Origin of the sequence: Mesorhizobium ciceri biovar biserrulae (assembly GCF_001618845.1) — a bacterium.
In the GTDB taxonomy this organism is placed as follows: domain Bacteria; phylum Pseudomonadota; class Alphaproteobacteria; order Rhizobiales; family Rhizobiaceae; genus Mesorhizobium; species Mesorhizobium ciceri.
Genome location: NZ_CP015064.1, coordinates 5,672,590 through 5,729,626 on the forward strand (window position 1 = coordinate 5,672,590; position 57,037 = coordinate 5,729,626).

Genomic DNA, 57,037 nt, shown 5'->3' on the forward strand with positions numbered 1-57,037 from the left:
CCAGTTCCTGGCCGGCAACGATGATGCGCGCATCGGCAGGGATGCCGCCAAGCACCAAGCCGGTCGGCGTGTCGTCGACGAGGTCGATGGGGAAGAACGCAACCTTGTTGTCCTTGCCGACGGCACGGATGCCGAGGTCGCCCTTGTCGCCGAGCGTCACCACCGAGCGCGGCAGCAGCACCGCATCGGTCGGCAGCGCGCTGAGTGCGATTTCCGCCGTCATGCCGGCCGGCACGGAGCCGTCGGCATTGGGGACGGCAACCTCGACGCGGAAGGTGCGGGTCGCCGAAGAGGCGTCGCGGCTGATGTAGCGCACGGTGCCTTCGACGGTCTGGCCGCTGACCAGCCGTATGGTGGCCTTGTCCCCGAGTTTCAGGTAGCCGAGATCGCGCTCGCTGACTTCGCCGCGGGCAATCACCGGATCGAGCTTGAGGATGGTTGCCACCTCGCCGCCCTGCATGATGGAACTGCCAAGTTCCACCGGCACCCGGTCGATAACGCCGTCGAAGGGCGCCTTCACCTCGTTGCGGTCAAGTTCGGCCTGTGCCGTTTCCAGTTGCGACTGCGCCGAGGTCAGGTTCGAGCGCGCGGTGTCGAGCTGCAGCTTCGGCAGATTGCCGGTCTTCATCAGCCGCAAGGCTGCGTCCAACTCGGCCTGGCGCTGCACCACCAACTGCTTTGCATTGTCGACCATCGAGATCTTTTCTTCCGCCGCAAGCATCAGCACCAGATCCCCCGTCTTGACGTGATCGCCTTGCTTGACAGGCAGCTTGTCGATGACACCGGCGACGCGCGTCGCCAGCACCGCCCGCTTGTCGGCTTCGGTCAGCCCGGAAATGCGGATGGCGCGTGCATAGGTCTTGCGTGGCGGCGTCACCACCGCAACGGTGCGCAGCGGTGCCTTCGGCTCGGCTTCAGCCGTCTTCGGCTTGGCCGCGTCCGGCGCCTTGGCCTGTTCGGCTTCGGCTGCCTTGGCTTTGTTGGCGGCTACGCTGCCGACCGACGAAAACTCGCCTGTCGCCATCCACGCCGCGAAACCAATGAGCACAACAATGGCTGCAAGCTTGTGAAACCTGATTCTCGGCATCGTCGTTGTTTTCCACTGCGGGTTCGGCCAGCGTCCTCATAACGCGGGCGCGTCGCCGATATGGGTGCGCGCCAAGCCGTGTTCAATTTGCCGTGATCGGCGAAGCGCGCTTCTACATCAAAGTTGCACCGCAATATAGTCTGAAAGTTGCAAGATCATTGCCCCGGCGGACAAGATGCGCCCGCCGCGGCCCAGTCTTCGATCGCTTGATAGGTCGCTTCGGCAGAGCCCGGAGCCGGTTCACGATCCGGCCCCGGCGCCCAGCCCCAGGCGATCAATCTGTCGTCGCGAACATGCAGCGCGATGTCCTTCAAGCTGCGGTTGCCATTGCGCAGGGGATCCTTGATCTGGGCGCAGATTTCGGCCGAGGATTTGCCGAACCAGGCCATCTCGGCCGGCGCCAGATGCCAGTTCTCGGCCCCGGGCGGCCCGTGCAATGCCTTGGAATTGCTGGAGAAATGGCAAGCCGTGCAGCGCAGGCCCGGATTGCCGAAGCCCGACCCGTCAGCACCGCGCTGGACATTGAAGGCGTGAACGCGCGTACCGCGATAGTGCGCACCCGACCATCGCGGCCGGTCGTCCGCGACATGACAGTCGGCGCAGCGCGGATGCGAGAACACCGCATAGACCTTGTCCCATTCGGACAGGCCTTTCGCCGCGTCGACGGTCGCCGGCGCCGGCGTCTGGCTCTCTTGCGCAATCGCAAACGGCGCTGCGAGCACGAGCATGGCAGCAGGCGTCAGCATGATGAGGAGCTTCTTCATGCGAAGGCCACCGTTTTCGACAGCGGCAGCGTGCGGATGCGCTTTCCGGTGAGCGCGAAGATGGCGTTGGCGAGTGCTGGAGCCGCCGGCGGTGTGCCGATCTCGCCGACGCCGCCCATCTTGTGGAAATTTTCCAGGATGGCAACTTCGAAGACCGGGCACTGGAAGATCCGCATGGCATCGAAATCGTGGAAGTTCGACTGTTCGACCATGCCGTCGGCGAAGGTGATTTCCTGACCCATCGCCGCCGAAAGGCCGTAGATGGCGGCGGAAATCAACTGCGCCTCGATGATGCCGGGATCGAGCGCGGTGCCGACATCGGCGGCGATCCAAACCTTCTCGATGCGGATGCCGGCCGGCGTGTCCGCCACCTGAACGATCTCGCCGACCCAACTGCCGAAGGACAGCGTGAAGGCCATGCCCTTGGCCTTGCCGGCGGGCAGCGCCTCGCCCCATTTCGCCATCGCGGCGACTTTCTCGACCACCTTCACCGCCGAGGGATAGGCGGCCATCAGTCTCTTGCGCATCTCGACCGGATCGATTTTTCCGGCGACCGCGATCTCGTCCATGAAGCCCTCATGGAAGAAGCCGTTGACCGAACTGCCGACCGAACGCCAGGAGCCGACAGGGATGGAGACCGGCGCCGCGATACCCCTAACCCGGTAATTCGGGATCGTGTAGGGCTGGTCATAGGCGCCGTCGACAATGGTCTTGTCGGGACCGAGCGGCGATACCGAGGGGAACAGCCGGCGCAGCGTACCGGCAATCACCGATGGCGAGGCCATCTTCATGTCGACCGCGATCGGCATGCCATCGTCACCGAGCCGCGCCTGGAACTTGCCGATAGCAGCCGGCCGATAGGCGTCGTGCCGCATGTCTTCTTCACGCGTCCAGGTCACCTTGATCGGGCGTCCGCCCGTCTCCTTCGCCATCAGCGCGGCACACAGCGCGTAGTCCATCTCGACGCGCCGGCCGAAACCGCCGCCCATGAAGGTGGTGTGCACATTGATCTTGTCCTGCTCGATGCCGACCGCGTTGGCGCAAAGCTGCCGCACCAGGGTCGGCGCCTGGTTGCCGCACCAGATGTCGAGCGCACCGTCCCTGAACTGTGCCGTGGCGTTCATCGGCTCCATCGTCGCATGCGCCAGATAGGGCACGGCATAGTCTGCCTCGATGATGCTTTCGCGCGGCGCGTCGGCAAAGGCGGTTTCGACATCGCCATTGTCGCGCATCACCGACCCCTTGGTGGCAAGCGCCTGCTTCAGCACATCTGAAATGGCGGCGCTGCTGAGCGGATATTCAGGATCGGACCACTGGGCGTCGATCGCCTCGGCCGCCTTGAATGCTGCCCATGTATTATTCGCGATGATACCGAAGCCATGGCCGTAATTCGTCTCGAGCGGCACGATCTTGATCACCCCAGGCATTTTCTCGGCTTTGGAGAGGTCCGCCTTGACCGGCTTCGACCAGAAGCGCGGGCTCATCTTGACCGTGCCGTAGACCATCTCCGGCAGCCGGACATCGATGCCGAAGATCGACGCCCCGGTGAGCTTTGCCAGCATGTCGATGCGCTTCTGCGGCTTTCCCAGCAGCTTCCAGTCGGCCCGGTCCTTGAGCCTGACTTCGGCCGGCGGCGCCATCGCGGCGGCAGCCGCGGCGACCGCGCCGTAGGTCAGCGATTTGCCCGACGCCTTGTGCAGGATCGAACCGTCGGCCGTTTCCAGATCGGCCGCCGCGACACCCAGTTTTTGCGCTGCCGCTGCGACCAGCATCTGCCGGGCAGCGGCACCCGCTTGCCGCATCTTGTCAAAACCGTCGCGTGTCGAAGCCGAACCGCCGGTGCCCTGCAGGGCAAGGAATTTGCCGACCACACCGAGACCGGAACGCACCGCCTGCGCGGTCAGGCTTTCATCGAAGAAGGCGAACGGACCGCCCTCCTCGAGGATCGCGGCGTTGTAGTAGGCATGGGATGCCGGTCCATGCTCGACCATGACCCGGTCGAGCCCGACGTCGAGTTCCTCTGCGACCATGGCCGCAAGCGTCGTCGAAATGCCTTGCCCCATCTCGGCGCGCGGCGCGACGATGGTGATGGTGTTGTCGGCGCCGATTTTCACATAAGGGTTGAACGTCGCCTCGCCCTTGCCAAGCTCGGCCTCGAGCGGGTTCGGGAACGGCTTGCGATAGTAGTAATAGCCGACGGCAACGCCGCCAGCGACAGCGGCAGCGCCAATCAGAAACGTGCGGCGGGCGATCTTTCCGACACTGGCCATGGTCAGAGCCCCGCCGTCTTGAGCGCCGCGGCCTTTTTGATGGCCGAGCGGATTTTGGGATAGGTGCCGCAGCGGCAGAGATTGCCGCCCATGGCGTTGTCGATGTCGGCATCGCTGGGGTCGGCGACTTCATCGAGCAGCGCCACCGCGCTCATGATCTGGCCGGCCTGGCAGTAGCCGCATTGCGCGACCTGTTCCTCCAGCCATGCCTGCTGCACCGGATGCAGTCCGCCTGCCGTGCCGATGCCTTCAATGGTGGTGACAGCGCCGCTGACCTGCCCAACTGGGAGTGAGCAGGAACGCACCGGCTGACCGTCGACATGCACAGTGCAGGCGCCGCAGGCGGCGATGCCGCAGCCAAACTTTGGCCCGGTCTTGCCAATGAGATCGCGCAGTGCCCACAGCAGCGGCATGTCCGGATCGGCGTCGATATCGAATGACTGACCGTCGACGGTGAGGCGCATGGGGATACCCTTTGTTGTCGTCCACTGCCAAGGGCGAAGCGGCCTCCCGGCCGTTTCGCTCCGATACAGATTGACAAATTTCGTCATTTTGTCAATTAGGATTTTGCAGGATAGAATTGCTCGATGAACCAGATCGAAGACATCGCCACCGCCGATCCCAAACGCGCCCGTATTCTGGATGGCGCGATGAAGGTGTTTTTGGCCTATGGCTTCTCGCGCACCACCATGGACGACATCGCCCGTGCCGCCGACATGTCGCGCCCGGCGCTCTATCTCCTGTTCAAGAACAAGACCGACATTTTCCGCGCCATCGCCATGATGATCCTGTCGCGCTCGGTCGAGGCGGCAAGGTTTGCCCTATCCGGCGACGGCCCTTTCACCGAGCGCATGATGCGAGCCATCGATGAGGCCTTTATCTCGATGATGAGCGCGGTCGTTGCCTCGCCGCACGGCGCCGAATTGCTGGACATGAAATCGAGCCTTGGCGATCTGGTGGGCTGCTGGCGCGGCGGGCTTGGCCAACACATCGGCGCCGCGATAGAGGGCGAGGCAGCCAGGAACGGCGTCGATCTGGCGGCCAGGGGCCTGTCGGCGCAACTGCTTGCCGACATGCTGCTCGACGGGCTGGAAGGCATGAAGGCGCGGATCAGAGATCCGGAAGGGCAGCGGCAGGCAGCCGCTGCCCTGATCAGGGTGATCGACCTGACCTTGAAAGCATGATTGCGGACCAATCGATGCACATCGATTGGTCGCTCAGGCGCGCCGGCGCTCTGCCTCCGGGTTCTTGCGGGCCGCAAGAAATTCCTTGACCCGCCGGCCGGGTGCCGGACCGCGTACCGGCTTGAAGCCGTCATCCAGTTCGCCGGAGAGATCGAGCGTCGGTCGCTTGCCGACGGCGTCGTAATTCTCTTCCAGCCAGTCGCTGGCGGCGGTGCGGCCGAGATCTCTAAGATAGGTCAGGAACGCCCATTCGGCATTGACCTTCGAGGACGCCGACAGGTCCTTGAACGCCTCGTCGGCATCGATGCGGTGCATGCGGATGTCGCGGTACTCGCCATGCGGCAGACGGCCGGCGGCGATCAGCTCCTTGACGAAGGCAATCGAGCGGAATTCGCGCAGCAGCCCGGCGTTGAAGGTGATCTCGTCGATGCGGTTCTGGATCTCGTTGGCGCTTCTTGGTGTTCCCTCGCGCACCACCGGATTGATCTGCACCAGAAGCACGTCCTCGGTCGCAGCCGTCTTGAAGAACGGATAAAGCGCCGGATTGCCGCCATAGCCGCCATCCCAATAGGGCACGCCCTTGATCTCGACGGCGCGGAACAATTGCGGCAGGCAGGCCGAGGCCATCACCGTATCGAGGTCGATCTCGCCGTCGGAAAACACGCGCAACTGTCCGGTCTCGACATTGGTCGCCGAGATGAACAGTTCCATCGACTTGCAGGCGCGGACGTTCTCGAAATCGATCTCCTGCTGCACCACGTCGCGCAGCGGATTGAGGCCGAGTGGGTTGGCGACATAGGGCGAGAACACCCGCGACATGGTGTCGAAGAAGAGATAGCCGGGCGTGTTCTCGATCGACCAGTTGCCCCAGGCGACGTCCCACGGCATGCGCTGCACCGGGCTGAACCGCCCCTTGGCCGCCACCGCGCGCCAGAAATCGTCAAGTTTTTGCCGCGCGCCTTCGACACCGCCGCGCACATATCCATCGGCCAGCGCCACCGCGTTCATGGCGCCGGCGCTGGTGCCGGACACTGCTGATATCTCCAGCCGTCCGTCCTCCAGCAGCCGGTCGAGCACACCCCAGGAAAAGGCCCCGTGTGAGCCGCCGCCCTGAAGCGCTACGTTGATCTTCTTCGTCTCCTCCGCCTTGCCGTTCTTGGTCATGGCGTCGTCCTTGATCTATCCCTTTGGGTGGATGAGAGAGTTTTGCGCCTCACGCGGCGGTCCAGCCGCCGTCGACCGACAGTTGCGTGCCGTTGACCTGCGCCGCCGCGTCCGAGCACAGGAACACCGCCGCTGCCGCGATCTGCTCCACCGTGACGAATTCCTTGGTCGGCTGCTTGTCCAGCATGACCTCACGGATGACGGTCTCGCGGTCCATCTGATGGGCTTTCATCTGGTCGGGGATCTGCGCCTCGACCAGCGGCGTCAGCACATAGCCGGGACAGATGGCGTTGCAGGTGATTTTTTCGCGCGCCAGTTCGAGCGCAACGGTTTTGGTCAATCCCATGATGCCGTGCTTGGCCGAGACATAGGCCGATTTGAACGGTGACGCGACCAGGCCATGCGCCGAGGCGATGTTGACGATCCGGCCGCCGCCGGCCTTTTTCATCAGCGGGATGGCGGCCGCGATGGTGTGGAACGCCGACGACAGGTTGATGGCAATGATGGCGTCCCATTTCTCGATCGGGAACTCTTCCACCGGCGCGACATGCTGGATGCCTGCATTGTTGACGAGAATATCGACCGAACCGAATGTCTCGGCCGCCTTGGCGATCAGCGCCCGGCATTCGGCCGGCTTCGACATGTCGGCCTTGATATAGGCCGTCTTCGCCTTGTGCTGTCTGGCGATCGCGTCCGCGACGGCGTGGTCGGCAGCCGTGTCGGAGAAGGAGTTGACGACGACATTATGGCCTTCGGCCGCCAGCGCCTGGGCGATGGCCAGGCCAATGCCCGATGTGGAGCCGGTGATGACTGCGGTTTTTCTGGCGGCCAAGGTCGAAATCCTCTGGTTGCGGCAAGAGCGATCTTATGTTGCAGTGCAGCATATATGCTCAATGCGACGCAATAACAGCGGCCAGAATTTTTCGACGAGATGAAATTTTCGTCATGAGCGGCCACACGGCCGCCCACCAGGAGGATCCTGATCGGATCGGTGTCGCTCGCCAGGCGCCGAAAGAACCTCAGGCGACCAGGTCCGGCACCGGCCCGATATAGCGCGACTGCGGTCGGATCAGCCGTCCAGTCGTCTGCTGTTCACGCGCATGCGCGATCCAGCCGGCCACGCGCCCGGCGGCAAAGACATTGCTGAAAGCTTGCGGCGGAAAGCCCGCCGCTTGCAGCACCAGCGCGGTGTAGAACTCGACATTGGTCTGCAGCGAACGCTGCGGCTTTGCGATCCTAAGCACCTCGAGCGCCCTTTGCTCGACGGTCTCCGCAAAGGCCAGCCGGCGACCGGTTTCGCCCTCGCCGCCGAGTTGCCGCACCACGGCCTTCAGCACATCGGCGCGCGGATCGCGCACACGGTAGATGCGATGGCCGAACCCCATGATGCGCCTGCCCTGCGCGATCTCGTTGCGCAGCCAGCCGGCGGCATCGCCATGCGCCTGGATCGCATCCAGCATCTCGATGACGGGGCCAGGCGCGCCACCATGCAGCGGCCCTTTGAGCGCGCCAAGCCCGGCCAGCACAGAGGATGTCTGGCCGGCCTGCGTGGAGGCGACCACGCGCGTCGCAAAGGTCGATGCGTTGAGGCCATGGTCGCAGACGGTCACCAGATAGGTGTCGAGCGCTTTTGTGAGCGCCGGCGAGGCGACGCGGCCGCTCAGCATCCTCAGCATGTCGGCGGCATGATCGGCGCGGCTGTCCGGCGCGATCGGCTGCTCGCCGCGCCGCAGGCGCAGCAGCGCCGGCGTCAGCACGGCGGGCGCCGCGATCAGCAGCAAGGCGTCGGTCAAGGTCTCGCCATCCGGCAGCAGCGCCATGCCGGCGCGCATGGCGCTGTAGACATCGAGCGGCGCCAGCAAAGGCAGCGAGGGCAAGAGCCGTTCGAACACGTCCGCACGCGCCTGTCCCAGCGCCCGCGTCAGTTGCGCATCATCGGGAAGGTCGTTGAAGAAGCCGTCGAGCAGCAGCCTAACCACCTGGGCATAGTTCCAACGGCCGGCCAGTTCCGGCAGCGAATGACCTCGGATCGTCAGACGGCCGCCAAGACCATCCACATCGGAAAGCACGGTTTCCGCCGCCACCACATCATCGAGCCCATTCGCCATAGCCTGTCTCCTTGAAGCATTTCCGGATCGGAGATAGAGATGGGCAACGTTTCCATCAATCTTGATCAATAGAATCAATATCAGGGCTCGATATGTCCGAGTGGTTGTCCCGGGAAGAGGCGCTGGAGAGACTCAAGGTGCGGGCGCAGACGCTGTACGCCTATGTCAGCCGTGGGCGCATCGGCATGCGGCCCGACCGCGCCGATCCGCGCCGCAGCCAGTACCGCGCCGACGATATCGCCGCACTGGCGACCCGCCGGGCGCGCGGCCGCAGCCCGTCAGTCATCGCCGAAAGCGCCATCGCCTGGGGCGAGCCCTCGATCGTAACGGCGATTTCGACCGTCTCGCACGGTCGGCTCATCTATCGCGGGCAGGACGCCGCAGTGCTCTCCGGGCACGCCACACTGGAAGAAGCCGCCGCCGTTCTCTGGGCTTTGCCGAAACCGGTGGCTTTCGAAGCAGCGTCGCCGGACGCACCCCATCAAGCTGGCCGAGCCTCGGCCTTTGCGCAACTTGCCGTGCTTGCCGGCCAGGGGCGCCCGTCGCTCGGGCGCAGCGCCGCCTCGCTGCATGCCGATGCCGCGCACGCGGTCGGCGTGCTGGCCGCCGCGCTGGGCGCACCGGCGGGGTCAAATCCCGTCCATCAGCGGCTTGCGCAGGACTGGTCGGTGGATGCCGGCCGCGCCGATGCGATCCGCCGTGCGCTTGTCCTGCTTGCCGATCATGAACTGAATGCGTCGACCTTCGCCGCGCGCGTCGCAGCCTCGACCGGCGCGCCGCTGGCCGCTTGCCTGCTGGCAGGGCTCGCGACGCTGTCAGGCCCGCGCCATGGCGGCGCCGGCGAGGCGGTGATGCAACTGGCGGAGGATGCGGCGCGGCATGGCGCCGATGCGACGATCCGGCGCTGGCTCAGCCATGACCGGCCGCTGCCGGGGTTCGGTCATCAGCTCTATCCTGACGGCGACCCCCGCGGGGCGGCGCTGCTGTCGGTGATCGAGGTTGACGGCACACTATCGTCGCTGCGCGACGCTGCCTTTGCGGCGACCGGCGCGCTTCCCAACATCGACTTTGGGCTGGCCGCGCTGACGCGCAGCCTAGGCTTGCCGCGCGATGCACCGTTCCGCCTGTTCGCGCTCGCACGCAGCGTCGGCTGGGCCGCGCACACGGTCGAACAGATAACAAGCGGAAGTGTCATCCGGCCGCGCGGCCGCTATGAGGGCGTGCTGGTGTAAGGCCGCAAGAACGCCAGGCGCTCAGGACATCGTGTCGAGCTTGCGCTGCATGGCCGCGATCTGGTCCTTCAGTTCCTGAAGATCGTCGGGCTTGTCAGGCGTTTCCTTCCTGGCCGGCTCGGGCGACGTCGCAGCGGCTGGCGTGGAGCCCGCAGGCGGGAACGGCGTGAACAGCCGCATCGCATTCTGGAACATTTCCATGTTGCGCCGTGTCTGTTCCTCCAGCGCCTTGATCGGCGTGGTGATCTTCATCATGTCGAGCGGCGACTTGCCGAGCGCCCCCTTCATCTGCTCGCGAAAGCGCTCCTGCTCCTTGGAAAAGGCAAGCATCGACTGTTCGAGGAAGCTCGGGACGATCATCTGCATCTGGTCACCGTAATAAGCGATGAGCTGGCGCAGGAACGGGATCGGCAGCATGTTCTGCCCGTCCTTGTTCTCCAGTTCGAAGATGATCTGGGTCAGCACCGGATGCGTGATGTCGTCGCCGGTCTTGGCGTCCTGGACGGTGAACTCCTCGCCCTTCTTGACCATCTCGGCGAGGTCCTCGAGCGTCACATAGGTGCTGGTGCCGGTGTTGTAGAGGCGGCGATTGGCGTATTTCTTGATGATGATCGGATCGTCTTTAGCGGCCATCTACATCCTCCCGGGGACACCGGCGCGCCTCTGAGTAAGCCGCCGATAACGATTGTGCCTTTTTTGAGGATATGCGCAAAAGCCTCACAATTCCAAGCAGTTTGTGCAGTGCGGGATCACTAAATGCTGCATAGCAGGCAAAATATGCTGCGCAGCAATGGACGAATGGCCGCCATGGCAAGGCATGGCCTGCTTGCGGCGCATGGGCGCCATGCCCATTTCCGGTTTGACTTGGGGTTGGGAAAGGGCAAGAAAAGTCCCCAACGACAGAACAACACCCTTGAAGTCTGGAGAAGAAAATGTCCGCTTCCATCGTCATTGCCAGTGCGGCGCGCACGCCGGTCGGGTCCTTCAACGGCGCCTTCGCCGCCACCCCGGCGCATGAGCTCGGGGCCGTCGTCATCAGGGAATTGCTGTCACGCGCCGGCGTCGAACCAGGCGAGGTCGACGAGGTTATCCTCGGCCAGGTGCTGACCGCCGCGCAAGGCCAGAACCCGGCCCGCCAGGCATCGATCAATGCCGGCCTGCCCAAGGAAACCACCGCCTGGGGCCTCAATCAGGTTTGCGGCTCGGGCCTGCGCGCCATCGCGCTCGGCATGCAGCAGATCGCCATCGGCGATGCCAAGGTGATCATCGCCGGAGGCCAGGAATCGATGTCGCTTTCGACGCATGCCCAGCACCTGCGCGCCGGCGTCAAGATGGGCGACTTCAAGCTGATCGACACCATGATCAAGGACGGGCTGTGGGACGCCTTCAACGGTTACCACATGGGCAACACAGCCGAAAACGTCGCGCGTCAGTTCCAGATCACCCGCGAAGACCAGGACCAGTTCGCGCTCGCCTCGCAAAACAAGGCCGAGGCCGCGCAGAAGGCCGGCAAGTTCAAGGACGAGATCGTCGCCGTCACCATCAAGGGCAAGAAGGGCGACACCATCGTCGACCAGGACGAATACATCCGCCACGGCGCCACGATCGACGCCATGACCAAGCTGAAACCGGCTTTCGACAAGGACGGCACGGTAACCGCCGCCAACGCCTCCGGCATCAATGACGGCGCCGCCGGCGCGCTGCTGATGAGCGAAGCGGAAGCGGTGAGGCGCGGCATCACCCCGCTGGCGCGCATCGTGTCCTGGGCAACCGCCGGCGTCGATCCGCAGATCATGGGCACCGGACCCATTCCCGCCTCGCGCAAGGCCTTGGAAAAGGCCGGCTGGTCGGTCGGCGATCTCGACCTGGTCGAGGCCAACGAAGCCTTTGCGGCGCAGGCCTGCGCCGTCAACAAGGACATGGGCTGGGATCCCTCGATCGTCAACGTCAATGGCGGCGCCATCGCCATCGGCCATCCGATCGGTGCGTCCGGCGCTCGCGTCTTCAACACGCTGGTCTTCGAAATGCGCCGGCGCGGCGCCAAGAAGGGTCTCGCTACCCTGTGCATCGGCGGCGGCATGGGCGTCGCCATGTGTGTCGAAGCACTCTGAAGAAAGTCACTAAACGGGCGGCGTGCATGCATGTCGCCCAAAAGTGCGCAGCGGTTTTGGGAACACCGACATGCATAAAACCAAACATCTGAAGCGCATCGCCTGAACCTACTTCAGCGCGACGCGCTTTAGCCGCCCGTTCTGTATCCAGTGCCTGCCAAGCCCGACAACAGGGCGATATCAAAAAAGGGGAAATGCATGACCAAGGTAGCAATCGTCACAGGCGGATCGCGCGGCATCGGCGCGGCGATCTCGATCGCATTGAAGACCGTCGGCTATTCGGTTGCGGCGAACTATGCCGGCAATGACGCCGCAGCGGCGAAATTCAAGGCCGAGACCGGCATTCCGGTCTACAAATGGTCGGTCGCCGACTATGATGCCTGCGCCGCCGGCATCAAGCAGGTCGAGGCCGATCTCGGCCCGGTCTCGGTGCTGGTCAACAATGCCGGCATCACCCGCGACGCCATGTTCCACAAGATCACGCGCGAGCAGTGGAAAGAGGTCATCGACACCAACCTGTCCGGCGTCTTCAACATGACGCATCCGCTGTGGAGCGGGATGCGCGACCGCAAGTTCGGCCGCATCATCACCATCTCCTCGATCAACGGCCAGAAGGGCCAGGCCGGCCAGGTCAACTATTCCGCCGCCAAGGCCGGCGATATCGGTTTCAGCAAGGCTCTCGCCCAAGAGGGGGCGCGCGCCGGCATCACTGTCAACGTCATCTGTCCCGGCTATATCGCCACCGAGATGGTCAAGGCGATCGACGAGAAGGTGCTCAACGAGCGCATCATTCCGCAGATTCCTGTCGGCCGGCTCGGTGAGCCCGAGGAAATCGCGCGCTGCGTCGTCTTCCTCGCATCCGAAGATGCCGGCTTCATCACCGGCTCGACCATCACGGCCAATGGCGGCCAGTATTTCGCCTGACGACGGCGATGTAGGCGCAGAGATCGACGGGCCGGCGCGCCGGCCCGTTTTCGTTGGCGCTATGGTCCTTCGAAGTGACAGCACGGCTGCTGACCCAATCCGGCACGCAGAGGTTAACAGCGGCCCGGCCGGCCTGTGCGAAACCTGCTTCCAAGCCTGTGGATTCTCGGTGGATAAGCTGTTCACAACACAAGATATTGGGGTGAACAAAACGGGAAAATTCCGCTATCGCTGATTCGTCGCCGATTCGTTCCGGCTTTGAGCTGAACGTTAACGACGACAGCCTGAATCCCCTGCCAATTGCTTAACGCGGATTAAGAAAGATCAACAAGTTCATAGCCTTGGTCGAGGCATGCCAAGCCACTGTGATCGTTTATCGGCAAAGGTTAATGGCAATGCCCTCTTAGCACGAAACGGGCCAGTTCAGCGATTCAGCATGTGGTGCGTGTCGCGGCCGTGAAATCCACATATAGCCGTGAACAAAAGCTGAATCTGCAGGAGTCACTGATTCGTCGCCGATTCGTTCCAGACTCGTTCCATCCGTTAATCCGCATCTGATTGAGAGCTTGACAGAACCACCTTCTGGCTGCCGACGGAACATTCCGCTTTCGCTTCGCGCCCGAAATCCCTATGTGTCGCCTGTCATACGCGCCCATTTGAGGCACGCTCCCGACAACCAGAGGCCAGAAGCCTTATCTCCAGGTCCCGGAAGCCTTATTCTAGGTTGATGAACATCCAGCCCAAACACACTGAGCCGCTGATCCTGTCGGGCCGCGACGTGACCGCCGTGCTCGGGCCGACCAACACCGGCAAGACCCATCTCGCCATCGAGCGCATGGTGGCGCATGAGAGTGGAATCATCGGCCTGCCGCTCAGGCTTCTGGCGCGCGAGGTCTACGCCCGCGTCTGCGAAAAGGTCGGCGCCCACAAGGTTGCGCTGATTACCGGCGAGGAAAAGATCCAGCCACCGGGCGCCAAATATTCGGTCTGCACCGTCGAGGCCATGCCGCGCGAGACCGACGCCGCCTTCGTCGCCATCGACGAGGTGCAGCTCGCCGGCGACCTCGAGCGCGGCCACATTTTCACCGATCGCATCCTGCACCTGCGCGGCCGCCAGGAAACGCTGCTGCTGGGCGCCGCCACCATGCAAAGTATCCTGCAGCGCCTGCTGAGGGGTGTCTCGGTGGTGACGCGGCCGAGGCTGTCGCATCTTGCCTATGCCGGCTCCAAGAAGCTGACCCGCCTGCCGCGGCGCACGGCGATCGTCGCCTTTTCCGCCGACGAGGTCTACGCCATCGCCGAGTTGATCCGCCGCCAGCAGGGCGGTGCCGCCGTCGTGCTCGGCGCGCTCTCGCCGCGCACCCGCAACGCCCAGGTGGCGCTGTTCCAGTCCGGCGATGTCGACTACCTCATCGCCACCGATGCCATCGGCATGGGTCTCAACCTCGATCTCGACCACGTCGCCTTCGCCCAGAATCGCAAGTTCGACGGCTTCCAGTATCGCAATCTGACGGCGGCCGAGCTTGGCCAGATCGCCGGCCGCGCCGGCCGGCATCTGCGCGACGGCACGTTCGGTGTCACCGGCCAGGTCGACCCGCTGGACGAGGATCTGATCAAGAAGATCGAAGGCCACGACTTCGACCCGGTGAAGGTGCTGCAATGGCGCACCGCACATTTCGACTTTGCCAGCCTCGACGCGCTGAAGCGCTCGATCGAAACCAACGCCCCGGTCGAGGGACTGACACGGGCATTGCCTGCCGTCGATGCACAGGCGCTCGAGCATCTGTCGCGCGACGAGGACATCCGCGCACTCACCACCAATGCCAAGCGCGTGGCGCTGCTGTGGGAAGCCTGCGCGCTGCCCGACTACCGCAGGATCGCGCCGGCCCAACATGCCGATCTCATTGCCTCAATCTACACGGACCTCGCACGCCACGGCCATGTCGACGAGAATTACATGGCCGAGCAGGTGCGCCGCGCCGACACAACAGAGGGCGACATTGATACGCTCTCGCATCGCATTGCCCAGATCCGCACCTGGACATTCGTGTCGAACCGGCCCGGCTGGCTGGCCGATCAGGCACACTGGCAGGAAAAGACGCGCGAAATCGAAGACAGATTGTCGGATGCGCTGCATGAGCGGTTGACGAAACGCTTCGTAGACCGCAGGACTTCCGTCCTCATGCGGCGCCTTAGAGAAAATACCATGCCTGAAGCCGAAATTAGTTCTACCGGAACCGTCCTTGTCGAAGGCCACCATGTCGGCGAGCTGCAAGGGTTCCGCTTCACCGCCGACCAGACCGCCGGCGGCGAAGACGCCAAGGCGGTGCGCACCGCTGCCCAGAAGGCGCTGGCCGCCGAGTTCGAGGCGCGCGCCGAACGCTTCGGCGCCTCGGCCAATGGCGATATCGCGCTCGGGTCGGATGGCACGCTGCGCTGGATCGGTGCGCCGATCGGCACGCTTGTATCAGGCGAAGACGCGCTGAAGCCGCGGCTGGTGCTGCTGGCCGACGAACAGCTGACCGGCCCGGCGCGCGACAAGGTCGCCGCGCGTGCCGAGCGTTTCGTCAATTTCCAGATCGAGTCGCTGCTGAAGCCGCTGGTCGACTTGAAAAACGCCGACCAGATTTCCGGCATCGGCCGTGGCATCGCCTTCCAGCTGGTCGAGAATTTCGGCCTCATCAACCGCCGCGACATCGCCGAGGAGATGAAGTCGCTCGACCAGGAAGGCCGCGCAGCCCTTCGCCGGCTTGGCGTGCGCTTCGGCGCCTACCATGTCTTCGTGCCGGCGCTGATCAAGCCGGCGCCTGCCGGGCTGGTGACGCTGCTGTGGGCGCTGAAGAACGACGGCAAGGACAAGCCAGGTTTTGGCGACGTGGTCCATGCGCTCGCCTCGGGTCGCACCTCGGTGGTCATCGACCCGGCCTTCGACAAGACCTTCTACAAGCTTGCCGGCTACCGCAATCTCGGCCGTCGCGCCGTGCGCATCGACATCCTGGAACGGCTGGCGGATCTGATCCGCCCGGCGACCAACTGGAAGCCCGGCCTCGGCCAGCGCCCGGACGGCGCCTATGACGGCCAGTCCTTCATGGTGACGCCGCCGATGATGTCGATCCTCGGCGCCACCGCGGACGACATGGAAGAGATCCTCAAAGGTCTCGGCTACCGTGCCGAGCCGAAGCCGGCCGTCGAGGTCAAGGCGCGGCTCGAAGCACAGGACAATGCCGCGCGCGAAGCAGCGATGGCGAAGCTTGCGGCGGAAGAGGCTGCACGAGCCGAGCAGACCAAGGCGGCGGACGCCGCAGCAGAGGCAGCAGTCGAAGGGTCGGAGCCGGCATCGGACGCAGTGGCCGTTTCGGAAACGGCGACCGAAATGACCTCCGACGCCGCGGCGGAACCTGCTGCGCCTGCCGTGGGAGAACAGGCGGACGCTCCGGTCGAAACCGTGCAAGACGAAGCGCCTGTTGCCGAGGCTGCTGCTGAACCGGCACCGGTTGAACCGCAGGCAGAGGCTGAAGCTGCCGAGACTGAAGCCGCAGCGGCAGAAGAAGTTGCACCGGCCGAGCTGGTGTCAAATGCCGCGCCGGCAACGGACGCCGCGCCGGACGAACCCGTGACGGTGACTGAAGCAGCCACCGGGGAACCCGCCCCGGAAGCCGAAGCGCCAAAACCCATCCTGTTGTGGCGTCAGGGTCGTTTCGAACAGCGCCCGCGCAACCGCGACGACAACCGCAGGAACAATCGCCCACGCAACGGACAAGCGCGCGGCCGAAGCGATGCGCCTGCGGACGCCGGCGCACCGGCCGCCGCTGCACCCGGAGAGCGTCCGGCCCATGAAGGACGGCGCGATGGAGCCGGCAAGCCGCGCTTCGACCGCTCGAAGTTCAAACCCAAGCCGCAGGCCGAAGGCGAACAGCGACGTGACAGGCCGCAGGGCGAGCGTCCCGACCGCCGCGAAGGCCGTCCCGACTGGAAGGGTGGCAGGCCGGATGGCAAGGGTGGTCCGCAAGGCGGCAAACCCGCCTTCCAGCCGAAGCCGCGCGAGGAGCGTCCGGTGCGTTTCGATCCGGATTCGCCCTTCGCCAAGCTCGCCGCTCTGCGCGACCAGTTGAAGAAGTAGAACCCGGCTCGCTTCGATGGTTGCCGAAGGCCGCCAGCGCATCGACAAATGGCTGTTCTTCTCCCGCGTCGTGAAATCGCGCTCGCTGGCGGCAAAACTGGTCGTCGCCGGCCGGGTCCGCATCAATCGCGACAAAGCAGCGCAGGCCTCAGATCAGGTCAAGCCAGGCGACGTCCTGACCATCACGCTCGAGCGGCGCATCTTCATCTGGAAGGTCCTCGGCGCGGGTGCGCGACGCGGCCCGGCCGAGGAAGCCCGTACGCTCTACGAGGATATGTCGCCACCGCCCGCACCGAAGGGCGAAGCCCCTCCCGATGCAATTCCGGGGCTGCGCGAGGCCGGCAGCGGCCGCCCGACCAAGAAGGAACGTCGCCAGACCGACCGATTGCTCGGCGAAGATTGATGCCTGGCGTCCAAAAACAGGCGGCGCTTGCCAGGATAACCACGTGTTTGAAGCAAAACTGAACCCGGCAAACAGGAAGCCCTGCATGAGGTCGCCGGCCTCTGGGGCGCCGGCTGCCTGGAATTCCATTTCGAAACGCTGATGCCGACAGGAATGGCTGCCCTTGCAAGCAGCGGCCAAAGGCGTTACCTGACGGAAAAAGCCCAACAAAATGGGACGTCCCGGAGCCGACCGATGACCTATGTCGTGACCGACAATTGCATCAAATGCAAATACATGGACTGCATCGAGGTCTGTCCGGTCGATTGTTTCTACGAAGGCGAGAACATGCTCGTCATCCATCCCGACGAGTGCATCGACTGCGGTGTTTGCGAGCCGGAATGCCCGGCCGACGCGATCAAGCCCGACACCGAGCCCGGCCTCGACAAATGGCTGCAGGTCAATACCGAATACGCCGAGAAATGGCCCAACATCACCGCCAAGAAGGAACCGCCGGCAGACGCGAAATCCTTCGACGGCGAGGCCGGCAAGTTCGAGAAATACTTCTCCGCCGAGCCCGGCGAAGGCGATTGACAATACGGCCGCAGAGGCCGGTATTACGCAGGGTAAGAGGCACGTCACATTAACCGGCTTGACAGCCGGCGCCGGGTTGTGGCCTTCGCGTATGCAGCAAAACCTTGATTCTTCCGACTTTTTGTGTTACATCAGCGAAACATGCCGGTGACACAACGTCGATTTATGGCGCAGACGCCCCAAATCACTGAAAGGTGAAAATCCCATTCGGACCAGAGCGATCTGGGCCAGGCGGTCGCGATGTTGCGGTTTGCCGGTCCGGCTTTTCCGATGGGTTCATCTGTTGTGCGGCTAACGGTCGGTTTCTCCGATCGCGCGAGTTCGGGCCGGCAGGACGCCGGTACCACAACAAGGAGTTCAGTGCGCAATGGCAACGATCACCCCGCAGAAGAAGTCCACCGCTGCGCGTCACGGTTTCAAGACCGGCGAGTACATCGTCTACCCGGCGCATGGCGTCGGCCAGATCGTCTCGATCGACGAGCAGGAAGTTGCTGGACACAAGCTGGAACTGTTCGTCATCGACTTCTCGAAGGACAAGATGCGCCTGAAGGTGCCGGTCGCCAAGGCGACCTCCATCGGCATGCGCAAGCTGTCGGAAGAGGATTATGTCGAGCGCGCGCTGAAGGTCGTGCAGGGCCGCGCCCGCGTCAAGCGCACCATGTGGTCGCGCCGCGCCCAGGAATATGATGCGAAGATCAATTCGGGCGACCTGATCTCGATCTCGGAAGTCGTGCGTGACCTCTACCGCGCCGACAACCAGCCGGAGCAGTCCTATTCCGAGCGTCAGCTCTACGAGGCGGCGCTCGACCGCATGGCCCGCGAGATCGCGGCCGTCAACCGCATGTCGGAAACCGAAGCCGTGCGCCTGATCGAGGTCAACCTCAACAAGGGCCCTAAGCGTGGCGCCAAGGCCGACAATGAAGAGGCCGAGCAGGAAGAAGCTGCCTGATCTTTCTCACCTTTCGAGAAATCCTGCCAGAAACGATTGGAGGCTCCGGTTTGACCGGGGCCTCTTTTGCTTTCGGGCGGCAGCTTCGATGTTGGTAGGCCCTGCGCACCAGCGTGCTGCATCGCGGCTTGCCGGCGCGCCGAGCCGTCGAGCGCGCGTTTTCGTTTTAACGTGTGTCGCCACTTATCGCCTTGCCGCCAAAGCAGACCGCGGCAATGGTCTCGCGCAATTCCTCGTCGGCGATCGGCTTGTGCAGGATGCGGCTGCCGCTGGCGCTGATCTCCTTGAGGCGCGCCGGCGACGTATCGCCAGTAATGATGATGGTCGGGACAAGCCGGCCGATATGGGCGTGAAGCGCACGGATCGCGTCGGTGCCGGTGGTGTCATTCTCGAGACGGTAGTCTGCGATGATCAGGTCGACCGGCGCATCGCCGGCAGCCAGCGCCGCCGTATGGGCCTCCTGCGCCTCTGCGGCGGAGCGGCCGGGATAGACACGATGTCCCTCCAGGCTGAGCAAGCGCACCATGGCATCGAGAACGTCGCCCTCGTCCTCGACCACCATGATGCCGGCGGCACTGCTGGCCGGCGATGTCGTGTCGACCTCCAAGCGAGCTTGCACCGCGCCGGCCTTCGCGACGGTGATGGAAAACAGGGAACCGCGCCCGGACGTCGAAGCCAATTTCAGGGGGTGCCCCAACAGCTCGGCGGTGCGGCGAACGATGGCGAGCCCGAGTCCCAAGCCTTGCGTGCGGTCCCGCGCCGGGTTCTGCAACTGCACGAACTCCTCGAAGACCATCCCCTGCTGATCGGCGGGGATGCCGGGGCCGCTGTCGAGGACCTGTATCTCCACACATGCGCCGCGCCGGCGACAGCCCAGCAGGACACCACCTTGCTTGGTGTAGCGAAGGGCATTCGAGACCAGGTTGTTGAGGATGCGCTTCAACATCATCGGGTCGCTGTCGACGTAGAGACTGCTGTCTACCACGCGCCACGTAAGTCCGCGTTGTTTTGCCTCGGCGGCGAATTCATTGCGAAGATCACCAAAGAGGTCGCGCAGCGGCACCGCCTCGCTCGCGACCGTGACGATGCCCGCATCGAGCCGCGAGATATCGAGCAAAGCGTTGAGCAGCCCACTGAAGTTGCTGACAACCGATTTCGCCCGGCTGGCCAGATCGCGCGCCTCGCCGGAGGGTACGTCGCCGCGCTGCCCCAATATGGCAAGCGTCGAGACCAGCAGGCTCAGGGCATGGATCGGTTGGCGCAGATCGTGACTCGCCGCCGCCAGAAAACGCGTCTTGGCACGGTCGGCGGTCTGCGCCCTGTCGCGTTCCTCTTGCAGGTGCTCGACCAGCGTTTCGTTCTCCAGTCGCAGGCTGACGGTTTCGCGCAGCATGCGGTAGGTGATACGGCAGTAGTAGAAATTGATCGCCACCAGCGATGCGAGCAGGAACAGGAAGGCGCCGGAAATATCGCTTTGGGTGGTCAAGCAGCGCAAGGCGACCGGCACCACCGTGGCCAGGATGGAACCGACCAGCGCCGGCGGAAAGGCCGACAGCGACGGCACCGTACCGCAGACGAGACCAGTCAGGACGATGACCGTGAAGGACAGCACGATCGGCGCCTCGGGCATAAAGCCGACCCAGCCAAGCACCCCCCACAGAAGGCCCGACATACAGGAAAACGCCGTGGCCAGCCATGCCCAGCGCAAGATCGAGCCGCGATCCCTTGAGCGGCTGAAAAAACGGCGCGACGCCAGCACCCGGATAGCCGTCAGCAGATACAGCGCCGCCAGCCAGCCGGTCAGCCAATTGGCGGAAACGGCCATTCTCAGAACATAGACCGCCGCCATCGAGATCACGATGTTGGAGATGACCACGCCGTAGGAATTGCGATACAGGAGTTCGACCAGGGCCTGGCGTATCTTGTCTTCCTGCATCGAATCCCTCCAATTGTCCCAAGTAATTCTCCGGCCGGTCTTCCCAGGTACCGTTGATCTACCGGCAACCTGTTTCGCATAAGTTGGCGATCGATCCATATACGCCGCTGCAGCCCTGGATGGTGCCCCGATGAACCGCTCGCTCACCGCCATACTCGCCGACGACCATGCCATCGTGCGCGAGGGGCTGAAGCTGCTTATCTCGGCTATGGACAATGTCTCGGTCGTCGCCGAGGCTGCGGATGGCGAGGCGCTGCTTGGCCAGCTGCGAAGCACGCGCGCCGACCTTTTGATCCTCGACCTCGGCATGCCAGGTGTGACCGGGATGCAGTTTATCGCCACCATCAGGACCTTGGCGCCACGCCTGCGGATCGTGGTGCTGACGGCCAATGTCGAGCCGAGGACAGTACGCGCCGCGCTCAGCGCCGGCGCCAACGCCTACCTGACCAAGGATGGCGATCCCGAGGAACTCGGCGCTGCCATCGAAGCGGTCAAGAACGGAGGCACCTATCTGGCGAAAACCGTTCGCTTCGCGGTCAGCGATATAGGCAGGGACAGCGAGCCGATAGCCGCGCAGGAAATCCTGTCCCCGGTACCGCTGACGCGGCGCGAACGGCAGATCCTTCAACTGGTGGCGCAAGGCATGATCACGCGCGACATCGCCGAACGACTGGGCATCAGCCTGCCGACCGCTCGCAAACATCGCGAAAATCTGATGGGCAAGCTCAGTCTCCACAACACCGCCGAACTGACCGCCTACGCGGTTCGTCTGGGATTGCCCACCGGCTGATATCGCAGCCGCTACAATGGGCAACCCGGCAACGTCCCCTTAACCATCGGCAGATTAGCCAAACCCGATCATCATCCAAATACGGCATCCGTCGTATGTTTTCGGCCTGCCCCCCGGCCTACTCCTCCCACGGCTTGATCATGGGAGGAGCTGTCATGCCATCGCTGGATCTCTGGATTCCGTTCGCCCTCGCAACGCTCGCCTTCGCCTGCATGCCAGGACCGGCGATTCTCTACATGACAGCGCAGACGCTGGCCCATGGCCGTCAGGCGGGATTGATGGCGGCACTGGGTGTCCATCTTGGTTGTTACGTGCACATCCTGGCCGCGGCGGTCGGGCTCGCCGCACTGATGGAACACGCGCCGGTCGCTTTCTTGGTGATCCGATGGGCGGGCGCCGCATATCTCATTTCGCTGGGCCTTGCCATGTTCCTGGGCTGGAACCGGATGGGCGAGGATGGTGCCAGGCCGGCCCCGAACACATTTCGCGACAGCATGGTCGTCGAGATCCTCAATCCCAAGACGGCACTGTTCTTCCTGACCTTCCTGCCGCAGTTCGTGGATCCGTCAGCCGGCATGGCCGTCGGGTTGCAGTTCCTCATCCTCGGCATCATCGTCAATCTCATCTTCTCGATGGCCGACCTTGCGGCGGTCGGCATCGCCTCGCTCGCCGTTGGCCGGTTCACTGGCGCCGGATGGGTGATCCCCAAGACATGCGGTTCGATCCTCATCGGACTTGGCGTGGCGCTCGTCAGCCATCATATCTGAACCTGCAAATGAAGAGCCGCGATTTCGGGGGAGATCTGACGGTGAAATTTCAGCGGCTGCTGGCGGCAAGGCCCGATATGCCGAAGGATGGCTGACGGCCTGCTCGCGCATCCGGCAAGATATACCGGAACCGGCGCGCCTTCGGGGCCATCGCCCGAATTCTACAGACCCTAGGCCGCGCCTACCCGCCGCCGCCTTCCTTCTCAGCCTCCTGCTTCAGCGTCGCAATGAACCGCTTCGTCCGTTGCTGCTCCGGATTGTTGAACAGCACCGCGGCCGGTCCCTTCTCGACGACGACGCCGGCATCGAGGAACACCACTTCCTTGGCAATCTTGGAGGCGAGGCGCAGATCATGCGTCGCCATCACCATGGTCGTGCCTTCACTGGCGAGCTTGCCAAGCACGTCGACCACCTCTTGCGCCAGTTCCGGGTCGAGTGCCGAGGTCGGCTCGTCGCAGAGCAGCACTTTCGGCGACGGCGCCAAGGCGCGGGCGATCGCCACGCGCTGCTGCTGGCCGCCCGACAGCGTCGCCGGCCAGGCGTCGGCCTTGTGCGCCATCCCCACCTTCTCCAGCAGAGCCAGCGCCCGCTCGCGTGCCCTCTCAGGCGCCCATTTCAGCACCGTCACCAGCCCTTCCATGACGTTCTCGATCGCGGTGCGATGCGGAAACAGCTGGAAGTTCTGGAACACCATGCCGGTCTGCAGCCGCAGGCGCTGGATATCCCTGGCCGGAACCCTGCCACCAGGATGGAATTCGAGCGTCTCGTCGCCGATGCGCACCGTGCCCGAGGTCGGGATCTCCAGGAGGTTGATGCAGCGCAGCAGGGTGCTCTTTCCCCCGCCCGACGGGCCGACCAGCGCCGTGACGCTGCCTTCGGCAATGGTGACCGTCACGCCCTTCAACACGAGATTGTCGCCAAAGCGCTTTTCGATGTTGCTGAGGCCGATCATGAGCGTGCCTCCAGGAAGCCGCCATAGCGGTTGAGCCGGGTCTCCAGCCGCGTCTGCAAGGCCGACAGCACCGAACTCAGCGCCAGATAGAGGATCGCCGCCTCGACATAGAGGATCAGCGGCTCATAGGTGGTGGCGACGATGCGCTGCGCCGCCTGGAACATCTCCGGCACGGTGATGGCGGCGGCCAGCGACGTATCCTTGACCAATGAGATAAAGGTGTTGGAAAGCGGCGGCACCGCGACCCGGCCGGCTTGCGGCAGGATGGTGCGCCGCATCGCCTGGCTCCAGGTCATGCCGATCGAATAGGCCGCTTCCCACTGGCCCTTCGGCACCGAGCCTATGGCCGCGCGGATAATTTCCGACGTGTAGGCGCCGATGTTGAGCGTGAAGCCGATCAACGCCGCCGTGAAGGCGTCGAGCAGGATACCGACCGACGGCAGGCCGTAGAAGATAAGGAACAGCTGCACCAGCAGCGGCGTGCCGCGGAAGATCCAGACATAGAAGCGCACCAGCGCGACCAGCGGTTTCGGACCAAACAGCCGGGCAAGCGCCGCACCCAACCCAACGGTCAGCCCAAGGACGAAGGACAACAGCGTCAGCGGCACGGTGAAGATCAGCGCCGCCCACAACAGCGAAGGCAGCGACTCCAGCATCAGTTGCAGCCAGTGCGGCACGTAACATCCTCCAAATAAGTCGAGGCTTCGTCGAGGCGCGACATATCACAACAAAAGCGGCGGACCGTCAAAGACGGCTCGCCGCTCGATATGTCCTGTGGGCCGCGGAGCGGCCCGCCTATAGATTACTTCGAAACGTCCTGGCCGAAATAGGTGTCGGAGATTTTCTTATAGGTGCCGTCGGCCTTGATGTCGGCCAGCGCCTTGTTGATCGCCGCGACCAGCTCCGGATCGCCCTTGCGCACGATGACGCCGGAATAGTCGGCGTTTTCCTCTTGCGCGGCGATCTTCACATTGGCGTCGGGCTTGTGCTTCTTGAAGTCGAGGAACGACAGGCTGTCATTGATCGTGGCGTCGGCACGGCCTGTCAGAAGCAGCTGGATCGATTGGTCGAAGCCATCGGTGCCGACCAGCTCGGCGCCGTTCGTTTCGGCCAGCTTGCCGAAATTCGAGGTCAGCGACTGCGCCGACTTCTTGCCCTTGAGATCGGCAAAGGTCTTGATGTCTGTGTTGTCGCCGCGCACGATCAGCACCGCCTTGGAGGCGATGTAAGGATCGGAGAAGTCGTACTTGGCCTTGCGGGCATCGGTGATGCCGACCTCGTTGATGACGGCGTCATAGCGATTGGCGTCGAGGCCGGCGATCAGCCCGTCCCACTTGCCTTCGAGGAATTCGACCTTGACGCCGAGCTTGTCGGCGATCGCCTTGGCGATTTCGACGTCGAAGCCGACCAGTGCGCCCGAAGTGTCATGATAGGTGAATGGCGCATAAGTGCCTTCCGTGCCGACCTTGATGACCCCGGCCTGCTTGATCTGGTCGAGATTGGCGCCGGCATGGCCTGCGGTGACAGCCAAGGCCTGCAGCGTTCCGGCGATGATGAGCGACTTGAGCCATTTCATTTTTCTGTGATCCCGTCCTTGGCCGGCCGACCGGCATATTGTGAGCGCTGGAAACTGACAGATGCAAGCCGAAAAAATAAGGAACAGAATTCCAAAAACAACCAGTTTCTGAAATCGGATACTCAAACTGGCGCTTTCCAGCCGACACCAGAACTGTCGCGGATCATCCCCGGAGTCCGTCGGGCAACACAATCCCGCAGCCACGGTCGCGGAACCTTTCCCGCGCATGGCAGTTCTGGCTGTTCTAGGGCACGACGCCGCCATTTCAACCCGGGCGCCAGCCAAGTTTGCAAAGTCATCCGCACCACCCAGGGAGCGCCTCATGATGGAAGACACGGCAGGACGGATCATGGTCCGCGCGGCGATGAAGGCTCCCTACCTCGAGCGTGACGAAGAGCATCGGCTTGCATTGCTCTGGAAAGAGGACAACGACCAGAACGCGCTGCACAGCATCACCGTCGCGCATATGCGGCTGGTCATTTCCATGGCCTCCAAATTCCGCCATTACGGCCTGCCGCTCGGCGACCTGGTCCAGGAAGGTCATGTCGGACTGCTCGAGGCCGCCGCCCGCTTCGAGCCGGAGCGCGAGGTGCGGTTCTCGACCTATGCGACATGGTGGATCCGGGCCTCGATGCAGGACTACATCCTGCGCAACTGGTCGATCGTGCGTGGCGGCACCAGCTCGGCGCAGAAGGCGCTGTTCTTCAACCTGCGACGCCTGCGCGCGCGGCTGGCGAATGGCGCCGAGCCACTGTCAAACGCAACGCTCTATCGCGAAGTATCGGAAGCACTCGGCGTCTCCGAAGCCGACGTGGCGATGATGGATTCGCGGCTGTCGGCTCCCGACTCCTCACTCAACATGCCGGTTGCCGACGATGCGGGTTCGACCGAGCGCATGGATTTCCTGGTCTCGGACGATCCGCTGCCCGACGAGATCGTCGGCGACAAGATCGATGTCGCGCGCCGCTCGCTCTGGCTGAGGGAGGCGCTTCGCGCGCTCAACGCACGGGAGTTGAGGATCATCGAGGAACGCCGGCTTAACGACGAGGGCGCGACGCTGGAAGCGCTCGGCGAAACCCTCGGCATCTCCAAGGAACGCGTCCGCCAGATCGAGGCCCGCGCCATGGAAAAGCTGAAGGTCGCGTTGGTGAAGCAGAATCCGGAGTTCATGGCGACTGCCGCCTGAACGGCGGCAGGCGTCCGGAGGTGCCTACTTGTCCGTGACGATCTTGACCTTGTCGCCGGCCGAAACCGCGGCACCAGGCGACAGCGCGTTGAGGACGCGGAACAGGTCGAGCTTACGGTCGACGCCGACCATCTGCGCCGAAAGCGAACCCATCGTCTGCCCAGGCTGGACAGTGACGACGCGGATGCGCAGCGGCTTCAGCGCCGCCTTTTCGGCAGCGCTCAGGATCCGGAACGAGCCGCTGACCGAGCGGGCGATTGTGTCCAGCGACGTGCTGGCCGAAGGGGCCGCGGTCAGCAGCCGGTAGACCTGGCCGCCGGCGCGGATCACCGCAATGTCGAACTGCCAGCCTTCGGCGCCGGCATGCGCGGTCGCTGCCTCGTTGCCGTTGATGGTTTCCTGCCTGACGCTGCTGTCGACGAGACCAGCCACCCAGCCGCTGCGGATATAGTCCGTCAGCGCCCGGTTCTTGTCGATCGACACGCCATCGAAACGGATCGCTATGTCGCCGGGGCCGGTGGCCGTCACCGCTGCCGCCGAATTGTCGATGATGAAGCCGTCCGGTACCGTGAACGAAACGCCAAGGCCCGGATGCAGGAAGGTTTCGCCGCGCACATAGCCTTCTTCCGGCGTGTCGCCATAGAGCAGGCCGTCTATGCCGGCGAGGAAGGAATCGCGGTCGCGCGTGCCGACGCCCGGCGCGCCGAACTGGCGGGCATGGCGCTGCGCCAGATCGATGCGCTGCGGCGTATTGGGGTGCGTGGCCAGGAAGTCGAGGCTGGCGTCGGTGGCGCCGCTGATCGAGCGGAAATCGGTGTAGGCCGACATCGATTGCAGGAAGCGGCCGGCGGCGAAAGGATCGTAGCCGGCCTCGCCGATCGACTTGATGCCGATGGCGTCGGCTTCCAGCTCCTGGTTGCGCGAGAATTGCGCGAGCCTCAGCTTGCCGCGGATCAACGCCGCCTTGGCGGTCGGGCTGTCGCCGAGCACATCGGAAACCACCTTGGTCGCCAGGCCTTCCTCTGCCTCGAGTTGCTGGCGCTGCAAGCCGTGATTGGCGGTGACGTGGCCCATCTCATGCGCGATGACAGCGGCAAGCTCGGCCGAATCATTGGCCAGCGCCAGGAGGCCGCGCGTGATGTAGAGATAGCCGCCCGGCAGCGCGAAGGCATTGACATTGGGCGAATTCAAAATGGTGATGCGATAGGTCTGTGTCGGGTTGGCGGACACCACCGTCAAACTACCGACCACCTTGGCGACCATGCGCTCGAGCTTGGGATCGGAATATTCGCCGCCATAGGTCGCCAGGATGCGCGGATGCTGCGCCCTGGCCAATTCGGCGAGCTTGTTGTTGGCGCCGACATTGTCCACCGTGATCGGCTTGTCGGAAGGCTGGAAGCCGGATTCCTGAACTTCCGGCGGCGTGAACATCTGGCAGCTTGCCAACGCCACGGCAAAGCCGGCCAGCGCGAGGAAGCGCGCCAGCGGTTTCATTCCCAATGTGTTAGCGCCGATCGCCAGAACGGCTTCCTTTCGGGTTCCCGGCACATGACATTGAAAATCGGGGACGATCTTCAGAATGCTCACGTGCCACATCTCAAACTGCTGCAGTATCCGCGGCCCGTCCCAGGGGCGGGCGCCGGATACTGCAGGCAAATCACGGCCTGTGCCGGACCGGTAGGGCGGACCTAGCCACACTCCCCCGGTCATGGCAAGCAAACGCCACATCGCCTGGAGCCGGTTTGACCGTAAATTATGTCCGCTTCCGGGCAACATCGCGTGATGTGGAATATCCGGCACCCGCGCCGATATAGCGCCGGAACGCCTCCGGACCAGCCCCGGCAAAGAAATCATCAGCCTTGCCGGTCGCAGCGACCAACCCATTGTCGACAAACACCATATGCTCGCCGATGCGGCGTGCATCCTCCGGCTGGTGGGTGACGAACAGCACTGTCATGGCGCGTTCGGCATGAACGGCGGCAACCAGGTCCAGCATCTCGTCGCGCAAAGCCGGTCCGAGCGAAGCGAAGGGCTCGTCGAGCAGCAACACCGGTCGGTCGCGCACCAGCACGCGGGCCAGTGCGACGCGCTGGCGTTCGCCCCCGGAGAGCTCGCGCGGCAGGCGTTTCTCCTTGCCCGCAAGACCGGTGCGCGCAAGCGCCTCGGCGACCGCGGCGCGGTCCGCCTCGGTCAGCCGCAGGGATGGCGAGCGGCCGAGCCCGACATTCTGCTCGACGGAAAGATGCGCGAAGAGATTGTTCTCCTGGAACACCATCGACACCGGCCGCGCCGAGGCCGGCTCGGCGCTGACATCGACACCGCCGACCAGCACGCGGCCCGACCGTGGGGTCTCGAAGCCGGCGACCAGATTGAGCAGTGTCGACTTGCCCGAACCGCTCGGCCCCATGATGGCGGTGATCGTCGCCGCGGCAAACTCGACATCGAAAACAAGCGGCGCCTCGCCATAGCTGCCATAGCTGAACGACACTTTGTCCAGCCGCACCGGCGCGCCCTTCGCGAGCCCGTTGGCCGCCTTTTCACGCATCACGGACCTCCTCCCTTCCCAGCCAGTGCGCCGCCACGATCAACGCGAGACAGACGAGGCCGAGCAGCAGTGCGAGGCCGGCGGCATCCTCGGTGCGGTAGCTGCCCATCCGAGCCAGAAGAAGGTAGGGCAATGTCTGCACGGAATCACTGCCGAACAAGGCAATGACACCGAGATCGCCGAGCGACAGCGCCATGGCGAAAGCGAAGGCCGTGGCGAGCGGTCGCCGCAGCGACGGCCAGTCGACCAGCATCAGCCGGTTCCAGCCCGCAATGCCGAGCTGTGCACAGAGCCGTTCGTGACGCTCGCTCGCTGCATCATAGGCGGGACGCACGGCGCGGAGCGCAAACGGCATCGCCATCACCGCGTTGACGGTGACGACCATGACCGGGGCGAGGGCGAAGACATCGCCGACAAGGCGCAACAACAGGAACCAGCCGGCGCCGACGACGATCGGCGGCACGACCAGGACAAAGCCGGCGCCGGTATCGGCGGCATGTTCGAGCAGTGTCTTGCGGCCAGTCCGGCTGTTCAGCGCCAGTGCCCGCCGCGCCATGGTCAGCGCCAGCGACAGCATCACCGAAAGCAGCGCCGACAGGAAGGCGAGCGCCGCGCTGGTCAGCGTTGCCTGCCGGACAGTGGCCTCGCCGGCCAAGCGGGCGAGATCGGCACTCAATCCGGCCATCACGGTTGCCGCCATCGGCCCGACGACGAACAGCAGCGCCAGGACGATGAGTAGCGCGTTCAACCAGGTCTCGCTCCGATTGACCGAAAGATGGCGGCGTTGCGCGACCGGCAAATTGGTGTCGCCGACCACATTGGCGCCTAGCGGCGTCAGTGCCAGCACCACGATAAAGGTCAAGGCGATCTGCAGCAGCGTCAGTGTAACGGCCCGCGTGGGATCGAAATCGAAGCGCAGCGCCTGGTAGATGCCGACCTCAAGCGTCGTCGCGGCCGGCCCGCCGCCGAGCGTCAGCACGATCGTGAAGGATGTGATGCAGAGCATGAACACAAGCCCGGCGACGCCGGGCAGTGCGGCGCGCAGCGTTGGCCATTCGATCAGCCGGAACGCCGGCCGCGCCGCCATGCCGAGTTGGCTCGCCAGCCGCCATTGGTCGGCCGGTATGGTCTGCAGCGCCTCGAGGAACAGCCGCGTCGCCAGCGGCAGGTTGAAGAAGACATGGGCGACGAGAATGCCGGACAGGCCATAGATGCCCGGCCAGCTTCCGCCGCCGATAACGGCAAGCACGCCGGCGAAATAGCCGGCACGGCCATAAAGCGCCAGGATGCCGAGCGCTGCAACGATGGCCGGCAGCGCCAATGGCACGGCGAAGATCTGCAGGATGAAGGCGCGGCCGAAGAAACGTGGATGCCGCGACAGAGCGCGCGCCACAAACAGCCCCGGGATGACCGAAAGCAGCGTCGACAGGACCGCTTGCCAGAGCGTGAAGCGAATGACGCGAAGCAGATAGGGATCGAAGGCTGCCCAGGCGCCCGAGAAATCATGGGCGCCCTCGAAAAGCAGGCCAGCAAACGCGCCGCCGATCAGCAGCGCGATTGCAGCGAGCGCGACAATGCCGGCACTGACGCGGGAATCCGTGGAATGCGCCGGCGCCATCGCGCTGCCTATTTGCTCATCGCCGCCAGCCATTCATCGACCCAGGCCTTGCGGTTGGCGGCGACCTCTTGCGGGCTGAACAGCAAGGTCTTCGTCGGCTTGACCAGTTTGTCGAAGGCCGGATTGAGCGGCTTGTCGGTCTTGCCTGCCGGGAACATCCAGTTGGTCTCGGGGATGGCATCCTGGAATTTCGGCCCGGTCATGAAGGCCATGAACTTGGCCGCCAGCGGATTCTTGGCTCCTGTCGTGGTGATACCCGCCACCTCGATCTGCAGATACTCGCCCTCCTCGAAGGAGGCCGCCTGGTAGCGCTCCGTGTTCTCGGCGACCATGTGGTAGGCTGGCGACGTCGTGTAGGACAGCACCATCGGCGCCTCGCCCTTGGTGAACAGCCCATAGGCCTCGCTCCAGCCCGGCGTCACGGTCAGCACCTTGGCCTTGAGCTTGGCCCAGGCCTCGGGTGCCTTGTCGCCATAGACCGACTTGACCCAAAGAAGCAGGCCGAGGCCTGGCGTCGAGGTGCGCGGATCCTGGATGACGATCTTGTCGTTGGCACTGCCTTCGATCAGCTCCTTCAGGCTCTTCGGCGGCGTCTTCATCTTCTGCGTGTCGTAGACGACAGCGAAATAGCCGTAGTCGAAGGGGACAAACGTGTCGTCGCTCCAGCCGCCCGGCACACTGACATCCGTCACCGCGCCATGCGGCGCGAACAAGCCTGACGCCTTGGCATCGGCGGTGAGATTGGTATCCAGGCCAAGCACGATATCGGCCTTGGTCGATGTGCCTTCCAATCTGACGCGGTTGAGCAGCGCGACGCCATCGGCGACCGAGACGAAGTCGACGTCGCAGCCGCATTCGGCCTCGAACTCCTTCTTCACCACGGGACCCGGACCCCAGTCGGCGGTGAAACTCTCATAGGTGTAGACGGTGAGCTTGTCCTTGGCCAAGGCGGGCCCGGACAAGGCCACGACCGTTGCTGAAACAAGAGCGTATAAAAGCGTGCGCATCGGCGCCTCCTTCGTTTGAATTGAAAGGAATTGAGGCGTCGGACTGTCCGAAACGTCTAATCCCTCCGCCGGTACAAACCGGATCAGGTTCAGCGGGTTGGCGAGACTGCCTCTCAGCCGGTCCGCGAAGATCGCGTCCGGCACCCCGTTAGAGCGTTTCGACACATAGGCCGGGCCGATCCGCCATGCAAGCGGGAGTTTGCCGCCTTCCGTTTCCCGTGCCGGGCTGGTAAGGGCCACACAATATGAGCACATTCACCATCCTGCTTGGCGGCGATCTCATCCGTACGCCACGGCTCGACCGTCAGGTCAAAGGCTCCCGCGTCATCGCCGCCGACGCCGGCATCGGTCATGCGCGGTTGCTGGGTCTCGTGCCGGAGCTGTGGGTGGGTGATTTCGATTCGGTGCCGGCGAACCTGCCGGACGATCTCGCTTCCGTGCCGCGCCGGACCTTCCCGGCGGAAAAGGACCAGACCGATGGCGAACTTGCCGTCGCCGCGGCACTGGAGCGCGGCGCGACCCGCCTGGTGCTGGCCGGCGCCTTTGGCGGCAAGCGCGCCGACCACGCTTTTCTGCATCTGTCGCTCGCCCTGCGGCTGGCGGAGGCGGGAACGGACGTGCTTTTGACCAGCGGCGCTCAGGAAGGCATCCCCCTGCTGCGCGGAACGGCCGGCTTCGACTATGCCGACGGCACGCTGTTCTCGGTGCTCGGCTTTTCCGAGCTCGACGGCCTGACCGTCACCGGCGCCAAATGGCCGCTCGCTCACGTCAAGGTGGCGTTCGGTTCGTCGCTGACCATTTCCAACGAGGTCAAGTCCGACAAGACCGGGGGCCGCCTCGAAATCGCGCTCGGCCATGGCCGCGCGATGCTGCTCGCTCATCCCTATCCCTTACCTGAAAGCTGACATGGCCCCGCCCCTTCTCAACCTCGACGGGATAAAACTGACCTTCGGCGGCACGCCGCTGCTCGATGGCGCCGCCTTGACGGCTTCGGCCGGCGACAAGATCGCACTGGTCGGCCGCAACGGGTCCGGCAAGTCGACCCTGCTGAAGATCGCCGCCGGCCTGATCGAGCCGCAGGACGGCGAAGTGTTCCGCCAGCCTTCGGCGACCGTCCGCTATTTGCCGCAGATGCCCGACATGGAAGGTTTTGCCACTGTCCGCGCCTATGTCGAGGCCGGGCTTGGCCCCGCCGACGATCCCTACCGCGCCAGCTATCTGATGGAGCATCTCGGCCTGTCGGGTGAGGAACGTCCGAACGACCTGTCGGGCGGCGAGGCGAGGCGCGCCGCCCTTGCCCGCGTCATGGCGCCGGAGCCCGATATCCTGCTGCTCGATGAGCCGACCAACCATCTCGACCTCTCGGTCATCGAATGGCTGGAAGAAGAACTCATCCGCACCTCCTCGGCGCTGATCGTCATCTCGCACGACCGCCGCTTCCTCGAACGCGTGTCGCGCGCCACGGTCTGGCTCGATCGCGGCCAGACCCGCAGGCTGGACAAGGGCTTCGGCCATTTCGAGGAATGGCGCGACCTGGTTCTGGAGGAAGAAGAACGCGAGCAGCACAAGCTCGGTCGCCAGATCGTTCGCGAAGAGCATTGGCTGCGCTACGGCGTGACGGCGCGGCGCAAGCGCAACATGCGCCGGCTCGGCGAGTTGCAGACCATGCGTCAGCGTTTTCGCGGTCATCGCGGGGCCGAAGGGTCGGCGATCATGGTGGCGAGCGACGCCACCGAGTCCGGCAAGCTGGTGATCGAGGCGAAAAACATCGAAAAGAGCTTTGGCGATCTCACCGTGGTCAAGGCGTTTTCGACCCGCATCCAGCGCGGCGATCGCGTTGGCCTGGTCGGGCCGAACGGCGCCGGCAAGACCACGCTCTTGAAAATGCTGACCGGCGAGATGAAGCCGGACGCCGGCTCGGTGCGGCTCGGCACCAATCTGGAGATCGCCACGCTCGACCAGAAGCGCGAGGCGGTCGACCCGCAGGAGACGCTGGCACAATATCTCACCGATGGGCGCGGCGAGAACCTCGTCATCAATGGCGAGCAGCGCCACGTGGTCTCCTACATGAAGGATTTCCTGTTCAAGCCCGAGCAGGCGCGCACGCCGGTGCGCGAGTTGTCCGGCGGCGAGCGGGCGCGGCTCTTGCTGGCGCGCGTGCTGGCGCGGCCCGCAAACCTTCTGGTGCTCGATGAGCCGACCAACGATCTCGACATGGAGACGCTTGAACTGCTGCAGGAACTGGTCGCCGGTTTCGCCGGCACCGTCATCCTGGTCAGCCACGACCGCGATTTCCTCGACCGCACCGTGACCAGCCTGATCGCGCCGGATGGTGAAGGCCGCTGGATCGAATATGCCGGTGGCTACTCCGACATGCTGGCGCAGCGCGGCGGCACGAAGCTGGACGACCGCAAGGCGCGGGCGAGAGCCGAAAATGGCGAGGCGCCCGCGTCAGGCAAGAGCGAAGCCGCCGCGCCAAAAGTGCCGGCGAAGAAACTGTCGTTCAAGCAGAAATTCGCACTGGAATCCCTGCCGAAGAAAATCGAAGCTGTGATGGCCTCTATCTCGCGGCTGGAGAACAACATCGCCGATCCGGCCTATTACGAGCGCGATCCGGCCTCGTTCCAGAAAACCATCGCCGCCCTCGACAAGGAGCGCGCGACGCTGGCCGCGCTCGAGGAAGAATGGCTGGAACTGGAGATGTTGCGCGAGGAGATGGAAGGGTAGGCTCGCACACCTCCAATTAGCGTCGCTTGATTATTGCTCCGACGCCGAAATGCGCATACATTATGCGCATGTTGCGCAAAATTGCCTTGAGTGCGATCCGTCAGCCAGCAAATCTGTCGATCGATTCGAACCTCATGAGGGAAGCCAAGGGACTTGACGTGAATGTCTCGCGCGCTGCGGAGGCCGGCATCGCGGAGGCGGTGGCTGCCGAAAAAACGCGGCTGTGGAAGCTTGAGAACCGCGCCACGATGGACGCGTGGAACGACTATATCGAGAAACATGGCATCCCGCTGGAAGACTACCGGCAGTTCTGATGCCCCGCTATGATGTCTTCGCCGGTCGCATCGAAGGCAGCTATGTGCTCGACGTTCAGTCAGAACTGCTCGACAATTTCAAGACGCGGGTGGTCGTGCCGCTTCTGCCGGTCGCAATGGTGCCACCGCCGATGCGAAAGCTTCATCCGATTTTTGAGATCAACGGTCGAAAGCTCGTTATGGCAACACACCTGGTTGCCACCGTTCCGGCCAGCGATTTGGGCGAAAGTCGGTTGAACCTGATCAAGCACCACGATGACATCGTCGCTGCGCTCGACATGCTGTTCCAGGGCTTCTGAACGGCGGCTACAGCGTCTCAGCCTGCCGTCTTGGCCTGCCAGGCCTTGATTGCCTCGTCGAACACCTTCTCTCCGGGAATGCCCTTTTCCATGGTCAGCAACGCCCGCCGTCCGGTCTTGTAGACCACCGGCACGTCGATCCAGTCCTGGCCGCGCAACAAGGTCATGTTGGCGTCTTCGTCGGCCTTGGTGTCGTTGAGCGCGACGAGGAAGAAGCCGTCGGCAATCTTGGCCGGAATGCCGATCAGCGGGCTGCCGGCATCCTGCTCCGAAGCCTTCATGGCAACGCGCAGGATGTTGTCGACACCGCCGCCCTCGAAACCGTCGGGCGTCAGGAAGATCATCTCGATGATGTGGCTGGCCGGCAGCGTCTGGTCGGTGTTGCGGCGGATGGTCATGCGCAACTGGATGTCCTTGCCGGGAATGGTCGCCTCGGCGCGGATCGCCGGCTCCGGCGGCAGGTCGCCACCGGGCGATTCCTGCACCAGCGACCAGACGATGTTGCCGGGCTCGGCGGAGCCCTGGGCGGTGCTGGTGCGCTCCTCATAGAAGATCGCCTTCTGGCCGACAGGCAGAGCGGCTTCCGCAGGCGCAGCCGCCGGGGCGGGCGGCGCGGCACCTGCCGGTGCTGGCGGCGTGCCGGCAGCACCGGCCGGCGCTGCAGGCGCTGCTCCGTTGGCAGGCGGCGTTGCGGGGGCGGCATCTGTCGCCGGAGGCGTAGTCGCGGCAGGCGTACCGGCGGCCGGTGCGGAAATCGCCGGTGCGTTCGTGGCCGAGGGCGGGGTGGTCAGCGCCGCGACCGATTCGCCTTCGCCGATGCCGCTTTGGCCACCGGCCGGACCCGGTTCGACTTCACCACCCTGCGGTGTCAGCCGCTGGGTGAATTTCGTGCTTTCGGCTTCCGTGCCGCCAGCCGCGGGCGCCGGCGGCGCTGCCGCGGCATCGGTTGCCGGCTTGGCCGGCGCTGGCTTCACGGGTTCGGTTTTCGCTACCTGATTGCCGCCAAGCCCCAGCATCTTGCCGAAGGCGTCCTTGTTCAGCCAGATGCCATAGCCGCCGCCGGCAACGACCAGCAGTGCGACGACGGCCGCGATCAGCCCGCCATAGCTGCGCTTGCGCTCGGCGGGACGCAGGCGCTGGAAGGTGTCCTGTACCGGCTCTTCATTGTCTTCGTTGCTGGAAAAGACATCGGCCTCGTCGTCCGCCTCCTCGGCGTTCATGCCTGGAAGAGGCGTGTCGGCGCGAGCCGGCTGGGCAGGCGCCGGCGTCGATCTTTGCCAGCTTGGCTCGACCTTGGCGGCAGGCGGCGGCGCGGGTTGATAGGGCTCGGGCTTGGCGACGGGCGGTGCCGGCCAGGCCGATTCCGCCTTCGCCGGCTGCCTCGTATGGCTTGGCTGGTTCTTGTTGCGATCGATCGACGAAAAGATGTGTTCCAGCTCCGCGAGCGGGTCGGTCTCCGGCACGCTCTTGGCATAATCGCGCTCGACGCTTGTAATGGCGTCTTCCAGCGAACGCATCTGCGTGGCTATGGCTTCGGGAGCCCACGGCGGCGAACGTTCACCAAGCTTCTTCGCCAGCATGGTGCGAACGCTGGCATAGATGCGCGTACGCTTTTCCGGCGTCTCGTCGCCATGCTTGTCGAGCGCGTTTTTCAGAATAGCAACGAAATCTGCCATGCTTCAGTCGACCTGTATTTTGCTTCCGCGCCGGCCCCCGCAAATCAGCCGCGATGCCCGGAAAGGCTTCAGAAACTAGTCTTGAAACGGATCGGTCACAAGTATCGTGTCGTCGCGTTCCGGGCTGGTGGAAAGGAGCGCGACCGGTGCGCCGATGAGCTCCTCGATGTAGCGGACATACTTGACCGCCTGGGCCGGCAGATCATTCCAGCTGCGCGCGCCGGCAGTGGTGCCTTTCCAGCCCTCGAGCGTCTCGTAGACCGGTTCGACACGTGCCTGCGCGCCCTGGCTGGCCGGCAGATAATCGATCATCTCGCCGTCGAGACGGTAACCGGTGCAGACCTTGATCTCGTCCAGCCCGTCAAGCACGTCGAGCTTGGTCAGCGCGATGCCCTTGATGCCGTTGACCGCGACGGCCTGGCGCACCAGCACCGCGTCGAACCAGCCGCAGCGGCGCTTGCGACCGGTGACGACGCCGAATTCATGGCCGCGCGTGCCGAGGAATTCGCCGACCTCGTTCTTCTGCTCGGTCGGGAACGGACCCTCGCCGACGCGTGTCGTATAGGCCTTGGTGATGCCGAGCACATAGCCGATGGCGCCCGGGCCAACGCCGGAGCCGGCGGCAGCCTGTCCGGCAACCGTGTTCGACGAGGTCACGAACGGATAGGTGCCGTGGTCGATATCGAGCAGTGTGCCCTGCGCGCCCTCGAACAGGATGCGCTCGCCAGCCCGGCGCTTGTCGTCGAGTATCTTCCAGACCCGGTCCATATAGGGCAGGATGTCGTCGGCGACCGAGGTTAGTTCCTGCATGATCGCGTCATGCGTGACTTCCGCATGACCAAGCCCGCGTCGCAGCGCATTGTGGTGCGTCAGCAGCCTGTCGACTTTCAAGGGCAGTGTTTCCAAATCCGCCAAATCCATCACCCTGACCGCGCGCCGGCCCACCTTGTCCTCATAGGCGGGGCCGATGCCGCGACGGGTCGTGCCAATCTTCGTCCCGGAATTGGATGCGGCGTCCTCACGAAATCCGTCCAGCTCTCGATGCAGGGACAGGATAAGCGCTGTGTTTTCGGCTATTTTCAGGCGATCCGGCGCTACTTCGACACCTTGCGCCTTGAGTTTTGCCACCTCGGCGACGAAAGCGTGCGGGTCGAACACGACGCCATTGCCGATGATGGACAGCTTGCCCTGGCGCACGACGCCCGACGGAAGCAACGACAGCTTGTAGACCTTGCCGTCGACGACCAGCGTATGGCCGGCATTGTGGCCGCCCTGGAAACGCACCACGACATCGGCGCGCTCCGACAGCCAGTCGACGATCTTGCCCTTGCCTTCGTCACCCCACTGCGAGCCGACGACCACCACATTGGCCATGTTTCTTTTCCCTTGAGACGCCGCCAAGCGGCTTGAATATGGTTCGAAACGACAGGCCTCTATAACGTCAAGACCTCGCGAGCGCGACCTTTCTTTGCCGTCGAAAATGCCCTGAGGCACAACAATTTTCGGCTTTGACATCATTTACTTGGGCGAGCGAGGGCAATAGGCCGGCAAACACCGCAGCTCCGGCGACTGGAATCCCGCGATGCATCGAAGCGCCTACATATTCCTGCTGCTCACCACCTTGCTTTGGGGTGGAAATTCGGTGGCCGGCAAGCTGGCGGTCGATCACGTCTCGCCGATGACGCTGGTCTTCCTGCGCTGGGTGCTGGCCGTGGCGATCATGCTGCCCATCGGCTGGAAGACCATCCAGAAGGACTGGCCGATGGTCCGCAAGCACTGGTTCGTGCTGGTCGCCCTCGGCGCCAGCGGCTTCACCCTGTTCAACACCATCTTCTACACGGCGCTCAACTACACGACAGCGATCAATGTCTCGATCGAACAGGCGGCGATGCCGATCCTGATCATGACTGCCAATTTCGTCTTCTTCCGCCTGCGCGTGAACTGGGCGCAGATTGTCGGCGTCGTGCTGACCATCGCCGGCGTGATCCTCACCGCCTGCCATGGCGACCCGCGCCGGCTGTTGACGCTGGAACTCAATTTCGGTGACGCCATCATGCTGGTCGCTGTCTTTCTCTACAGCGGCTATTCGGTCGGGTTGCGGCTGAAGCCGGTGATGCACTGGCAGAGCCTGATGCTGGCCCTGTCGGTTTCGGCACTCGTCACCTCGTTGCCGTTCTTCCTGTGGGAGGTCCTCGCCGGCAAGGTCATCATGCCCGACGCGCGCGGCTGGACCGTCATCGTCTATACGGCGATCGGCGCCTCGGTCGTTTCGCAGATCTTCTACATCAGGGGCAACGAGCTGATCGGCGCCAACCGCGCCGGCCTGTTCATCAATCTGGTGCCGATCTTCGGCACGCTGCTGTCGGTGCTGATCGTCGGCGAGACGTTCCAGCTCTATCAGGCGCTGGCCTTGGTGCTCGTGCTGGGCGGCATCGGGCTTGCCGAATACAGCGGGCGCAAGATGGCGGTGGCGGACCACCGCGGATGACATTTGGCGGCTGAGGCCCTCCGCCGTCGCGGTAATCACGCGAACGGCCTGGACTTCGCCAATGGCTCGGAAACAGCGGCATGAATCCTGCCGCGTCCCCTACTTGGAACATTTCACCTCCAGCGGAGTTTGAACGCCAGGGAGGCGACATGATGAGCCACAACCCTCGCAGCACGGCAAGCATTGCTGGTCACCCTATCCACCCGATGCTGATTCCGTTTCCGATTGCCTTTTTTGTCGGCACCTTCGTTTGCGACCTTATCTTCTGGCGAACAGCCGATCCCGGATGGGTCACCGGGTCGCTTTGGCTTCTCGGCGCAGGCCTGATCATGGCTGCCCTGGCTGCGCTTGCTGGCTTGACGGATGTTCTCGGCGATGTGCAGGTCCGCAATCTCACGACGGCATGGCTCCATGCCGGCGGCAATGTACTCGTCGTGTTGATCGAGCTTTACAACTGGTACTCGCGGTATGCCGGCGGAGCGGCGGCCGTGATGCCAACCGGCATCGTCCTATCGCTGATCGTGGTTCTCATCCTGCTGTTTACGGGCTGGAAGGGCTGGGAACTGGTCTACCGACATCGCGTGGGTGTTTCCGATGGCTCGGACGAGTTGACATGAACCGGCCGCCGCGGCGGCCGGCGTCAACGAGGTGGGTCGGCGACCGCCTGTCCTCAATCACATCGCGTTGACGTCGAACTGCAGCCGCTTGGCCGAGTCGATCGACTTGTGCGCCTTGACCTTTTCCAGCACGGCTTCCGGGAACGGCGCGTCGAGATAGAGCAGCGCTATGGCATCGCCGCCCGGCCGGTTGCGGCCGAGCTGGAAGTTGGCGATGTTGACGCCATTCTCGCCGCAGACGGTGCCGAGCAGGCCGATGATGCCCGGCGCGTCCGCATTGGTGGTGTAGAGCATGTGCTGGCCGACCTCGGCATCGAGGTTGATGCCCTTGATCTGGATGAAGCGTGGCTTGCCATCCGAGAAGCATGTGCCGGCGATCGAGCGCGTCATGTGCTCGGTCTTCACCGTCAGCTTGATATAGCCGTCGAACACGCCCGACTTGTCGCGCTTGACCTCGGCCACGATGATGCCGCGCTCCTTCACCATGATCGGCGCCGACACCATGTTGACGTCCGAGACCTGAGGCCGGATCAGCCCGGCGAGTGCTGCACTGATCAGCGCGCGCGTGTTCATCGTCGCGGTCGAGCCGTCGAACAGGATCTCCACCTCCTTGATCGGATCCTCGGTGACCTGGCCGACAAAGGCGCCGAGCACCTCGGCGAGCTTGACGAACGGCTTCAGCCGCGGCGCCTCCTCGGCGGTGATCGACGGCATGTTGATGGCGTTGGAGACGGCGCCCTTGATCAGATAGTCGGCCATCTGCTCGGCAACCTGCAGCGCGACATTCTCCTGGGCCTCCGTCGTCGAGGCGCCGAGATGCGGCGTCGCCACCACATTCTCCATGCCGAACAGTTCGTTGTTCTCGGCCGGTTCGACCTCGAAGACGTCGACGCCGGCGCCGGCCACCTTGCCACTCTTCAGCGCTGCGACCAGATCGGCCTCGACGATCAGACCGCCGCGTGCGCAATTGATGATGCGCACGCCCTTCTTCATCTTGGCGATCGCCGCGGCATCGATGATGTTGCGCGTCTTGTCGGTCAGCGGCGTGTGCAGGGTGATGAAATCGGCGCGGGCGAACAGCTCGTCGAGCTCGACTTTGTCGACGCCAAGCTCCTCGGCACGGCTGTCCGACAGGAACGGATCGAAGGCGATGACGTGCATCTTGAGGCCAACGCCGCGCGTCGCGACGATCGAACCGATGTTGCCGCAACCGATGACGCCCAGCGTCTTGCCGGTTATCTCGACGCCCATGAAGCGGTTCTTTTCCCATTTGCCGGCATGGGTCGAGGCGTTGGCTTCAGGGATCTGGCGCGCCAGCGCAAAGATCATCGCCACCGCATGTTCGGCTGTGGTGATCGAGTTGCCGAAGGGCGTGTTCATCACGATGATGCCCTTGCGGCTTGCCGCCGGGATATCGACATTGTCGACGCCGATGCCGGCGCGGCCGATGACTTTGAGATTGGTAGCGGCGTTGATCAGCTTTTCGGTGACCTTGGTCGCCGAGCGGATGGCGAGGCCATCATACTGGCCGATCACTTCGGCGAGCTTATCCTTGTCCTTGCCGAGATCGGGCAGATAGTCGACCTCGACGCCACGATCCTTGAAGATTTGCACGGCGGTGGGGGAGAGTTTGTCTGAGACGAGAACGCGGGGCGCCATGGCGGCCTCCTTGAAATGGATTTGATCCTGATGGGAGTGGGCGGCCCGAAGGCCGCCGCGAACGATCTCAGGCCGCCGCTTTGAGCGACGCCTTCTGTGCGGCGAATGCCCAGTCGAGCCAGGGCAGCAGCGCTTCGAGATCCGACGTCTCGACCGTCGCGCCGCACCAGATGCGCAGGCCGGGCGGTGCGTCGCGATAGGCACCGATATCATAGGCGACGCCTTCCTTGTCGAGCACCGACACCAGCCCCTTGGCGAAGGCCGCCTGCCCGTCGGCGTCGAGCGCGGACACGTCCGGATCGGTGAAGGACAGGCAGACGGACGTGTTCGACCGTGTCGCCGGCTGGACGGCGAGATGACCGAGCCAGGAGGACTTGCCGACAAAGCGATCGAGGACGGCCGCATTGGCATCCGCCCTGGCGATCAGCGCGTCGAGGCCGCCGGTCGACTTCGCCCAGTTGAGCGCATCGAGGTAATCCTCGACGCACAGCATCGAGGGAGTGTTGATGGTCTCGCCCTTGAAGATGCCTTCGATCAGCTTGCCGCCTGAGGTCAGGCGGAAAATTTTCGGCAGCGGCCATGAGGGCTTGTAGGTTTCCAGCCGCTCGACGGCGCGAGGCGACAGGATCAGCATGCCGTGAGCGCCCTCGCCGCCCAGCACCTTCTGCCAGGAGAAAGTGACGACATCGAGTTTTTCGAAGTCGAGCCTCTGCGCGAATGCGGCGGAAGTCGCATCGCAGACGGTCAGGCCCTTGCGGTCCGCGGGAATGAAATCGCCGTTCGGCACGCGAACGCCCGACGTGGTGCCGTTCCAGGTGAACACCACATCGCGGTCGAAATCGATCTTGGTGAGATCAGGCAGTTCGCCGTAGCCGGCTTCGATGTTGCGCACGTCGGCGAGCTTCAATTGCTTGACCACGTCGGTGACCCAGCCGGAGCCAAAGCTCTCCCAGGCGACCATGTCGACGCCGCGCTCGCCGAGCAGCGACCACAGCGCCATCTCGACCGCACCGGTGTCCGACGCCGGCACGATGCCGATGCGGTAACCCGCCGGGACCTGGAGAATCTCGCGCGTCAGCTCGATCGCCTGTTCGAGCTTGGTCTTGCCGATCTTGGCGCGGTGGGAACGGCCGAGCGCAGCATTTCTTAGCGCCTCGACCGACCAGCCGGGGCGCTTTGCGCAGGGACCTGAGGAGAAATTGGGGTTTGCCGGACGGAGTCCGGGCTTCGTATGCGTCGTCATCGTGGTCTATCCTTCCAGATAGTGGCCCCTCGTTGGGGAGGGGTGGCCCACGGACGGCGATATTCGTTCGGGCTTCAGGCGTCAAGAGGAAAGTTTTTGTCGTTGCCGGGATACCGGCGATCCCCGATCAGGATGTCGTGACTTCAAACGCAAACGACGGACCCCATGATCCGCCGTGCTGGTCCTCGTACTCGCCGCGCCTACCAGAGATCGTAGCGCAGCCCGACCTTGACCTGATGATAATCGAGGCCCTTTTTGAACTCAGGGTTGCCGACAGCGTCTGCTGTCACGTATTTCGCGGAAGGCAGAGCCGTGTATTGATAGCCGACATCGACTGCAACATTCTTGCTGACCTGATAAGCAAAGCCGGCGCCGAGCGTATAGGCGAAGCTGAACTGCTTCTCCGACTGCGTCGTCCCATCATAGCCGTTTGGATCGTCGCATTCAAAGATGGTCGTGGTTGTACCTGATGTTGTCGATGAATTCTGACAGTTGCGAGCGCCTTGAGCGTACTTGTAGGTGCTGTACGCTATGCCGACACCGCCTCCGACATAGGGCGTGAAGCCGACATAAGTGCCCAGGTCGACAAAGGCGCTGGCCATCACATCGTAGGCCTTGTTGTTGCCGTCGTTGGAGCCTTCGCATCCACGGGTGCTTGGGCCGGCGAACGCGCTTGTGCTGCCACCGCTGGTGACAGTCACCGTCTGCGTTCCATCGCAAGTACTGTCGAATTTGCTGGCGAATTTGCTTGTCGGCAGCAGACCGAAATTCAATTCACCACGGAAGTAATCGTTGAAATGGTAGCCCATACCTATCGAACCAGACAGCGGGCTGGTATCCGTAACCAGACCGGCCGGAGTTTCCGAAAATTCATAGGGCTTGTTGAAGGCATAGCCGAGATCACCGCGCAGATACCAGCCGGAGCCGACCTCGACCGGGACGTAGTCGGGCGCCTGGTCGACATAGATCGGCGGATCGTAGTCGGCCGCGTGCACCGGCGTCAGCGGCAGGAGGGCTAGTGCACCGAGCGCCAGCGCCATACGCGATGTAAGTTTCATGGTCCCCGACTCCCGAATTTGGCGCAGCCCGCAATCGCAGCGGCAGCCATCGTTTCAAGGAGCATTGTTAACCATAGTGGTTAAGTGGCGGTTAAGGCTAACAGAGCGTTAGCGAATTCATTTCCCCTGTCGATTCCAGGCGGCCAACGAAAAACCGCCCGGCTGAGGCCGGGCGGTTTGTGAAGAATTCAAGTAATGTAGATGCTGTTACTTGGTGTAGATCGGCTCGGGTTCGGGCTGGTAGGCAACGACCGGCGCGGCGCAACCGTTGTTGCCACCGAACTGGTAACGCAGGCCACCGCGCACTTCGTGTGTGTTGATGCCACGATCGAAGCCGGGACCGGAGCTGGTGATGTTCCAGTCGAACATGCGGCCGCCCTGGATATGGGAGAAGCGGTAGCCGGCATCGAGAATGATCTTGTCGGTCAAGCAGTACGAAGCGCCGGCCATCAGACCGTAGGCGAAACGCCAGCTTGATCTGCCGGGATTGAACTCGGTGGTGTTCGGGTCGTAGACATCATCCCACTTGACGCGGGCGCCGCCGATGCCGGCGCCAACGTAAGGCGTGATGCCATGGTAGGTGCCGAGATCGACATAGGCGTTGGCAAGCAGTAGCAGGGCGCTCATCTTCGATACTTCGGTCGAAGTACCGTTGATATCCGAGGTGCCGCCGTTGAAGTTCGACTTGAACCAATAGTCGGCGGTCAAATCGGTCCGGAAGTGATCGTTGATCTTGTAGCCGACGCCGGCGCCGAGCGAGAAACCGCCCTTGAGCTTGCCGAAATCGAAGCTTCTGGTGCCGGGCGTAACCGTACAGTTACAGGGATCGACGGTGTAGGTCATATAGTCGATGCCGCGCACGGTCGACTTGTGATAGTCGATGTCGCCACGGATATACCAGCCGCCGACTTCTACCGGCTGCTCGTAGACGGCCTGAGGCGGAGCCTCTTCGACGATCGGTTCCGGCAGGTCGGCCGCGAACAACGGCCCCGCCAGGCCTGCGAACAGTAAGGCGAGCAGGGCCTTTCTTGCTGTCTTGAACATGCTTGTCACCCCTGAGAAGCTCGGAACGGCAAACCCGCCCGAAATGCGATTGGCTTTCAGTCGTGGATAATGAATTGCAAAGGTTAAAAGGCGTTTAACCCTGTTGCTTAACCACGAATCTCGAAACTTCTGGGGACCGGCGCGAGATTTCCGAACAGCGAACAGACTGGGAGCCGACAAGAAAAAGCCCGCCGAGAGGCGGGCCTTGGACAGGTTCAGGCGACGACGTCCTGCCGGGCGCTGTGGGGGTCAGGCGGCGCTGCGCGTTTCCGAGATGATGTCCACGATGCCATTCACCACGGACTCGACCAGTTGCGGGTCGTCGCCCTCGGCCATCACGCGGATCAGCGGCTCTGTCCCGGATGGCCGGATAACCAGCCGTCCGGTCTTGCCGAGCCGGCTACGCGCGTCTTCGATGGCGGCCTTGACCGGCGCCTCCTCGAGCGGCTTGCCGCCGGAAATGTGAACGTTCTTCAAGAGCTGCGGCACGGGTTCGAATTTCTTCGACAGTTCGCTGACCGGCCGGCCCTGCCGCTTGATGCAGGCCAGCACCTGCAGCGCCGAAACCAGGCCGTCGCCGGTGGTCGAAAAGTCAGACAGCACGATATGGCCCGACTGTTCGCCGCCGACATTCAGCCCGTGCGCGCGCATATGCTCGACGACATAACGGTCGCCGACCTTGGTCCGGTGCAATTGCAGCTTCATGTCGCCGAGGAAGCGTTCGAGGCCCAGATTGGACATGACGGTTGAGACGACACCGCCGCCGGCAAGCCGCCCGCTCTGGTGCCAGGATTCGGCGATCAGCGCCATGATCTGGTCACCATCGACGATCGCGCCGTTTTCATCGACGATGACGACGCGATCGGCGTCGCCGTCGAGCGCGATGCCGATATCGGCACGCACTTCGTGCACCTTCTTTTGCAGGCCGGCCGGGTGGGTCGAGCCGCATTCCTTGTTGATGTTGAAGCCGTTGGGCTCGACATTGATGGCGACGACCTCGGCGCCCAGTTCCCACAGCGCCTCGGGCGCCACCTTGTAGGCCGCGCCATTGGCGCAATCGACGACGATCCTCAAGCCCGCGAGCGACATCGAGCGCGGCAAGGTGCGCTTGGCGAATTCGATGTAGCGGTCATGTACGCCGTCGACGCGCTTGGCGCGGCCAAGCCCGTCGGAATCGGCGAGCGCCAGTTCGATATCCCTGTCGAGCATGCTCTCGATGCGCTCCTCGATCTCGTCGGAGAGCTTGTAGCCGTCGGGTCCGAACAGCTTGATGCCGTTGTCGTAATAGGGGTTGTGCGAGGCCGAGATCATGACGCCGATATCGGCGCGCAGCGAACGCACCAGCATGGCGACAGCCGGCGTCGGGATCGGGCCGAGCAGGAACACGTCCATGCCGGCGGCACAAAGACCGGCGACCATGGCATTCTCGATCATATAACCGGAAAGCCTGGTGTCCTTGCCGAGCACGACACGATGTCGATGGGTGCCGCGCTGGAAGGAAAGGCCGGCGGCCATGCCGACCCGCATCGCGATTTCAGCGGTCATCGGAAACTTGTTGGCGCGTCCGCGAATGCCGTCCGTGCCGAAATAATTCCCTGCCATGCCAGTCAGCTTCCTCGACGTTTCTTCCCCGGCACGTCATGCCACAATTGGCCAGGGCGCTATGATCACATTGTGTGATTATACGTTACCAATCCTTAGAAAACCATTGTTGTGCACTGCACACAACGTGGCCGCAACCTGACATGCCCAGACTGCCATGCTGCAATATACAAGTCATTCGAGCCTTTCAGCGCGGATGCACCAGGAAAATCTTGCTCTGAACCAGGCAACGGACAACGATTTCATCACCTTATCGGGAGAAGCCGATTTTCGGCGATATATACGCCACTTAGCATCTGGCGCAACCGACCGTTGAGCGTTATTGATTTGCAGGGACGTATCATGGGCTGCTGCAACGGAGAAACGCTATGCTCATCCACCGACTTGCCACTTTGACCGGCCTCGCCGTCGCGACCTTGTTCCTGGCCGCGCCAGCCAACGCACTGACGATGGCCGAGTGCAGCACGAAGTATAACGCCGCCAAGGATGCGGGGACACTGGCCGGAGCGACCTGGAACCAGTTCCGCAAGGCTCAGTGCGGCACCGACGCCACAGCGACGACCGACGCCAAGCCGGCCGATGCCAAGAAAGCGACCGACACCACGAAGGCTGCCGCCGCGGCGGACGACAGCACGGCCAAGGGCCTGACGGCTAAGGAATGCAGCACCAAGTATCAGGCGGCGAAGGCTGCCGGCACGCTGAACGGCATGAAGTGGAACGACTTCCGTAAATCCGAATGCGCCGCCGGTGCATCCGCCGCTGCCGCCGCCAAGCCGGCGACCACCAAGGCCGCCGCGGCTCCCGCCGCTCCCGCAGACAATGGCGGCAAGGGTCTGAGCATGGCCGAATGCAGCACCAAGTATCAGGCCGCCAAGACGGCCAACACGCTGAACGGCATGAAGTGGAACGACTTCCGCAAGACCGAGTGCGGCGCAGCCGCCTCGGATGACGACACCGTGCCGGCCGCCGACGAGGCGAGCTACACCAAGGAGCCGGCGAAGCCGACGACGGCTGCGCCCAAGGGCGTCAAGTTCCCGTCCGCGATCTCGGCGAAATATGCCAGCGAGACCCCCGGAAAGGGCCGCATGCACACCTGCCTCGACCAGTACTATGTCCTCAAGGACGCCAATGCGCTCGGCGGCCTGAAGTGGATCCAGAAGGGCGGCGGCTTCTACAGCCTGTGCAATGCCAAGCTGAAGGGCTGATCGCTTAGCCATAGTCTCCAAACAAAGGCCCGCGCATCGCAAGATGCGCGGGCCTTTTTTGTTGCGCGAAGACGCACACTGCCTTGCTCGCATCTGCATGTCGCCGGGCTGCCGGCATCATCAATTCGCCTACACTGCCCAACGCCAAGCTCATCGGTAGTCCGTAAAGATTCTGGTTGAACATATAGAGAACAAACTAACTTATTATCAACCAGGAGGATCTTATGCACGGTTTGAAATTGGCGGTATTGGCTGCGACCGCATTTGTCGCTTGGAGCGTCGCCCCCGCAAGCGCACTGACGATGAAGGAATGCGGCGAGACCTATCGAACAGCCAAGGAAGGCGGCACTCTGAACGGCATGGACTGGACGGCTTTTCGCAAGGAGAAGTGCGCGACATCAGCAGCGGACAGTGTCAGCGAGGATACGGTCAAAACCGAGCCGCAGACGAAAAAAGAAACCAGCGCGGCGGTCGCCCCCACTGTAGCGCCCGCGGGCGTGACATTTCCGACCACGCTGGCCGCCGAGTTCAAGACCGAAAAGCCCGCGAAGGCGCGCATGAAGACCTGTCTCCAGGGCTACCATGGCAACAAGGACGCGGGCACGTTGAACGGCCTTCGCTGGATCCAGAAGGGCGGCGGTTATTACAGCCTGTGCAATGCCAAGCTGAAGAGCTGAGCGACAAGACATCTGAAGAAGAGAAGGCCTGCGAACCGCAGGGTTCGCGGGCCTTTTTGTTGCCTTCGAGGGCACGCCAGCGGCGACGTTGCCAATCTCCCCCTTGTGGGGGAGATTGGCTATCACCTAGGCTTTCGCCAATCGTCACCGTCGCAGATGCGAGGTCGCGGACAACTCCTCCCCAACGCCAAAAACAAAAACGCCGCGGAGCAAGCCGCGGCGTTCGATGAAATCGGTGGCCGAACTCAGCTCGACGGCTGTGGTTCCATACCGCCTTCGGGCTCAGGACCCTTCTTGCGGCGGCCGCCGGACTTCGGCACGGCCGAGCCACGACTTGGCGGCGTATCGTCGCCGAGGTCGCGTGCGGGCTTGTGGCCGGCGATCAACTGCTTGATCTCCTCGCCGGACAGCGTCTCGTATTCCAGCAGGCCCTGCGCCAGCGCGATCCATTCCTTCTTCTTCTTGGTCAGGATGGACTTCGCCGACGAATAGGCCTCATCGATCAGGCGGCGCACTTCGGCGTCGATGATCTGCGCCGTTTCTTCCGAGACGTTCTGCGTGCGTGCCACCGAATGGCCAAGGAACACTTCTTCCTGGTTGTCGCCATAGGCGACATGGCCGAGCTTGTCGGAAAAGCCCCAGCGCGTGACCATGGCACGCGCCAGCTTGGTCGCCTGCTCGATATCCGAAGAAGCTCCGGAGGTGATGTTCTCCTTGCCGAACTTGAACTCCTCGGCGACACGGCCGCCCATCATGATGGCGAGCCGCGAGATCATGTATTTGTAGCTCATCGAATAGCGGTCGCCTTCGGGCAACTGCATGACCATGCCGAGCGCGCGGCCGCGCGGGATGATGGTGGCCTTGTGCAGCGGATCGGCCGACGGCACGTTAAGCGCGAGAATGGCGTGGCCGGCCTCATGGTAGGCGGTCAGCTCCTTCTCGGCCTGCGTCATGGCCGACGAGCGGCGCTCGGCGCCCATCATGATCTTGTCCTTGGCGTCCTCGAATTCAGCCATGGTGACGAGGCGCTTGTTGCGTCGTGCCGCCATCAGCGCGGATTCGTTGACGAGGTTCATCAGGTCGGCGCCGGAGAAGCCAGGCGTACCGCGCGCGATCACCTTGAGGTCGACATTGGGCGCCAGCGGCACGTTGCGCACATGCACCTTGAGGATCTTCTCGCGGCCGACGATGTCAGGGTTCGGCACCACGACCTGGCGGTCGAAGCGGCCTGGCCGGAGCAGCGCCGGATCGAGCACGTCGGGCCGGTTGGTGGCAGCGATCAGGATGATGCTTTCGTTGGATTCGAAACCGTCCATCTCGACCAGCAGCTGGTTCAGCGTCTGCTCGCGTTCGTCATTGCCGCCGCCGAGGCCGGCGCCGCGATGACGGCCGACTGCGTCGATTTCGTCGATGAAGATGATGCAGGGCGCGTTCTTCTTGGCCTGGTCGAACATGTCGCGGACGCGGCTTGCACCGACGCCGACGAACATCTCGACGAAGTCAGAACCGGAAATGGTGAAGAACGGCACATTGGCTTCGCCGGCAACCGAGCGCGCGAGCAGCGTCTTGCCGGTTCCCGGAGGGCCGACGAGCAGCACGCCGCGCGGAATCTTGCCGCCGAGCCGCTGGAACTTCTGCGGATCGCGCAGGAACTCGACGATCTCTTCCAGATCTTCCTTGGCTTCGTCGACGCCGGCAACGTCCTGGAAAGTGACGCGGCCATGCGCTTCGGTGAGCAGCTTGGCCTTCGATTTGCCGAAGCCCATCGCGCGGCCGGAGCCGGACTGCATCTGGCGCATGAAGAATATCCAGACGCCGAGGATGAGGATCATCGGCAGCCAGGAGATCAAATAGCCGAACAGCGAATTGGAACCGTCCGTTTCAGGCCGCGCATTGATGGTGACGTTCTTGTCCTGCAGCCGCGAGACCAGCGAAGGATCGCCGGGCGAATAGGTCTGGAAACCGCTGGAATTGTCGGTGTAGGTGCCGCTGATACGAGCGCCAGCAATGGTCACCGTCTTGACCCGCCCCGCCGCGACATCCTGCAGGAACTGCGAATAAGGCACATCGCTGGAAGCCCCTCGCGTCTGCGGCGTCTGGAACAGATTGAACAGGGCTATGAGCAGGACCGCTATGATCGCCCAGAGCGCGAGGTTGCGATAGTTCGGATTCATCAATTGTCCCGTTGGCGTCCGCGAGGCGGACACGCGTCATGAGAGGAAACTTGCGCCTAACATAGGGAGAGCGTCCCCCCTTGCCAAGCAGAACAGCACGTCTGGGTTAAGCTTTCGCGCAACCATCAGCCGGCACTGTGGCCGCTGAAAGGCAAGGGCGGGACCGGGGCCGCGCCAATCAGCCCGGCGACGGCCCGCGCCGGCGCTAGGTCGAAGGATGGCAGGAAGCGGCCGAAGGGGGCAACGACCGGCCGCGCTTCCACCGTCGCGGACTTCAGTCCATATCCAGGCAAACCAAGGCATTCACCGGCCTGCCACACCGCCGGTTCGGCCGCGAGCGCGGCGCGCATCAGGCTCGACGGGGTTTTTCCTTCACCCGTCGCCAGCCGCTTCGCCGCTGCCGCGCCTAACGGGGCAATCAACAATGCGCTGCTGCTGTCGTTCAATGTGATGTGCCGGCGGCCGTCCCACAGGGTGCTGCCGGTGGCGGCAGCGGCAGCGGGCAGTCCGCGCGCCTCGCGGCGCAGGAATATGCCGGAGCGCCGGGAATCGACAACCGTCCGCGACAATGTGGCGCAAAGAAATCCAGCCCTCAGCCGACCGAACAGAGCCTCGCTGCGGGCCTGATCCGGCAGGAAGGCAATCCCGCCGGTCGTGGCCAGAAGGATGCGCAACGCATAGACGGCCGCCTGCTCGTCACCGGAGGAGAGCAGGCACGGGTCGAGGCGGATGAGGCCGATGGCTGGCTGGCTGGCGAAGCCATCGATCAAACCGGCTGCGCTGGCGCCAAGCTGCCTGCGCTCGAGGGCGGCCTGGCCCGCGAGCATCAACATGCCCTTCACATGCTCGACACTCTCGCCGGCAAGTGCGGCCCGCACACGCGGCCGCTCGAAAGCCGCGTCGTCATTGGTCGGATCGTCAGCCCAGCCGACATTTTGACGGCGCAGGACGTCGCGCAATGCCGCGCGCCGCACGCCGAGGAGCGGCCGCACGATCCAGATGCGGCAGTCATAGAGGGTGGCCGGCGCCATGCCGGCAAGTCCCCGGCCGGCCATGCCGGCATGGCCTTGGCCCTCGTCCCGCGCGTGCCGCATCAGCACCGTTTCCGCCTGGTCGTCGGCGGTATGGCCGGTGAGGATCATGCCGATGCCTTCCGCTTGTGCCGCCTCGGCTAGCAGCCGGTAGCGCGCCTCGCGAGCGGCGGCGGGCAGACCGGTCGATGGCTTTGGACCCGACCATGTCAGGATGCGGTGTGAAATTCCGAGCCTGGCGCACAGCTTCGCCACTGTTTGCGCTTCCGCAGCCGAACCGGACCGCAAACCGTGGTCGATCGTCACCGCCAGCAGCCTGGTTGCCGGCGCCCTACGTTCGAGATGGTGTTTGAGAAGAAGGAGCAGGGCGGTCGAGTCGCTGCCGCCGGACACGGCCGCAACAGCGCCGCTGGTAAAATCGATATGCGAAAAAGGGTTAGTCGAAAGGTCCGGCTCGGTGTCGAGCATGATGCATGTCGCCCAAAAGTGATCCCGGTTTCAGGACAACGACATGTATGACAAGGATCAGCAGGCAGCCAGAGCCTTCTCCTGCTTGACGCGTTCCTTGAGCGCGCTGGAAATATCGGGGTAGCGCTTGCCGACCTCGCTGAAAGTGGCGCAGGCAACGTCATGCTGCTTGAGGCCGACCAGCGACACGCCGAGCTTCAGCAACATGTCGGGAGCTTTCTTGGCCTTGGGGTAGTCCTTGCTGGCGGCAAGGAACGTCTCGGCCGCATCGCGGTATTTCTGCTGGCCGAGCAATGACTCGCCCAGCCAGTAATGCGCATCCGCTGCTTTCGCATCCTTGGGGAAGCGGGCGATGTGGTCGCGAAAACCCTGCTCGGCGGTGCCGTAGTCGCCCGAGAGGATGAACTGGTATGAGTTGCGGTAGAGCTCTTCCGGATTGTTGGTGGCGGGCAACGCCGCGACCACCGTATCGGATTTGCCGGTCTTGGGCACCGCCCCGGCGACTGGCGCGGTATCCTGCGCCGGCGCGGTCGATTGTGTGTTGCCGCCGGCATCGATGACATTGCCGTTCTTGTCGACGGTGATGCTGCCGAAGGTCTTTTCCGGCGCTCCCGTACCGGGAATAACCTTGCCGGGGTCGCCATCCGGAGATTCGACGATGACGTCCTCGACCGTCTTGCCGCCTGCCGATTGATCGTTGGCGGGCTCGGCGCCGGCATCGGCCGGCGCCCGTGTTGCCGGGGCCGCCGCCACGTTGTTGTCGGTGCCGGTGGTGGCGTCCGATTTCTTCTGCGCCGGCGGCTGTCCGCCTTGCGTGCCGCCACCTTCCAGCTGCTGGAAGCGGAATTCATTATCTTCCTGCTGCTTGCGGATCTGCTCCTGCATTTGCAGGACCTGGAAATTGAGTTCCTCGATCTTGCCATTCATCTGCCGCAGCTGCTCTTCCAGGCTGGTGACAGCGGTAGGATCGGACTGCACCAGCTGAACCTGGTCCGGTTTCTTCTTTTGACCAAAAAAGCTGGGCAATTCGATACTGGGAAGATGGAAGGTAAAGCCGCTGTCGGTTGATTGCCCTGTGCCGCTCGCCCCGGTGCCGCTAGCCAGGGCGGTGACGCCTGATAGGAGCAGCAGCGCAAGCGTGCCGCTCAGAACCGATCTCAAATGCATGTGCCTCTCGCAGTGATTTCGTTAGCTTGTTCGCGCCTTCCAATCAGAATGGGACCAGCCAAGCGCCCTCGGCTCATAGCAGGAGCCGAGACTTCGGCCAAATTTTGTTTCGGGCATCCGGATATGAAAAAGGCGGCCCCAAGGCCGCCTTTCGCACAAGTATGTTGCATTTTTACCGCTAGACGGCCACGCGTCCTTTGACGCGCCGGTCCATGATGCCTCAGGAGCCAGCGCCGCTAAGCGTAGTGACCGCGCGGCGATTCTGCGACCAGCAAGAGATGTCGTCGCAAACCGCGACCGGACGTTCCTTGCCGTAGGAAATGGTCTTGAGACGGCTGGCCGAGACGCCCTTGGCGACAAGGAAGTCACGGGTAGCAGCGGCGCGGCGGGCGCCGAGCGCCAGATTGTATTCGCGCGTTCCGCGTTCGTCGGCATGGCCTTCGACCACAATGGCATACTGCTTGTACTGGTTCAGCCACTGTGCCTGGCGCGAGAGCGTCGTCTGCGCGTCGGCACGGATCGAGGTCGAGTCCGTATCGAAGAAGATGCGGTCGCCAATGTTGACGGTGAAGTCCTGCGCCGATCCGGGTGTTGCGGCGCCGGCGCCGTTAAGGCCAAGATCGGCCGCGTTGTTCGGCGTCTTTTTCGAGGCGCAACCGGCGATGGCGAGCATCGCCACCAGCGCGATCATGACCGGGTTTCTGGTAAGTGCTGCAATACGGCCCATGCCGCCTCTCCTTCGTAATTCGAGTGGTCTAATTTGAGTGATTTCGTTGATCACCCAGTAACCACGTTTGGGTTAACCGGCATTCAAGAAACACGGTTAAATTTTGGTTTAAGCTGCCCGTCCGCAGCCATTGGCCATGAGCCACAGTTGGCGCGGACCCTAGGCGGAAATACGGCCAAAACGCGACAAAGAGATGGAAAAGAGGAATTGAAGAGTTGGGGAATTGAGGAACTGAAGAGAGAATTCACTTCAGCTTTTCTCTCAGATTGATCAGCATGCCGTAGATATGGGCATAGGATCGCAGCCAATCGTCGTGTTGTGCCTGGCTGATCTATCCAAGGTCGAATGCATAGGAAATTCACGTCTCCACTTCGCTGCATGACCCATTGCCATCGAAATGAACCGCGCGAATTCGGGTTTGGAGTGAGTCTGCTTGGCAAATCCCTCAGCCAAATTGGCGCAGATTCCCTTGCTGGAGCGACGCAACTGATCAGCCAGTGCGTATTGCTCCATTTTCGGGAAGGCGAGCGTAGCTTTATGCACGTCAAGAGAGACCACATAAGCGCGCTTATAAACCTCTGGATTCTTCGCACGCTTGATGTGGCCGCCCGCCTTCTCCATTCTTCAGTTCTTCAATTCCCCAGTTCCTCAGTTCGTCTCTTACTCCAGCAGCGGCGACCAGGCAGGGTCCGAAGCGAAGTTCGCCGTCGGGATCGATTGCTCGTTGCGTCCGGTCAGATCGACCGAAACCAGTTTGGGGCCACCGGCGGAATCGCGGAAGAACATCAGCACGCGGCCATTCGGCGCCCAGGTCGGTCCCTCCTGCTGGAAGCCGGAGGAGAGGATGCGCTCACCCGATCCATCGGTCTTCATGACCCCGATCTGGAATTCGCCGCCGGTCTGCTTGGTGAAGGCAATCAGGTCGCCGCGCGGCGACCATACCGGTGTCGAATAGACGCCATCGCCGAAGGAGATGCGGGTCTGGCCCGAGCCGTCGGCGCCCATCACGTAGATCTGCGCGCGGCCGCCACGGTCGGAGGTGAACACCACCTTGCTGCCGTCGGGCGAATAGGATGGCGAGGTGTCGATGGCGGTCGAGTTGGTCAGCCGCGTCGTCGAGCGGCTGCGCAGGTCCATGGCGAAGATGTTGGAATTGCCGTCGTCGCGCAGCAGGCTCATGATCACCTTCTGGCCATCGGGCGAAAAGCGCGGCGCAAAGGTCATGCCTGGGAAATTGCCGACCAGTTCGCGTTGGCCGGTCTCGATCTGCAGCAGGTACACCCGCGGCTGGCCGCTTTCATAGGACATGTAGGTGATTTCCTGCCGGTTCGGCGAGAAACGCGGCGTCAGCACGATCGACCTGCCGTCCGAAAGATAGCGGACGTTGGCGCCGTCCTGGTCCATGATCGCGAGGCGCTTCTTGCGCGCATTCTTGGCTCCGGATTCGTCGATGAAGACGACGCGGGTGTCGAAATAGCCTTTTTCGCCGGTCAGCCGCTCATAGATGGCGTCGGCGATGATATGGGCGACACGCCGCTGATTGGCATCGTTGGCGAAGAACTGCTCGCCAGCCATCTGCTGGCCGGCAAAGGTATCCCACAACCGGTACTGGGCGCGGATGCGGCCGTCGGCTTCCTTGCTGACGCTGCCCGTGACCAGCGCCTGCGCGTTGATCACCTTCCAGTCGTCGAAGCGCGGTGCTGCATCGGGGTTGGTGATTTTCTCGATAAAGGCGCTCTTGTCGATCGGAGCGAACAGACCCGAACGCTTCAAATCGGCGGTGACGATCTGCGAAATCTGCGCCCCAAGCGCGTCGCCGCCCTGGAAATCCGTGATGGCGATCGGCAGCGGCTCGACGTTGCCCTTGTTGACGTTGAGCTCGACGAGCGCCAGCGCCGGCAACGTGCCTGCCGCGGTCATGCCCATCGCCATTGCTGCGACCATCAGGAGCGGCTTGAGGATTGATTTCATGTCTTCTCGCTTCTCGTAGTGATTTTCGGATGACAGGGCCTTAGAGGCCGAGCATCTCCCTTGGATCGAAGGTGACGCGGACGTCGGCCCAGATGTCCTGCTTGCCGGCGGGAACTTGCAGGCCGGTGACATCGCATTTTTGCACCGCACGAACGGCACTTTCGTCGAACTGGCGATTCCCGCTCGACTTTTCGACCGCCGGGCGCCCGTCCAGCTTACCGGATGCATCCAGGTTGAACCGCACCACGACGAGGAAGTTCTCGGAACCTTCAAGGCCGACAGGAAGGGTCCAGCAGCCGCCGAGCTGGCTTTCCAGGGCACCCATTTCGGACCTGGAAAGCTTCTGACCTTGGTCCTTGTCGCCGCCGAGCGACGCCTGCTGGGTCGAGCGCTTGGCGCCCCCGCCGGATGGTTTCTGCTTGTCGAGGAGCGCGGAGATCTCGTCGGCGTTGAATTGCTTGTCATCGGATTTCGGCTTCGACGACGCTTCCTTGACCGGCTTGTCGGCGTCCTTGCGCTCCGGCGCCTTGGCGCTTTCGGCCTGCGCCGGCTGCGGCTTCGGCCGCGCTTCCGGCGCGGGAGCGGAATCCGGCAGCTGCGTCGCCTCGGCGGGCGGCTCCTGCGCTATGGCTTCAGCGACGGCGTCGGGCTTGACCTCGGGCGTCGGATCGATGGCCGCGGTCTTGTCCTGCGGCGGCGGGGTCGGCGCCGGCTTGGCCGGTGTCGGCTTGGGATCGGCCTGCTTGACCGGCTCGGGCTTGACCTCTTCCTTGGGCGTCGGCGCCGGCGCCACTTCCGTTGCCGGGGTGGGCTTGGGCTTCTCCTGCGGCTTCGGCACGTCCTCGGGCTTCGGCTTTTCGATCGGGGTCGGCGCGGGCGGCGGAGCCGAGGTCATGTCGACGGGCTTCGGCTTGGCTTCCGGCGTTATCGGCTTGTCGGTGTCGACGCTGTTCTCGCCGACCTTCTGCGCATCCGGAACGATGTCCGGGCGCTGCGTCGGCACAGGCGCCGGCTTTTCATGCATCACGGCCTTTTTGTCGCCCTGCAACGTCTGCGCAATGGCTTCCATCGGCACGATATCGACCGCGACCGACTCGACGTCGGACGACGGAAGTGCCGCCGGCGCCGTCAGCGTGAACAGGCCGAAGGTCAGCGCCGCCGTATGCAAGATCACCGATGTGGTGAGGCCGGTCTTCATCGCGCGTCTACTGGTCCTGTTCCTGCAGTGAAACCAGGCCGATGTTCTTGTAGCCGGCGGCCGAAATGCGGGCCATCACCTTCATCGCCGTACCATAGTCGGTGGACTTGTCGCCGCGGATGAAGATGCGCTCCTCATAGCCGGTCTTGGAAATTGCCTGCAGCTTGGCTACCAGTTCCTCGATCGGGATTTCGGTTTCCTGCAGGTAAATCTGGCCGGCGGCGTTGATCGAGACGGTGATCGGCTGCGTGTCGGCATTCATCGCCTTAGCCTGCGTATCCGGCAGGTCGATCGGCACGCCGACCGTCAGCATTGGCGCCGCGACCATGAAGATGATCAGCAGCACCAGCATCACGTCGACCATCGGCGTGACGTTGATCTCGGACATCAGTGCATGGTGACGGCCGCGCCGCCTGTGGCCGCGCC

Annotated in this window: 50 protein-coding genes and 1 riboswitch (2 of these 51 running past the window's edge); of the genes, 19 read left to right on the forward strand and 31 right to left on the reverse strand. The window is 63.5% G+C overall.

The window, feature by feature from the left end:
• From A4R29_RS26775 to A4R29_RS26790, 4 genes are all read right to left on the reverse strand, one after another.
• Positions 1-1,087: the 5' portion of an efflux RND transporter periplasmic adaptor subunit gene (locus A4R29_RS26775; protein ID WP_082827499.1), read on the reverse strand. It extends 89 nt beyond the left edge of the window; 1,087 of the gene's 1,176 nt are visible here — the first part of the coding sequence; it begins with the start codon at positions 1,085-1,087; the stop codon falls past the left edge of the window.
• Positions 1,088-1,242: 155 nt separating this feature from the next.
• Positions 1,243-1,851 (reverse strand): hypothetical protein, encoded by a 609-nt coding sequence (locus A4R29_RS26780; RefSeq protein ID WP_063173228.1) that lies wholly within the window; start codon positions 1,849-1,851, stop codon positions 1,243-1,245.
• Positions 1,848-4,121, reverse strand: a complete 2,274-nt coding sequence (locus tag A4R29_RS26785; protein ID WP_063173229.1) for a xanthine dehydrogenase family protein molybdopterin-binding subunit — start codon at positions 4,119-4,121, stop codon at positions 1,848-1,850. The genes A4R29_RS26780 and A4R29_RS26785 overlap by 4 nt, the downstream gene beginning before the upstream one ends.
• A 2-nt stretch (positions 4,122-4,123) precedes the next feature.
• Positions 4,124-4,585: a (2Fe-2S)-binding protein gene (locus A4R29_RS26790; RefSeq protein WP_013529191.1), complete on the reverse strand. Its 462-nt coding sequence runs from the start codon at positions 4,583-4,585 to the stop codon at positions 4,124-4,126.
• Positions 4,586-4,708: 123 nt separating this feature from the next.
• Here A4R29_RS26790 and A4R29_RS26795 point away from each other — a divergent pair, with 123 nt between their 5' ends.
• Complete coding sequence (locus A4R29_RS26795) at positions 4,709-5,305, forward strand: TetR/AcrR family transcriptional regulator (protein WP_063173230.1); 597 nt, start codon at positions 4,709-4,711, stop codon at positions 5,303-5,305.
• Between the two features lie 33 nt (positions 5,306-5,338).
• Here the strand turns inward: A4R29_RS26795 and A4R29_RS26800 are convergent, their stop codons facing one another.
• From A4R29_RS26800 to A4R29_RS26810, 3 genes are all read right to left on the reverse strand, one after another.
• A complete protein-coding gene (locus A4R29_RS26800; protein WP_027162499.1) occupies positions 5,339-6,469 on the reverse strand; it encodes a patatin-like phospholipase family protein in 1,131 nt (376 codons plus the stop codon).
• Positions 6,470-6,518: 49 nt separating this feature from the next.
• Entirely contained in the window at positions 6,519-7,301 is a 783-nt protein-coding gene (locus A4R29_RS26805; RefSeq protein WP_082827500.1) for a 3-hydroxybutyrate dehydrogenase, read from the reverse strand.
• Positions 7,302-7,488: 187 nt separating this feature from the next.
• Positions 7,489-8,577, reverse strand: a complete 1,089-nt coding sequence (locus A4R29_RS26810) for a citrate synthase/methylcitrate synthase (RefSeq protein ID WP_063173232.1) — start codon at positions 8,575-8,577, stop codon at positions 7,489-7,491.
• A gap of 92 nt (positions 8,578-8,669) precedes the next feature.
• Between A4R29_RS26810 and A4R29_RS26815 the strand changes: the two genes are divergently transcribed.
• Positions 8,670-9,809, forward strand: coding sequence for a citrate synthase (locus A4R29_RS26815; protein ID WP_027162501.1), 1,140 nt, complete (start codon positions 8,670-8,672; stop codon positions 9,807-9,809).
• A gap of 21 nt (positions 9,810-9,830) precedes the next feature.
• Here the strand turns inward: A4R29_RS26815 and phaR are convergent, their stop codons facing one another.
• Positions 9,831-10,442 (reverse strand): polyhydroxyalkanoate synthesis repressor PhaR, encoded by a 612-nt coding sequence (gene phaR / locus A4R29_RS26820; protein WP_013529185.1) that lies wholly within the window; start codon positions 10,440-10,442, stop codon positions 9,831-9,833.
• Between the two features lie 299 nt (positions 10,443-10,741).
• Here phaR and A4R29_RS26825 point away from each other — a divergent pair, with 299 nt between their 5' ends.
• The 6 genes from A4R29_RS26825 (at position 10,742) to A4R29_RS26850 (ending at position 18,889) form a co-directional block, all read left to right on the forward strand.
• Positions 10,742-11,920, forward strand: coding sequence for an acetyl-CoA C-acetyltransferase (locus A4R29_RS26825; protein WP_063173233.1), 1,179 nt, complete (start codon positions 10,742-10,744; stop codon positions 11,918-11,920).
• A gap of 198 nt (positions 11,921-12,118) precedes the next feature.
• Positions 12,119-12,844 (forward strand): acetoacetyl-CoA reductase, encoded by a 726-nt coding sequence (gene phbB / locus A4R29_RS26830; protein WP_013529183.1) that lies wholly within the window; start codon positions 12,119-12,121, stop codon positions 12,842-12,844.
• A 727-nt stretch (positions 12,845-13,571) separates the two neighbouring features.
• The gene (locus A4R29_RS26835) at positions 13,572-16,964 is read left to right on the forward strand and encodes a helicase-related protein (RefSeq protein ID WP_063173234.1); all 3,393 of its coding nucleotides are present in this window, start codon (positions 13,572-13,574) and stop codon (positions 16,962-16,964) included.
• A 16-nt stretch (positions 16,965-16,980) separates the two neighbouring features.
• Positions 16,981-17,367, forward strand: coding sequence for an RNA-binding S4 domain-containing protein (locus A4R29_RS26840; protein WP_013529181.1), 387 nt, complete (start codon positions 16,981-16,983; stop codon positions 17,365-17,367).
• 234 nt (positions 17,368-17,601) lie between these two features.
• The gene (gene fdxA, locus A4R29_RS26845) at positions 17,602-17,940 is read left to right on the forward strand and encodes a ferredoxin FdxA (RefSeq protein WP_013529180.1); all 339 of its coding nucleotides are present in this window, start codon (positions 17,602-17,604) and stop codon (positions 17,938-17,940) included.
• A 367-nt stretch (positions 17,941-18,307) separates the two neighbouring features.
• Positions 18,308-18,889: a CarD family transcriptional regulator gene (locus A4R29_RS26850; protein ID WP_013529179.1), complete on the forward strand. Its 582-nt coding sequence runs from the start codon at positions 18,308-18,310 to the stop codon at positions 18,887-18,889.
• Between the two features lie 166 nt (positions 18,890-19,055).
• Here A4R29_RS26850 and A4R29_RS26855 read toward each other — a convergent pair whose 3' ends face one another.
• Positions 19,056-20,825: a hybrid sensor histidine kinase/response regulator gene (locus A4R29_RS26855; protein ID WP_063173235.1), complete on the reverse strand. Its 1,770-nt coding sequence runs from the start codon at positions 20,823-20,825 to the stop codon at positions 19,056-19,058.
• 130 nt (positions 20,826-20,955) lie between these two features.
• Here A4R29_RS26855 and A4R29_RS26860 point away from each other — a divergent pair, with 130 nt between their 5' ends.
• Both A4R29_RS26860 and A4R29_RS26865 read left to right on the forward strand, forming a co-directional pair.
• Positions 20,956-21,615 (forward strand): response regulator, encoded by a 660-nt coding sequence (locus A4R29_RS26860; protein WP_063173236.1) that lies wholly within the window; start codon positions 20,956-20,958, stop codon positions 21,613-21,615.
• 155 nt (positions 21,616-21,770) lie between these two features.
• Positions 21,771-22,382 (forward strand): LysE family translocator, encoded by a 612-nt coding sequence (locus A4R29_RS26865; RefSeq protein WP_024502939.1) that lies wholly within the window; start codon positions 21,771-21,773, stop codon positions 22,380-22,382.
• A gap of 181 nt (positions 22,383-22,563) precedes the next feature.
• Here the strand turns inward: A4R29_RS26865 and A4R29_RS26870 are convergent, their stop codons facing one another.
• The 3 genes from A4R29_RS26870 to A4R29_RS26880 form a co-directional block, all read right to left on the reverse strand.
• Positions 22,564-23,334: an amino acid ABC transporter ATP-binding protein gene (locus A4R29_RS26870; RefSeq protein ID WP_013529175.1), complete on the reverse strand. Its 771-nt coding sequence runs from the start codon at positions 23,332-23,334 to the stop codon at positions 22,564-22,566.
• A complete protein-coding gene (locus tag A4R29_RS26875) occupies positions 23,331-24,011 on the reverse strand; it encodes an amino acid ABC transporter permease (protein ID WP_013529174.1) in 681 nt (226 codons plus the stop codon). The genes A4R29_RS26870 and A4R29_RS26875 overlap by 4 nt, the downstream gene beginning before the upstream one ends.
• 125 nt (positions 24,012-24,136) lie before the next feature.
• Positions 24,137-24,910 (reverse strand): amino acid ABC transporter substrate-binding protein, encoded by a 774-nt coding sequence (locus A4R29_RS26880; protein ID WP_013529173.1) that lies wholly within the window; start codon positions 24,908-24,910, stop codon positions 24,137-24,139.
• 322 nt (positions 24,911-25,232) lie between these two features.
• On the opposite strand from A4R29_RS26880, the gene A4R29_RS26885 reads away from it, so the two are divergent.
• Positions 25,233-26,096, forward strand: coding sequence for an RNA polymerase factor sigma-32 (locus A4R29_RS26885; RefSeq protein WP_027162506.1), 864 nt, complete (start codon positions 25,233-25,235; stop codon positions 26,094-26,096).
• A gap of 24 nt (positions 26,097-26,120) precedes the next feature.
• Here the strand turns inward: A4R29_RS26885 and A4R29_RS26890 are convergent, their stop codons facing one another.
• The 4 genes from A4R29_RS26890 to thiB form a co-directional block, all read right to left on the reverse strand.
• Positions 26,121-27,590 (reverse strand): M48 family metalloprotease, encoded by a 1,470-nt coding sequence (locus A4R29_RS26890; RefSeq protein WP_024502938.1) that lies wholly within the window; start codon positions 27,588-27,590, stop codon positions 26,121-26,123.
• Positions 27,591-27,849: 259 nt separating this feature from the next.
• On the reverse strand, positions 27,850-28,641 hold the full coding sequence (gene thiQ / locus A4R29_RS26895) for a thiamine ABC transporter ATP-binding protein (protein ID WP_063169190.1): 792 nt from the start codon (positions 28,639-28,641) through the stop codon (positions 27,850-27,852).
• Positions 28,634-30,259, reverse strand: coding sequence for a thiamine/thiamine pyrophosphate ABC transporter permease (thiP, locus tag A4R29_RS26900; RefSeq protein ID WP_063173237.1), 1,626 nt, complete (start codon positions 30,257-30,259; stop codon positions 28,634-28,636). The genes thiQ and thiP overlap by 8 nt, the downstream gene beginning before the upstream one ends.
• A gap of 8 nt (positions 30,260-30,267) precedes the next feature.
• Entirely contained in the window at positions 30,268-31,266 is a 999-nt protein-coding gene (thiB, locus tag A4R29_RS26905) for a thiamine ABC transporter substrate binding subunit (RefSeq protein WP_063169191.1), read from the reverse strand.
• A 43-nt stretch (positions 31,267-31,309) separates the two neighbouring features.
• Positions 31,310-31,424: riboswitch (TPP riboswitch) on the reverse strand.
• 87 nt (positions 31,425-31,511) lie between these two features.
• Here thiB and A4R29_RS26910 point away from each other — a divergent pair.
• The 4 genes from A4R29_RS26910 to A4R29_RS26925 all read left to right on the forward strand — a co-directional run bounded on the left by A4R29_RS26910 (position 31,512) and on the right by A4R29_RS26925 (position 34,606).
• Entirely contained in the window at positions 31,512-32,171 is a 660-nt protein-coding gene (locus A4R29_RS26910) for a thiamine diphosphokinase (RefSeq protein WP_027162509.1), read from the forward strand.
• Between the two features lies 1 nt (position 32,172).
• A complete protein-coding gene (locus tag A4R29_RS26915; RefSeq protein WP_063173238.1) occupies positions 32,173-33,993 on the forward strand; it encodes an ABC-F family ATP-binding cassette domain-containing protein in 1,821 nt (606 codons plus the stop codon).
• Positions 33,994-34,055: 62 nt separating this feature from the next.
• The gene (locus A4R29_RS26920; RefSeq protein ID WP_395316713.1) at positions 34,056-34,307 is read left to right on the forward strand and encodes a type II toxin-antitoxin system CcdA family antitoxin; all 252 of its coding nucleotides are present in this window, start codon (positions 34,056-34,058) and stop codon (positions 34,305-34,307) included.
• Positions 34,307-34,606, forward strand: coding sequence for a CcdB family protein (locus tag A4R29_RS26925; protein WP_063173240.1), 300 nt, complete (start codon positions 34,307-34,309; stop codon positions 34,604-34,606). Before A4R29_RS26920 ends, A4R29_RS26925 begins: the two co-directional genes overlap by 1 nt.
• Positions 34,607-34,623: 17 nt before the next feature.
• Here the strand turns inward: A4R29_RS26925 and A4R29_RS26930 are convergent, their stop codons facing one another.
• Both A4R29_RS26930 and A4R29_RS26935 read right to left on the reverse strand, forming a co-directional pair.
• A complete protein-coding gene (locus A4R29_RS26930) occupies positions 34,624-36,282 on the reverse strand; it encodes a hypothetical protein (RefSeq protein WP_063173241.1) in 1,659 nt (552 codons plus the stop codon).
• A 75-nt stretch (positions 36,283-36,357) separates the two neighbouring features.
• Entirely contained in the window at positions 36,358-37,656 is a 1,299-nt protein-coding gene (locus A4R29_RS26935; RefSeq protein ID WP_024502931.1) for an adenylosuccinate synthase, read from the reverse strand.
• 208 nt (positions 37,657-37,864) lie between these two features.
• On the opposite strand from A4R29_RS26935, the gene A4R29_RS26940 reads away from it, so the two are divergent.
• Positions 37,865-38,770 (forward strand): DMT family transporter, encoded by a 906-nt coding sequence (locus tag A4R29_RS26940; RefSeq protein WP_063173242.1) that lies wholly within the window; start codon positions 37,865-37,867, stop codon positions 38,768-38,770.
• 152 nt (positions 38,771-38,922) lie between these two features.
• Entirely contained in the window at positions 38,923-39,387 is a 465-nt protein-coding gene (locus A4R29_RS26945; RefSeq protein WP_013529160.1) for a DUF2231 domain-containing protein, read from the forward strand.
• 57 nt (positions 39,388-39,444) lie between these two features.
• On the opposite strand, the gene serA is transcribed toward A4R29_RS26945, so the two are convergent.
• The 5 genes from serA to glmM form a co-directional block, all read right to left on the reverse strand.
• A complete protein-coding gene (gene serA / locus A4R29_RS26950) occupies positions 39,445-41,046 on the reverse strand; it encodes a phosphoglycerate dehydrogenase (protein WP_024502929.1) in 1,602 nt (533 codons plus the stop codon).
• A 67-nt stretch (positions 41,047-41,113) separates the two neighbouring features.
• Positions 41,114-42,289 carry a phosphoserine transaminase gene (locus A4R29_RS26955; protein ID WP_027162512.1) on the reverse strand — a complete coding sequence of 392 codons (1,176 nt, stop codon included), beginning with the start codon at positions 42,287-42,289 and terminating at the stop codon, positions 41,114-41,116.
• A gap of 200 nt (positions 42,290-42,489) precedes the next feature.
• Positions 42,490-43,347 (reverse strand): outer membrane protein, encoded by an 858-nt coding sequence (locus A4R29_RS26960; protein ID WP_013529157.1) that lies wholly within the window; start codon positions 43,345-43,347, stop codon positions 42,490-42,492.
• Between the two features lie 207 nt (positions 43,348-43,554).
• Positions 43,555-44,391, reverse strand: a complete 837-nt coding sequence (locus tag A4R29_RS26965) for an outer membrane protein (RefSeq protein WP_013529156.1) — start codon at positions 44,389-44,391, stop codon at positions 43,555-43,557.
• A 249-nt stretch (positions 44,392-44,640) separates the two neighbouring features.
• A complete protein-coding gene (gene glmM / locus A4R29_RS26970; protein WP_063173243.1) occupies positions 44,641-45,993 on the reverse strand; it encodes a phosphoglucosamine mutase in 1,353 nt (450 codons plus the stop codon).
• Between the two features lie 368 nt (positions 45,994-46,361).
• Between glmM and A4R29_RS26975 the strand changes: the two genes are divergently transcribed.
• Together A4R29_RS26975 and A4R29_RS26980 are read left to right on the forward strand one after the other, a co-directional pair.
• On the forward strand, positions 46,362-47,198 hold the full coding sequence (locus tag A4R29_RS26975; protein ID WP_027162515.1) for a hypothetical protein: 837 nt from the start codon (positions 46,362-46,364) through the stop codon (positions 47,196-47,198).
• 224 nt (positions 47,199-47,422) lie between these two features.
• On the forward strand, positions 47,423-47,875 hold the full coding sequence (locus A4R29_RS26980) for a hypothetical protein (RefSeq protein WP_013529153.1): 453 nt from the start codon (positions 47,423-47,425) through the stop codon (positions 47,873-47,875).
• Positions 47,876-48,120: 245 nt separating this feature from the next.
• On the opposite strand, the gene ftsH is transcribed toward A4R29_RS26980, so the two are convergent.
• From ftsH to tolR, 8 genes are all read right to left on the reverse strand, one after another.
• A complete protein-coding gene (gene ftsH / locus A4R29_RS26985) occupies positions 48,121-50,049 on the reverse strand; it encodes an ATP-dependent zinc metalloprotease FtsH (protein WP_013529152.1) in 1,929 nt (642 codons plus the stop codon).
• Positions 50,050-50,174: 125 nt separating this feature from the next.
• Positions 50,175-51,548, reverse strand: a complete 1,374-nt coding sequence (gene tilS / locus A4R29_RS26990) for a tRNA lysidine(34) synthetase TilS (protein WP_027162517.1) — start codon at positions 51,546-51,548, stop codon at positions 50,175-50,177.
• Between the two features lie 57 nt (positions 51,549-51,605).
• Positions 51,606-52,715, reverse strand: a complete 1,110-nt coding sequence (gene ybgF, locus A4R29_RS26995; RefSeq protein WP_063173244.1) for a tol-pal system protein YbgF — start codon at positions 52,713-52,715, stop codon at positions 51,606-51,608.
• A 220-nt stretch (positions 52,716-52,935) separates the two neighbouring features.
• Complete coding sequence (gene pal, locus A4R29_RS27000; RefSeq protein ID WP_013529149.1) at positions 52,936-53,442, reverse strand: peptidoglycan-associated lipoprotein Pal; 507 nt, start codon at positions 53,440-53,442, stop codon at positions 52,936-52,938.
• 270 nt (positions 53,443-53,712) lie between these two features.
• The gene (locus A4R29_RS27005) at positions 53,713-54,063 is read right to left on the reverse strand and encodes a four helix bundle protein (RefSeq protein WP_244506869.1); all 351 of its coding nucleotides are present in this window, start codon (positions 54,061-54,063) and stop codon (positions 53,713-53,715) included.
• A gap of 39 nt (positions 54,064-54,102) precedes the next feature.
• A complete protein-coding gene (gene tolB, locus A4R29_RS27010; RefSeq protein ID WP_013529148.1) occupies positions 54,103-55,413 on the reverse strand; it encodes a Tol-Pal system beta propeller repeat protein TolB in 1,311 nt (436 codons plus the stop codon).
• A 40-nt stretch (positions 55,414-55,453) separates the two neighbouring features.
• Positions 55,454-56,611 (reverse strand): TonB family protein, encoded by a 1,158-nt coding sequence (locus A4R29_RS27015; RefSeq protein ID WP_013529147.1) that lies wholly within the window; start codon positions 56,609-56,611, stop codon positions 55,454-55,456.
• A gap of 7 nt (positions 56,612-56,618) precedes the next feature.
• A protein-coding gene (gene tolR, locus A4R29_RS27020) for a protein TolR (RefSeq protein WP_023811855.1) crosses the window boundary here: on the reverse strand, positions 56,619-57,037 show its 3' portion. The gene runs 34 nt beyond the window's last position; 419 of the gene's 453 nt are visible here — the last part of the coding sequence; its start codon lies off the right edge, out of view — the gene reads right to left on this strand; the stop codon is at positions 56,619-56,621.

Coding starts and splice junctions, on each gene's coding strand:
- A4R29_RS26865 (WP_024502939.1), top strand. CDS start 21,771: ATGCCATCGCTGGATCTCTGGATTCCGTTCGCCCTCGCAACGCTCGCC.
- A4R29_RS26800 (WP_027162499.1), bottom strand. CDS start 6,469: ATGACCAAGAACGGCAAGGCGGAGGAGACGAAGAAGATCAACGTAGCG.
- tolB (WP_013529148.1), bottom strand. CDS start 55,413: ATGAAATCAATCCTCAAGCCGCTCCTGATGGTCGCAGCAATGGCGATG.
- A4R29_RS26920 (WP_395316713.1), top strand. CDS start 34,056: ATGCGCATGTTGCGCAAAATTGCCTTGAGTGCGATCCGTCAGCCAGCA.
- A4R29_RS26790 (WP_013529191.1), bottom strand. CDS start 4,585: ATGCGCCTCACCGTCGACGGTCAGTCATTCGATATCGACGCCGATCCG.
- A4R29_RS26910 (WP_027162509.1), top strand. CDS start 31,512: ATGAGCACATTCACCATCCTGCTTGGCGGCGATCTCATCCGTACGCCA.
- A4R29_RS26915 (WP_063173238.1), top strand. CDS start 32,173: ATGGCCCCGCCCCTTCTCAACCTCGACGGGATAAAACTGACCTTCGGC.
- A4R29_RS27015 (WP_013529147.1), bottom strand. CDS start 56,611: ATGAAGACCGGCCTCACCACATCGGTGATCTTGCATACGGCGGCGCTG.
- A4R29_RS26825 (WP_063173233.1), top strand. CDS start 10,742: ATGTCCGCTTCCATCGTCATTGCCAGTGCGGCGCGCACGCCGGTCGGG.
- A4R29_RS26965 (WP_013529156.1), bottom strand. CDS start 44,391: ATGTTCAAGACAGCAAGAAAGGCCCTGCTCGCCTTACTGTTCGCAGGC.
- A4R29_RS26885 (WP_027162506.1), top strand. CDS start 25,233: ATGATGGAAGACACGGCAGGACGGATCATGGTCCGCGCGGCGATGAAG.
- A4R29_RS26955 (WP_027162512.1), bottom strand. CDS start 42,289: ATGACGACGCATACGAAGCCCGGACTCCGTCCGGCAAACCCCAATTTC.
- phaR (WP_013529185.1), bottom strand. CDS start 10,442: ATGGCCGCTAAAGACGATCCGATCATCATCAAGAAATACGCCAATCGC.
- fdxA (WP_013529180.1), top strand. CDS start 17,602: ATGACCTATGTCGTGACCGACAATTGCATCAAATGCAAATACATGGAC.
- A4R29_RS26815 (WP_027162501.1), top strand. CDS start 8,670: ATGTCCGAGTGGTTGTCCCGGGAAGAGGCGCTGGAGAGACTCAAGGTG.
- A4R29_RS26925 (WP_063173240.1), top strand. CDS start 34,307: ATGCCCCGCTATGATGTCTTCGCCGGTCGCATCGAAGGCAGCTATGTG.
- A4R29_RS26890 (WP_024502938.1), bottom strand. CDS start 27,590: ATGAAACCGCTGGCGCGCTTCCTCGCGCTGGCCGGCTTTGCCGTGGCG.
- A4R29_RS26835 (WP_063173234.1), top strand. CDS start 13,572: ATGAACATCCAGCCCAAACACACTGAGCCGCTGATCCTGTCGGGCCGC.
- A4R29_RS26855 (WP_063173235.1), bottom strand. CDS start 20,825: ATGCAGGAAGACAAGATACGCCAGGCCCTGGTCGAACTCCTGTATCGC.
- pal (WP_013529149.1), bottom strand. CDS start 53,442: ATGGGCCGTATTGCAGCACTTACCAGAAACCCGGTCATGATCGCGCTG.
- A4R29_RS26840 (WP_013529181.1), top strand. CDS start 16,981: ATGGTTGCCGAAGGCCGCCAGCGCATCGACAAATGGCTGTTCTTCTCC.
- A4R29_RS27005 (WP_244506869.1), bottom strand. CDS start 54,063: ATGGAGAAGGCGGGCGGCCACATCAAGCGTGCGAAGAATCCAGAGGTT.
- A4R29_RS26940 (WP_063173242.1), top strand. CDS start 37,865: ATGCATCGAAGCGCCTACATATTCCTGCTGCTCACCACCTTGCTTTGG.
- A4R29_RS26945 (WP_013529160.1), top strand. CDS start 38,923: ATGAGCCACAACCCTCGCAGCACGGCAAGCATTGCTGGTCACCCTATC.
- phbB (WP_013529183.1), top strand. CDS start 12,119: ATGACCAAGGTAGCAATCGTCACAGGCGGATCGCGCGGCATCGGCGCG.
- thiB (WP_063169191.1), bottom strand. CDS start 31,266: ATGCGCACGCTTTTATACGCTCTTGTTTCAGCAACGGTCGTGGCCTTG.
- A4R29_RS26980 (WP_013529153.1), top strand. CDS start 47,423: ATGCACGGTTTGAAATTGGCGGTATTGGCTGCGACCGCATTTGTCGCT.
- A4R29_RS26795 (WP_063173230.1), top strand. CDS start 4,709: ATGAACCAGATCGAAGACATCGCCACCGCCGATCCCAAACGCGCCCGT.
- A4R29_RS26780 (WP_063173228.1), bottom strand. CDS start 1,851: ATGAAGAAGCTCCTCATCATGCTGACGCCTGCTGCCATGCTCGTGCTC.
- A4R29_RS26960 (WP_013529157.1), bottom strand. CDS start 43,347: ATGAAACTTACATCGCGTATGGCGCTGGCGCTCGGTGCACTAGCCCTC.
- ybgF (WP_063173244.1), bottom strand. CDS start 52,715: ATGCATTTGAGATCGGTTCTGAGCGGCACGCTTGCGCTGCTGCTCCTA.
- tilS (WP_027162517.1), bottom strand. CDS start 51,548: ATGCTCGACACCGAGCCGGACCTTTCGACTAACCCTTTTTCGCATATC.
- A4R29_RS26810 (WP_063173232.1), bottom strand. CDS start 8,577: ATGGCGAATGGGCTCGATGATGTGGTGGCGGCGGAAACCGTGCTTTCC.
- A4R29_RS26975 (WP_027162515.1), top strand. CDS start 46,362: ATGCTCATCCACCGACTTGCCACTTTGACCGGCCTCGCCGTCGCGACC.
- A4R29_RS26935 (WP_024502931.1), bottom strand. CDS start 37,656: ATGGCCAATGTGGTGGTCGTCGGCTCGCAGTGGGGTGACGAAGGCAAG.
- A4R29_RS26870 (WP_013529175.1), bottom strand. CDS start 23,334: ATGATCGGCCTCAGCAACATCGAAAAGCGCTTTGGCGACAATCTCGTG.
- A4R29_RS26860 (WP_063173236.1), top strand. CDS start 20,956: ATGAACCGCTCGCTCACCGCCATACTCGCCGACGACCATGCCATCGTG.
- A4R29_RS26880 (WP_013529173.1), bottom strand. CDS start 24,910: ATGAAATGGCTCAAGTCGCTCATCATCGCCGGAACGCTGCAGGCCTTG.
- A4R29_RS26850 (WP_013529179.1), top strand. CDS start 18,308: ATGGCAACGATCACCCCGCAGAAGAAGTCCACCGCTGCGCGTCACGGT.
- glmM (WP_063173243.1), bottom strand. CDS start 45,993: ATGGCAGGGAATTATTTCGGCACGGACGGCATTCGCGGACGCGCCAAC.
- ftsH (WP_013529152.1), bottom strand. CDS start 50,049: ATGAATCCGAACTATCGCAACCTCGCGCTCTGGGCGATCATAGCGGTC.
- A4R29_RS26930 (WP_063173241.1), bottom strand. CDS start 36,282: ATGGCAGATTTCGTTGCTATTCTGAAAAACGCGCTCGACAAGCATGGC.
- serA (WP_024502929.1), bottom strand. CDS start 41,046: ATGGCGCCCCGCGTTCTCGTCTCAGACAAACTCTCCCCCACCGCCGTG.
- A4R29_RS26785 (WP_063173229.1), bottom strand. CDS start 4,121: ATGGCCAGTGTCGGAAAGATCGCCCGCCGCACGTTTCTGATTGGCGCT.
- thiQ (WP_063169190.1), bottom strand. CDS start 28,641: ATGCGTGAAAAGGCGGCCAACGGGCTCGCGAAGGGCGCGCCGGTGCGG.
- thiP (WP_063173237.1), bottom strand. CDS start 30,259: ATGGCGCCGGCGCATTCCACGGATTCCCGCGTCAGTGCCGGCATTGTC.